The organism is Rhizobium sp. BK049, from assembly GCF_014193135.1.
In the GTDB taxonomy this organism is placed as follows: domain Bacteria; phylum Pseudomonadota; class Alphaproteobacteria; order Rhizobiales; family Rhizobiaceae; genus Rhizobium.
Genome location: NZ_JACHYV010000034.1, coordinates 1 through 55,844 on the forward strand (window position 1 = coordinate 1; position 55,844 = coordinate 55,844).

Annotated in this window: 43 protein-coding genes and 2 pseudogenes; 19 read left to right on the forward strand and 26 right to left on the reverse strand. The window is 59.6% G+C overall.

Annotated elements, in window-relative coordinates:
• The 3 genes and pseudogenes from FHT70_RS30515 to FHT70_RS26865 all read left to right on the forward strand — a co-directional run.
• Window positions 1–146: pseudogene (locus tag FHT70_RS30515) on the forward strand (VapC toxin family PIN domain ribonuclease); the annotation flags it as partial.
• Window positions 147–418: 272 nt separating this feature from the next.
• A complete protein-coding gene (locus FHT70_RS26860) occupies window positions 419–1,072 on the forward strand; it encodes an endonuclease NucS domain-containing protein (protein WP_183706021.1) in 654 nt (217 codons plus the stop codon).
• 596 nt (window positions 1,073–1,668) lie between these two features.
• The gene (locus FHT70_RS26865; RefSeq protein WP_210282965.1) at window positions 1,669–3,330 is read left to right on the forward strand and encodes a DUF262 domain-containing protein; all 1,662 of its coding nucleotides are present in this window, start codon (window positions 1,669–1,671) and stop codon (window positions 3,328–3,330) included.
• 54 nt (window positions 3,331–3,384) lie between these two features.
• On the opposite strand, the gene FHT70_RS26870 is transcribed toward FHT70_RS26865, so the two are convergent.
• Entirely contained in the window at window positions 3,385–4,146 is a 762-nt protein-coding gene (locus tag FHT70_RS26870) for a DUF4145 domain-containing protein (RefSeq protein ID WP_348649568.1), read from the reverse strand.
• A 395-nt stretch (window positions 4,147–4,541) separates the two neighbouring features.
• On the opposite strand from FHT70_RS26870, the gene FHT70_RS26875 reads away from it, so the two are divergent.
• Both FHT70_RS26875 and FHT70_RS26880 read left to right on the forward strand, forming a co-directional pair.
• On the forward strand, window positions 4,542–6,257 hold the full coding sequence (locus tag FHT70_RS26875) for an Eco57I restriction-modification methylase domain-containing protein (RefSeq protein WP_210282966.1): 1,716 nt from the start codon (window positions 4,542–4,544) through the stop codon (window positions 6,255–6,257).
• 2 nt (window positions 6,258–6,259) lie between these two features.
• Complete coding sequence (locus FHT70_RS26880; RefSeq protein WP_183706086.1) at window positions 6,260–6,997, forward strand: PaeR7I family type II restriction endonuclease; 738 nt, start codon at window positions 6,260–6,262, stop codon at window positions 6,995–6,997.
• Window positions 6,998–7,578: 581 nt separating this feature from the next.
• Here the strand turns inward: FHT70_RS26880 and FHT70_RS26885 are convergent.
• The 11 genes from FHT70_RS26885 to FHT70_RS26935 form a co-directional block, all read right to left on the reverse strand.
• Complete coding sequence (locus FHT70_RS26885; protein ID WP_246721992.1) at window positions 7,579–9,924, reverse strand: DUF262 domain-containing protein; 2,346 nt, start codon at window positions 9,922–9,924, stop codon at window positions 7,579–7,581.
• 8 nt (window positions 9,925–9,932) lie between these two features.
• Window positions 9,933–11,729 carry a DUF262 domain-containing protein gene (locus FHT70_RS26890; protein WP_183706088.1) on the reverse strand — a complete coding sequence of 599 codons (1,797 nt, stop codon included), beginning with the start codon at window positions 11,727–11,729 and terminating at the stop codon, window positions 9,933–9,935.
• A 238-nt stretch (window positions 11,730–11,967) separates the two neighbouring features.
• Window positions 11,968–13,071: a hypothetical protein gene (locus FHT70_RS26895; protein ID WP_183706027.1), complete on the reverse strand. Its 1,104-nt coding sequence runs from the start codon at window positions 13,069–13,071 to the stop codon at window positions 11,968–11,970.
• Between the two features lie 208 nt (window positions 13,072–13,279).
• Window positions 13,280–16,423, reverse strand: coding sequence for a UvrD-helicase domain-containing protein (locus FHT70_RS26900; protein WP_183706029.1), 3,144 nt, complete (start codon window positions 16,421–16,423; stop codon window positions 13,280–13,282).
• Window positions 16,423–19,104 (reverse strand): PD-(D/E)XK nuclease family protein, encoded by a 2,682-nt coding sequence (locus FHT70_RS26905; protein ID WP_183706031.1) that lies wholly within the window; start codon window positions 19,102–19,104, stop codon window positions 16,423–16,425. Before FHT70_RS26905 ends, FHT70_RS26900 begins: the two co-directional genes overlap by 1 nt.
• 475 nt (window positions 19,105–19,579) lie before the next feature.
• Window positions 19,580–20,029 (reverse strand): DUF6527 family protein, encoded by a 450-nt coding sequence (locus FHT70_RS26910; protein ID WP_348649569.1) that lies wholly within the window; start codon window positions 20,027–20,029, stop codon window positions 19,580–19,582.
• Complete coding sequence (locus FHT70_RS26915; RefSeq protein ID WP_183706032.1) at window positions 20,026–21,204, reverse strand: ThiF family adenylyltransferase; 1,179 nt, start codon at window positions 21,202–21,204, stop codon at window positions 20,026–20,028. Before FHT70_RS26915 ends, FHT70_RS26910 begins: the two co-directional genes overlap by 4 nt.
• Window positions 21,179–21,934, reverse strand: a complete 756-nt coding sequence (locus FHT70_RS26920) for a multiubiquitin domain-containing protein (protein ID WP_183706034.1) — start codon at window positions 21,932–21,934, stop codon at window positions 21,179–21,181. The genes FHT70_RS26915 and FHT70_RS26920 overlap by 26 nt, the downstream gene beginning before the upstream one ends.
• Window positions 21,935–22,015: 81 nt before the next feature.
• The gene (locus FHT70_RS26925) at window positions 22,016–25,393 is read right to left on the reverse strand and encodes a UvrD-helicase domain-containing protein (RefSeq protein WP_183706036.1); all 3,378 of its coding nucleotides are present in this window, start codon (window positions 25,391–25,393) and stop codon (window positions 22,016–22,018) included.
• 1 nt (window position 25,394) lies between these two features.
• The gene (locus FHT70_RS26930; protein ID WP_183706038.1) at window positions 25,395–25,979 is read right to left on the reverse strand and encodes a hypothetical protein; all 585 of its coding nucleotides are present in this window, start codon (window positions 25,977–25,979) and stop codon (window positions 25,395–25,397) included.
• Window positions 25,976–26,779 (reverse strand): response regulator transcription factor, encoded by an 804-nt coding sequence (locus FHT70_RS26935; protein WP_183706040.1) that lies wholly within the window; start codon window positions 26,777–26,779, stop codon window positions 25,976–25,978. The genes FHT70_RS26930 and FHT70_RS26935 overlap by 4 nt, the downstream gene beginning before the upstream one ends.
• A gap of 1,069 nt (window positions 26,780–27,848) precedes the next feature.
• On the opposite strand from FHT70_RS26935, the gene FHT70_RS26940 reads away from it, so the two are divergent.
• On the forward strand, window positions 27,849–28,805 hold the full coding sequence (locus FHT70_RS26940; RefSeq protein ID WP_183706042.1) for a nucleotidyltransferase and HEPN domain-containing protein: 957 nt from the start codon (window positions 27,849–27,851) through the stop codon (window positions 28,803–28,805).
• 105 nt (window positions 28,806–28,910) lie between these two features.
• Here the strand turns inward: FHT70_RS26940 and FHT70_RS26945 are convergent, their stop codons facing one another.
• The 5 genes from FHT70_RS26945 to FHT70_RS26965 form a co-directional block, all read right to left on the reverse strand.
• Window positions 28,911–29,579 (reverse strand): response regulator transcription factor, encoded by a 669-nt coding sequence (locus tag FHT70_RS26945; RefSeq protein WP_183706044.1) that lies wholly within the window; start codon window positions 29,577–29,579, stop codon window positions 28,911–28,913.
• Between the two features lie 37 nt (window positions 29,580–29,616).
• Entirely contained in the window at window positions 29,617–30,393 is a 777-nt protein-coding gene (fabG, locus tag FHT70_RS26950) for a 3-oxoacyl-ACP reductase FabG (RefSeq protein WP_183706046.1), read from the reverse strand.
• Window positions 30,390–32,099: an acetolactate synthase catalytic subunit gene (locus FHT70_RS26955; RefSeq protein WP_183706048.1), complete on the reverse strand. Its 1,710-nt coding sequence runs from the start codon at window positions 32,097–32,099 to the stop codon at window positions 30,390–30,392. The genes fabG and FHT70_RS26955 overlap by 4 nt, the downstream gene beginning before the upstream one ends.
• A gap of 2 nt (window positions 32,100–32,101) precedes the next feature.
• On the reverse strand, window positions 32,102–33,463 hold the full coding sequence (locus FHT70_RS26960; RefSeq protein WP_183706050.1) for an aspartate aminotransferase family protein: 1,362 nt from the start codon (window positions 33,461–33,463) through the stop codon (window positions 32,102–32,104).
• A gap of 109 nt (window positions 33,464–33,572) precedes the next feature.
• Window positions 33,573–34,271, reverse strand: coding sequence for a GntR family transcriptional regulator (locus tag FHT70_RS26965; protein WP_183706090.1), 699 nt, complete (start codon window positions 34,269–34,271; stop codon window positions 33,573–33,575).
• Between the two features lie 242 nt (window positions 34,272–34,513).
• Between FHT70_RS26965 and FHT70_RS26970 the strand changes: the two genes are divergently transcribed.
• The 4 genes from FHT70_RS26970 (at window position 34,514) to FHT70_RS26985 (ending at window position 38,466) form a co-directional block, all read left to right on the forward strand.
• The gene (locus FHT70_RS26970) at window positions 34,514–35,623 is read left to right on the forward strand and encodes an ABC transporter ATP-binding protein (protein ID WP_183706092.1); all 1,110 of its coding nucleotides are present in this window, start codon (window positions 34,514–34,516) and stop codon (window positions 35,621–35,623) included.
• 7 nt (window positions 35,624–35,630) lie between these two features.
• A complete protein-coding gene (locus tag FHT70_RS26975) occupies window positions 35,631–36,533 on the forward strand; it encodes an ABC transporter permease (protein WP_183706052.1) in 903 nt (300 codons plus the stop codon).
• Window positions 36,534–36,603: 70 nt separating this feature from the next.
• Window positions 36,604–37,374, forward strand: a complete 771-nt coding sequence (locus tag FHT70_RS26980) for an ABC transporter permease (protein ID WP_183706094.1) — start codon at window positions 36,604–36,606, stop codon at window positions 37,372–37,374.
• Between the two features lie 33 nt (window positions 37,375–37,407).
• Entirely contained in the window at window positions 37,408–38,466 is a 1,059-nt protein-coding gene (locus FHT70_RS26985) for an extracellular solute-binding protein (protein WP_183706054.1), read from the forward strand.
• Between the two features lie 45 nt (window positions 38,467–38,511).
• Here the strand turns inward: FHT70_RS26985 and FHT70_RS26990 are convergent, their stop codons facing one another.
• Both FHT70_RS26990 and FHT70_RS26995 read right to left on the reverse strand, forming a co-directional pair.
• Window positions 38,512–39,753 carry an aminotransferase class I/II-fold pyridoxal phosphate-dependent enzyme gene (locus FHT70_RS26990; protein WP_183706055.1) on the reverse strand — a complete coding sequence of 414 codons (1,242 nt, stop codon included), beginning with the start codon at window positions 39,751–39,753 and terminating at the stop codon, window positions 38,512–38,514.
• A 123-nt stretch (window positions 39,754–39,876) separates the two neighbouring features.
• On the reverse strand, window positions 39,877–40,560 hold the full coding sequence (locus FHT70_RS26995) for a winged-helix domain-containing protein (protein WP_183706057.1): 684 nt from the start codon (window positions 40,558–40,560) through the stop codon (window positions 39,877–39,879).
• Window positions 40,561–40,880: 320 nt separating this feature from the next.
• On the opposite strand from FHT70_RS26995, the gene FHT70_RS27000 reads away from it, so the two are divergent.
• Window positions 40,881–41,147, forward strand: coding sequence for a hypothetical protein (locus FHT70_RS27000; protein ID WP_183706059.1), 267 nt, complete (start codon window positions 40,881–40,883; stop codon window positions 41,145–41,147).
• Window positions 41,148–41,713: 566 nt separating this feature from the next.
• Here the strand turns inward: FHT70_RS27000 and traA are convergent.
• Entirely contained in the window at window positions 41,714–46,378 is a 4,665-nt protein-coding gene (gene traA, locus FHT70_RS27005) for a Ti-type conjugative transfer relaxase TraA (protein WP_183706061.1), read from the reverse strand.
• A 224-nt stretch (window positions 46,379–46,602) separates the two neighbouring features.
• On the opposite strand from traA, the gene FHT70_RS27010 reads away from it, so the two are divergent.
• From FHT70_RS27010 to FHT70_RS27025, 4 genes are all read left to right on the forward strand, one after another.
• Window positions 46,603–46,890, forward strand: coding sequence for a TraC family protein (locus FHT70_RS27010; protein WP_183706063.1), 288 nt, complete (start codon window positions 46,603–46,605; stop codon window positions 46,888–46,890).
• Entirely contained in the window at window positions 46,880–47,113 is a 234-nt protein-coding gene (locus FHT70_RS27015) for a conjugal transfer protein TraD (protein ID WP_183706065.1), read from the forward strand. Before FHT70_RS27010 ends, FHT70_RS27015 begins: the two co-directional genes overlap by 11 nt.
• Entirely contained in the window at window positions 47,110–49,029 is a 1,920-nt protein-coding gene (gene traG / locus FHT70_RS27020) for a Ti-type conjugative transfer system protein TraG (protein ID WP_183706067.1), read from the forward strand. The genes FHT70_RS27015 and traG overlap by 4 nt, the downstream gene beginning before the upstream one ends.
• Before the next feature lie 89 nt (window positions 49,030–49,118).
• Window positions 49,119–49,262 (forward strand): hypothetical protein, encoded by a 144-nt coding sequence (locus tag FHT70_RS27025; protein WP_183706069.1) that lies wholly within the window; start codon window positions 49,119–49,121, stop codon window positions 49,260–49,262.
• Window positions 49,263–49,524: 262 nt separating this feature from the next.
• Here FHT70_RS27025 and FHT70_RS27030 read toward each other — a convergent pair whose 3' ends face one another.
• The 5 genes and pseudogenes from FHT70_RS27030 to FHT70_RS27050 form a co-directional block, all read right to left on the reverse strand.
• Window positions 49,525–50,400 carry a hypothetical protein gene (locus FHT70_RS27030; protein WP_183706071.1) on the reverse strand — a complete coding sequence of 292 codons (876 nt, stop codon included), beginning with the start codon at window positions 50,398–50,400 and terminating at the stop codon, window positions 49,525–49,527.
• A gap of 13 nt (window positions 50,401–50,413) precedes the next feature.
• Window positions 50,414–50,614, reverse strand: a complete 201-nt coding sequence (locus FHT70_RS27035) for a hypothetical protein (protein ID WP_097601279.1) — start codon at window positions 50,612–50,614, stop codon at window positions 50,414–50,416.
• A gap of 441 nt (window positions 50,615–51,055) precedes the next feature.
• Window positions 51,056–51,459 (reverse strand): annotated as a pseudogene (locus FHT70_RS30755) (hypothetical protein).
• The gene (locus FHT70_RS27045) at window positions 51,456–51,725 is read right to left on the reverse strand and encodes a type II toxin-antitoxin system prevent-host-death family antitoxin (RefSeq protein ID WP_183706097.1); all 270 of its coding nucleotides are present in this window, start codon (window positions 51,723–51,725) and stop codon (window positions 51,456–51,458) included. The pseudogene FHT70_RS30755 and the gene FHT70_RS27045 overlap by 4 nt, the downstream one beginning before the upstream one ends.
• Before the next feature lie 149 nt (window positions 51,726–51,874).
• A complete protein-coding gene (locus FHT70_RS27050) occupies window positions 51,875–52,372 on the reverse strand; it encodes a hypothetical protein (protein WP_183706073.1) in 498 nt (165 codons plus the stop codon).
• Between the two features lie 22 nt (window positions 52,373–52,394).
• Between FHT70_RS27050 and FHT70_RS27055 the strand changes: the two genes are divergently transcribed.
• Both FHT70_RS27055 and FHT70_RS27060 read left to right on the forward strand, forming a co-directional pair.
• Entirely contained in the window at window positions 52,395–52,733 is a 339-nt protein-coding gene (locus tag FHT70_RS27055; RefSeq protein WP_183706075.1) for a hypothetical protein, read from the forward strand.
• 66 nt (window positions 52,734–52,799) lie between these two features.
• Complete coding sequence (locus FHT70_RS27060) at window positions 52,800–53,432, forward strand: hypothetical protein (protein ID WP_246721998.1); 633 nt, start codon at window positions 52,800–52,802, stop codon at window positions 53,430–53,432.
• Window positions 53,433–53,528: 96 nt separating this feature from the next.
• Here the strand turns inward: FHT70_RS27060 and FHT70_RS27065 are convergent, their stop codons facing one another.
• A complete protein-coding gene (locus FHT70_RS27065) occupies window positions 53,529–53,825 on the reverse strand; it encodes a hypothetical protein (protein ID WP_183706077.1) in 297 nt (98 codons plus the stop codon).
• Between the two features lie 118 nt (window positions 53,826–53,943).
• Between FHT70_RS27065 and FHT70_RS27070 the strand changes: the two genes are divergently transcribed.
• Both FHT70_RS27070 and FHT70_RS27075 read left to right on the forward strand, forming a co-directional pair.
• Window positions 53,944–54,654, forward strand: a complete 711-nt coding sequence (locus FHT70_RS27070; RefSeq protein WP_183706079.1) for a hypothetical protein — start codon at window positions 53,944–53,946, stop codon at window positions 54,652–54,654.
• A 174-nt stretch (window positions 54,655–54,828) separates the two neighbouring features.
• Window positions 54,829–55,770, forward strand: coding sequence for a hypothetical protein (locus FHT70_RS27075; protein WP_183706080.1), 942 nt, complete (start codon window positions 54,829–54,831; stop codon window positions 55,768–55,770).
• Window positions 55,771–55,844: the final 74 nt, after the last annotated feature.

The window sequence follows — 55,844 nt, forward strand, 5'->3', positions numbered from 1 at the left end:
CATCGGGACAGGTAACTGACACCTACCTGCTTGCGCTAGCCAAGGTGCATGGGGGGCAGCTGGCGACATTCGATCGCAAGCTGTCAACAGCAGCGGTTACAAGGGGCAATTCTGCCTTGCACCTGATCACCACGAGTAGATCGTGAGTTCCCGTCGATCCATTATGCGATCTTTTGAGCACAGAACGGGAACAACGGGCTGGTTCTCGCCGCGGACGGACGGCTCCTCTAGACAAGCTGCGCGGTGAGGAAGGTGAAAAACCTTCACCCAGCGGCCGTTGGTGGCGCGGCCGCTTAGCGTGTCATTTCGCCCCTCGACCGCAAGCCTGCCCCACTCGCGGTTAGCTTGGCTGTCGACGTCTCCGATTGTATCTTTTTCAAGTTGTTCGCCGTCAGGGGGAGTAGGAGGATCTGAGGCAATGGACATCCAGGAGTTTTGGGGAATCCGCGTCCGTGAGAAAGCAGCGCTGGCGATACGCTTGGCCGCGCGGCCGGGCGGCACAACGATGGGCGAGATCCATAGCCACAGCGGGCAGGACCAGTACGAAGTCTTTAGGCGGCTTAAGGAAATCGGCCACACCGTCGTCAAGGAGGGAAGCGGGGCCAATTGCCGAATCAGGCTGAAGCACAAAGACGGGAAACGCTTCAAAGACCCTGAGATAAAGGGACTGAATGGAGAGACCAAGCTCCACAAAACCCCGGGGCTGATTGAACTGCGGGAACTGGAGCTGCAGAAGACGCTGCGCAGGAATCTTCGCCGGCTGGAACGGGGTCTTCGGGTTGCCGACTGTGGCAAGGAGAACAACTTCCGCGACATCACGGCCGTCGACGCCAAGGGCAGGCAAGTTGTCATCGAACTTAAAGCCGTCAAGGCGACCAAGGAAGTCCTGGCGCAGATCTTGGCCTACATGGGCGAGATCGTCGTCAAAGATGGACTTGCGAAGTCGAAGATGCGCGGCATCATTGTGGCCCCTGATTTCCAGGACAAGACTGTCTACGCGGCAATAATGACGCCGAACGTGTCGTTGTTCCGTTACACGCTGGCCCCGTTGAAGTTCGAACGCCTCGCCTGATCAACTCGACAACGGCTCAGCTCACTGTCGCCGTCAGTACGCAGTACGAGCAATCGACGGGCCCGTGGGCCCGACAACGTGCTTCGTCGCCTCGGCAAGGCTACTACGCCGCGGGCCTCTGGCTGTGGTTTTGGACCACACCGGGCCTGCGGTCACGCAAACAGCGCCTGCCGATCGCTCGTGACGATCAGGCCAACGTGACGGCCATTGAAATCCTTTGGCGCCACGTCAGGCGGGAGTTTCCGAAAGGTGTGACGATCTTCCAGCTACGGGCGATGCTGTTCGATCTGAGCCGGGCTCATGGCGCCGACCGAACCTGGAGACGGGCCTCCCGACGTCGTCACGCCCCACTGAGGTGCTCATGTGGCCTTTCTGGTCTCGGGAGGGGTCGTCAGCATCGGGGAATCTTTTGAACCATGCTGCCAGAATGGCCTCAGCCGCGACAGGTACGAAAGACCCCCAGTACGTACCTCCAAAAGGGCCGCTATCAAACGATTTGTCTGCGTATAACTCGGCCTCGCCCGACTCTGCACATTGCTTGCAGCAAAGCACCTGACTAGCGTGTAAGTAGTGATTCGCTTCTCTGAGGACTACCCGTGGCCGAACCGTTGCACATCCGTAAAATCATGGAAGAACTTGTCGCCGGACGGATGCGTGTTCCCAATTTCCAACGCGGCTTTGTTTGGAACCCAGAGCGGGTCGCCTACCTCATGGACAGCATCTACAAGGGCTATCCATTCGGTTCAATCCTTCTATGGCGGACTAAGCAGGAACTCGCCCACGAACGCGACTTGGGCGCCTTTAAACTTCCTCATAACGACCCGTATTACCCCACGGATTACATCCTTGATGGCCAACAACGCATCACCTCCATTTTCGGGGTGTTTCAGACGGACATTCAATTGGAGAAGCGTCCCCTTTGGGCAAACATCTATTACGACTTGCTGACGCCTGAAAATGCTCAAGATTCGTCATTTATGGCGCTAGCGGACGATGAGGTGGATAGAACCCGCCATTTCCCGATCCATTGCCTCTTTGACCCTGTCGCTTACCGAAAGGAAACCGACGGCTACAACGAGGAGCTGATACAGCGCATCGATAAGCTGCAAGCCCGCTTCAAGGAAGCCCTTATACCCGTCCAAACAATATCGACCGAGGATAAAACCGCCGTCGCGATTGTTTTCGAGCGGGTCAATCAGCGAGGCGTCGAGCTTGATACCGTCCAGCTTCTCAGCGCCTGGACGTGGAGCGGCGATTTCGACCTCAACCGTAAATTCGAGGATCTGGCACAGGAACTTACGCCGTTTGGCTTCAAGGAAGTTGGAGCGAATAAAGACCTTCTGCTCCGCTGCTGCAGCGCCGTCATGACGCTCGATCCATCGCCTGAAGCTCTTATCAATCTGAATGGCCAGAAAGTCAGGGATTCCTTTGAAACGGTCATTACCGGAATTAAGGGCGCCATCGACTTCCTGAGGAAGAATGTCCACGTCACCTCGTTGGAGAATCTTCCCTACGAAAATATCCTCGTTCCGCTTTGCGTGTTCTTTGCGGATGATGAGAAGAACCAGCACAAAATGACCAGCAAGCAGCGAACCGAAATCTTGAAATGGTTTTGGCGGACTTGCTTCGGAAGACGTCTCAACAGCCAGCCAATCAAAACACTCAAGGAGGACGTTGCGGAATTCTCAGAGCTCAAGAACAGGACGCGCAGCGAGCTGAGCATTGCACCTGTCCATCTAAGCGACAGCTTCTTCTTCGAGACGATCTTCCGGCTCAATTCGGTCTTGTCAAAGACCTTCATCCTCATGCTGGCCCAGCGCGGACCTCGCAGCTTTATTAGTGGCAGCAAAATTGATCTTCACAAGGTTCTGAAAGAATACAACCGAAACGAATTCCATCACATCTATCCCAGGAGCTACATTAAAGCGAGTGAACAGGATATCATTTTCGATGAATCGTGCTTGGCTAACATTTGCTTTCTCTCTCGGACAGATAACAACGCCATAGGCGGAGCATCGCCCGGCGTTTACCGAGCGAAGATGCCTGAGGATATTTCGGAAATCATCACTTCCAACTTGCTCCCTGAAAGCACCTTCGCGGATGACTTTTACAAGTTCATCCACGAGCGGTGCAATCTTTTGACATTGGAAGCATCGAAACTGTTGGAGGTTATGCCTCCAGCGCCTAAACCGCCTCAGTCTAAGCCGGACCCTATCATAATAGAGAACCCTGGCGCGGCAACGTCCGTAATCGCGTGATGGCGTACATAGACGGTCGGAACATCCTGCGCGTGTTCCAGAAGTTCTTGCGCGTCAGGTGGAGGGTTGGCTTCTCCTCTTGATTATCGCTTCCGCCTTCGCCTCAAGCTTGGCCCGCCGCTCTTCCAATAGCTCAATCAGCGCGTCTTCCAGTAGCTCAAAGCAATCCAGGAGTTCCTCAAAGTCCACCGTGCCCTCATGGCTCCCGGTGTTTCCGACGATTCGCAGCGCGGTCAGGGCTTTATCGTGGCCAGGACGAACAACCTTCAGGAGGTCGATTCGGTCGGACAAATCGAGGCGGGCCCTCTTTCGCTTCCCTTTCGCCCCTTTGCGGTCAATCCCCAGTTGGTCCAGCAACAGTTCAACTACTATCCGCTGACGGTTTGCACACGCACCGGCATCCGACCAGAACAGCTCAAATGCTCTGGTCATCTGCGATTTGGCTTCCTTGTCCAGCTTCTTCGGGACTTCAATAATAGGCGGCGCCGGATACATGATCCGGGGACAATAGCTCGTGTCGGTAAATTCGATAGGGTCGCCGGTCTCTTGGTCAAACTGGTACTGGTAATGCTCCTCGAAGTCCCCTGCCACAACCACGAGTTCGCCGCATCCCACTTTGTTGCAGACGAGATAGCCGCTAAACCGGCCCCACGACAGCTCGCCTTGCAGCTCATCCGCCTCAATCTGTTGGGAAACGTGAACAGGTTCCAGCTTTACGAAGCTGTCTTTCTTCTGCGTTAGTCGTCCCCGGCCGCAACGCGGACACTCAAATCGCACAAAGGAGCCGTAGCGTTTTCTCCATATTGCCCTATCCACGTTGCCTCCGAATCGACCCGCTCGCGAACACCATCACAATATTCGCTGTAGGCTTTGTGCAGCAACGCTCCACCCTCGCAATACTCGTTGCTCTGCCAGGATATGGCTCTCGTAAAATCGGAGCAACTTGGTCTCGTCGTCGTAGCGCTGACACGTGCCCGAAAGTTGGCCGCACTAGCATACCGGAGAAAGACGTCGGGAGGGGGGCGCGTCGTATTCAGCGCGAGGAGCGTAGAGCTTTGGAGGGATCCTCCTGCCCCCAAAGAAACGCATTCGAAGGCGATCGTTATCTGTTGAAAAGTTGCTTTTGTTCCTATTTTGTTCTAGCTTTGCCGATACCTCGCGATATCAGAACCGCCTAAGTTGGCATCGTTTAAATGTGGAGGCGCGATCCGGTGCGGCTGCTTAAAAGTCTTGCTCCCCAATTTCCTAGTTTTGATCCGCTGGAGGCGGCCGTGTCGCGGCTTGCAAACGCCGGCATCGAGGAGCGGGGTGCGATTTACACCCGCCGCGAAGTGGTCGATTTCATTCTGGATCTCGCCGGCTACACGACAGACAGGCCGCTCCACACTTTGCGGATCCTCGAGCCGTCGTTTGGTGACGGAGACTTTCTGCTGCCGATTATCGACCGGCTGCTGACTTCCTACCGGAAGCATCGCGGCGAACGCGATATCGCGGTAGAGCTGCGGCCGGCTTTGCGTGGCATTGAACTGCACCGCGCAACGTTTGAGGCGACCAGAGAGCGGGCGGTCGAGCTTCTCGCCGAGCGGGGCATCACTGTGCTCGCCGCGCGCAGTCTGGTAGAGGCATGGTTGCATCAGGGTGATTTTCTGTTGGAGGAATTCGGCGAGTCCTTCACCCATGTAGTCGGCAATCCGCCTTACGTTCGCCAAGAGCTCATCCCCGACGAGCTGATGTCGGAGTACCGCCGTCGGTACGCCACCATCTACGACCGTGCCGACATCTACGTGCCGTTCATCGAACATTCGCTGAAGCTGTTGGCGCCTGGCGGCGCGCTCGGATTCATTTGCGCCGATCGCTGGATGAAGAACCGCTATGGTAAGCCGCTGCGCCAGCTGGTCGCGGATCATTATCATTTGCGCACCTACGTGGACATGATGGACACGCCGGCATTCCATGCGGAGGTGAGCGCCTATCCCGCGATTTTCATTATTGGCAACGAACGCGGCAAAGCTACGCGTCTTTTCCATCGGCCGAAAATCGACGCCGCATTTCTCACAGAACTCGCGGCCGCTCTGACGGCGTCAAAGACGCCGGACTTCGACGACGTGAAGGAGATTCAAGCGTTGGCCAGTGGCGCTGAGCCGTGGGTGCTGGAGTCTTTTGACCAGCTCGCCGTGGTGCGGCGCCTGGAAGCGCAGTTTCCCACACTGGAAGAAGCGGGGTGCAAGGTCGGAATCGGAGTGGCAACCGGCGCTGACAAGGTGTTTACAGGTCAGTTCGATGAACTCGATGTCGAGGATGACAGGAAGTTGCCGCTCGCCATGGCGAAGGACATCCATTCCGGTCGCGTCGAGTGGCACGGAAAAGGGGTCATTAATCCCTTTGACGAAAACGGCCGGCTCGTGCCTTTGGATGCATACCCGCGTTTCGCGCGCTATCTCGAACGGCACGGGACCGAGATCAAGAGCCGCCATGTGTCAAAGAAAAACCCACACGGCTGGTACCGCACCATCGACCGGATCTATCCGGAGCTGACCTACAAATCCAAACTGCTCATTCCGGACATCAAGAGCGAAGCCAATGTTGTTTACGAGCCGGGGCGGCTCTATCCCCACCACAACCTTTACTATATAACGTCCGACGACTGGGACATCCAAGCGCTGCAGGCGGTCCTGCTTTCGGGCATCGCCCGTTTGTTTGTGGCCATCTACTCGACGAAGATGCGGGGCGGATACCTGCGATTCCAGGCGCAATACCTGCGTCGGATCCGTGTGCCGCACTGGAAGGATGTTCCGACATATGTGAGAGACGAGTTGATCGGCGCTGCCCAGACCTTGGATATCCAGCGCTGCAACGACGCGGTGAGCCATCTGTACCAGTTCAGTGCGGCAGAGCGGCAAGCCATAGGGGGAAATGGGACTTTTTGAGAATGGCGTTAGAGTTAGTCGACTATGAGAAGAAGGCCCGCGAGGCCACTATGGCGTTCTGGGGGAATCGGGAGAAGGCGCGACAGAAGCAGATCGAGGCCGGAAGGGCAGATCAGGGAGAGCGTGCCGGAGTTACCGCCGGTAAGAACATGGACGGTTTCTTGGCCCTCCTCATTGATATCGTCAAGGCGAACGGTCTTAAACACGCCTCCATCCATCAGCAGCGGGCGGTGTTGACCCTTCCAGGGTATTTCCGGCCGACGAAGCTCTGGGACGTGTTGGTCGTGCATGACAGGCGGCTTGTTGCGGCGATCGAGCTTAAGAGTCAGGTGGGGCCATCCTTCGGGAATAACTTCAACAACCGCACGGAAGAAGCAATCGGGACGGCACATGATCTGTGGACGGCTTATCGCGAAGGCGCTTTCGGCAAACATCCCCGACCGTTCGTAGGATGGATGATGATGGTGGAGGATGCGCCGGAGTCCCGTCGGCCGGTGACAGATCGTTCGCCGCATTTCGCGTTGTTCAAGGAATTCGAGAGAGCGTCCTATCTCAAACGCTACGACGTTCTCTGCCAGCGGCTTGTTCAGGAGCAGCTGTACGGATCCGCAGCGTTGCTAACCTCGCCTCGCACCGCCTCGCAAACGGGCGAGTACGGTGAGATGTCGGAACTCACCAGCCTCAAGACCTTCGTGACGACTCTCGCTGGCCACGTGGCGGCCGTTGCGGCTCAGGGGTAGCAGTGGCCGTGCGGGAAACGATGATACGGGGGGCCTGAGTCTCTTTCTTTCTTAAGTACGGTGTTAGCGCTGCTCGTGGCTTTGATTTCGATGCTGGCCGTATCCGCGCCCGTCGTCTTAGGCTTGATTTGAACGCCACAATTGAACCCGATCTTCACCACGCCGGTTCTTAGCGGGCACCACGCTGCTACGCGTCATCGCAAGAACAATGGCGACGCCCCGGCCGCTTTCCGTCGCGGCTGCGTAAGAAGCGACTATCTGGCGCGCCACCAGCATCGTGGCCGCGCAGCTAGGCTGCGCGAACGATCCGCGTTCGGGGCCTAGCTTGGCGGGACGCGACGCGATCCTGCGGCGGTTGCGCAGCACATCATGAACGATGGTGAGCTCGAAGGGTCGTGGTCTGGGGGTCGTGCAACGCGAAGTCCCGCCTTCTCTTCGGCGTAATGGAAAGCGGTTCAAGCCTCCGCCTGCTTCGCTTCGCCAAAGGCGGAGTGGAATAGGAGTGGGCGGAACTTTTGTACAAGCCGCTCTCGCAGGCGACGCGGGACTTGGCGAGCGCCCCCCGCCGGCGTCTGACTCCCTTACGCCTGTTGCGCCAGCGCGCGGTCGAGGGACAGTACCGCGTCCTTCATCTCGTCGCGGCCCACGAGCTTGGTCCACCAGCCTTCCCTCTTCTCAAAGCCCTCATCCTCCAACACGGGACGAAGTTTGCGCCCCGGTTCTCGGGGTTCACCCAAGTAGAGTTCGTACGCGTCAGGCACGTCCCCGAGGCAGAGGTAGAAAGTAACGTCCTCGCGGCTGAAACGCCGCGAGAGAGATAGACCCGGCTCGTCGTCGGTTGACGACGATTCGTAATAGTCGACGGTAAGCGAGAGGGGCTCTGGCGCGTTTTTCAGATCCTCGTATAGGCAATAGGTGAAAAGCTCCGCATGCTTGCCATTCATCTGCGATTTTCTCAGGAGATACACCCGGCCTTCATCCGAGAAGCGCAGCATCCTGTAGAGACCGTAATTATAGACCGCGGGCGTGGTGAGGATCGCCGCGCGCCAAGGATCAATGTCGGACGCCGACGCGATGACGTCCGCGAGGTTCGCCTCGAAGGCGGCGGCCTCTCCGAGGCGCTCCCAGAGATCCTTCAGTACCTGGCCTTCAGACCCGCCTGCCGCCGCGTTACGCAGGAGCCGCTTCCAGCTCCAAGCCTCGTCCTGAGCGGGAACAAGCAGGGTGTAGTTCCTACCAATGAAAAGCAAGAAATCCCCGATTGCCAGGAGGGCACGTTCCCAGCGGCGACCACTCCCTGGGGGGTCCATGACAAGGTCGTCAAACATCTGCACGGCGCAGGATAAATAATGCTCGAAGGAATCGCACAGGTCGCGCGCGGCGGCCGCATCGAGCCGCGCTATCTCCGCGTCCGGGTCATCGAGGTCGAAACCGCAGAAGTGCAGTAAAAAGCCGATCTGTCCGCGAAAATAGGGGTGGTGCTCTGCCCGCTCGATACGCTCCGGCCAACCGTCGCCGAGCTCGATCAGATGCGCCTTTATCCGCTCCTCCGCCACCTGGTCCCGGAAGAAGCCCCGCACATCACCTTCCGGCCCAGCGAGATGGCGAGTGATTTCGTCCATCCACGGCGCCAAGTCCCTAAGACCGGCTAAGCTGCGCCGAAGGTCCTCCGGCCGGTTGTAATCGGTGTTGGTGACAAGGTTTGAGACCACTCGCATCCAGGCGCCGAAGGCCGCGGTGTCGATCTCCCCGCGCGCATGGACTAGATACTGAACGTAGCCGGCCAGCTGCGCGATCTGCTGAAACGTCAGGCCGGTGGGCCGTGTGATGATCTCCTGGAAGAGGGTCTGTTCGTCGAGGTGCCGCTTGTCAGGCAAGTAGCTGCGGAACGCTTCCGAGCCCGCGTTCCACCGCTCCAACAGCGTGATCAGCGCCACGACCATCTCCCGGTCGAGCCAGGATCTCTCGTGGAACCAAGTGTAGCTGCTTGGCCGAGCAGAGGAGCGCAAGTCCGCGAGGTCCGTTGCGGTACCATCGGTCGCGGGCGCGCGGGTTACCATGATCACCACCCGCAGCAGGTTCATCACGGCGTCGTCGAAGGTGGCCGTCCTCCTGTCCCGGAATGGCCAGAAGAAATCGGACCAGCGCGTATCCATCCGATGCGAGAAAAAGTCGGAAATGGGGGTCTCACCGCAGACGTCTGGCAGGGTGCCCTCGAACTGGTTTTCCAGATGCCGTTCGAAACGGGCCTTGAAGGTCTCGAATGGCGTTAGCGGTTTCCCCCGCGCGTTCATCTTGATGTAGAGATCGTCGGAGAGATCGAACTGTTCGAGGTCAAGAAGCTGAAAGGTAATCGCCGGCGCTGGTTCATAGATCAGCCGAGCGTAAAGGCCGGAGGTGTGGCGGAAGACTTCGTGAATACGATCCAACATTACCAGTGCGGAGCGGATCGTCGGGTCGAACTGCCAGCTGCGGAAGTACCACGGCTCGTCAGTGATCATCGCGCCGAGGTGTGGGCAGTCCGCCGGAGCGATGTCCGGCGCGTAGCAGGCGAGGGCGTTGAGGAAATCCCGGCTGCCGGGCCGCACCTCGTAACCGAAGCGGGATCGGCCCGCCGCAATGAGGCGGCCACGGAAATCTTCGCCGTAGCCATCGACCCACGCGAGATACCAATGCAGAAGATACAGCGTGGTGAGGCGCTGCTGCCCATCGAGCGGCTGAAAGGAGCCATTGACAACGCTGCCGTAGACGAAGTCGAGGTCGAGGGGCAGCGCAGGGTCGTCATCGGGCAGGCACAAGGCGTCATGCAAGGCCTTAAGAAAGTCGTCTCGAACAATGTGCTGGTCCGGCCGACCCTGGGCATAGTCACGCTGTATGACGGGGACCTCGACCCGGCCGTGACCTTCGATGAGTTGGTAGAAGCTCATTCTCCCGTTCATTGCCCTTTCGCTCCTTGCTCGAGGAAGAACCGTGTCAGTGTGCCACTGATCGCATCGAGGTAGTCCCGCGCGTCGTCCTTCGTCCAGAACATCACATTGCCCACGGTGCGGCTGTAGCATTTCAAGAAAACGTTTCGAGTGCAGAGTGGCACGAAGATGCCGGACCTATCGTGTTTCAGCAGAATGTCGCGCTTCACTGCGAAGACCGCATTGCGATAGCCGCGGTTGGTTCTACTGTCGAGCAGGGTTAGGTTCGCGAGGTCATGGTCCGGGCCGTCTGCGGTCTCGTTGAAATACGACAGTATCTCACCATCGATCTCTTCGAAGGTGTCCCGGTCCTCTCGCTCGGTATTGGGGTCGAGATAGGTCTCGATCCGCTCAGCGAGCGCCCGTTCCGTTTCCCCCTCAGCAGTGCGCAGGAATTCAAAGCAGTGGTGCAACCATTCCTCCTGTGAGTGGGGGCGGGAGGGCCGTTCGTCGCTTACCGACCGTATGTGCTCGATATCCCAGGATTCGCGCTTGAAACTGTCGAACTGGAACCGGATGTTCGAACGCGGATCCTCGAGAAGGGTCGCCAAATTGAAAAGGAGTAGCAGGCTGCGCACTTTCGCGGTGCCATAGCCAACCGTCCGGCAGAGGTTCGCAATCTCCTCCCCGAGCTCCGTTGGGGAAATTACCGCCAAATCCTCGTCAAGTACCATACGGCACACCCGGCCGCGAAGGCTTCGGAAGAATGCCTGCTTGCCCGACCCCCGGCTCTCGGAGAGCAGCTCCATGATCGTGGCAAGGCCACCTTCCGCCTGCTGCAGGATGAAGCCGAGGACGTGGAAAAGATCCCGGTCCTCGTACCACTCCTCCAACGCCATGAAGATCTCCTTTACTTTCCGCCATTCGCGTTCCGCGCTCTGCTCCGGCTTCAGCGCCTCTGCAAAATGGGAGAAAACGCCGAAGTCCTCTCCGTCCACAGCCCGGCCCGCCATCCGCGCCACCAGTCGGAAGATGAGGCCGATCCGATTGGCATCCCCCACGTCTGCGTTCTGCAGGAAGTACCAGACTGCATCGTTCTGCAGCCTTTTTTCAATCTGGTCCCATTCGTACGCAATCCGCAAGGAAAGGTTGCCGGTGAGATCATCCTGGGCCGCGCGGCGCAGGAACAACGCCCGCACCAACTCGGTCTCGGTGAGGGGGATCTTTCCGACATTGAGACGCGTGAAGGCCGCTACCGGGTCGTCGCGAGGAGCGAGCTGGTACCAGATGACCTTGACATTCCGGCCGGCCTCATCGTCGTTGAGCAGGTGCTGGAGTAGCTTGAGCGCGTGCATTGGGTCGCGCCCTTCCATCCAAGCTTCGATCGCCCGCCAAGCCTCGGATATGTGATGGAAGTCGACATTCTCGTCGGCGCGATCGATGTCGATCCTCGCGAGGAAAGAGGGGTCTCGGGTCTCGAAATCGATAGTAAACAGCCTCTTTCCCAGGAGCGCGACGAGTTCCTTCCTATGAGAGAGCAGAATGAAGATAGTCGTCAGGCGCTGTTGCCCATCTACGACCTCATATCGACCATCGTCCAGTTTTCGGACAACGAGAGGCTGCAGGCAGTAGAAGGACGTCCTGCGTTTTTCCTCGCTCGTTTGTATGAAGTCCCAGATATCGTCGAGAAGTTGCGTCACCTGCAGCCAAGTCCAGCGGTAGCCGCGCTGGTAGGCGGGAATCCAATATCTCGCCGAGGCGCCGTCCTCATCCACGAGCAGCCTGTTGACCGATCTCAGCTCGATCGCGGCGTTCTGTAGCGGCATTCCAGTGTTCCCCTCTGCTGTCCCATGAAGATCATGCCCACTGGTGAGCAAGTTACAACCCCTCTGCGGGAGCACCCGAACTCGCCCCACGAACGATTTTTGGTTGCGTCAGATGATCGGCATCGTCAGTACCGCCGATGCTTTCCTTATGGAATTGTTTTGCAACCACCGGCGACCTCACAGTTCGTTGAGATCAGCGGGGTATAAGTACCCCACGCGAGAAGGCGGCCGAGGATGGCTATCGGATTCGGTTGAGCGTGTTACCGAGCCACTTTTCCATCTTGGAAGCAATAACCGGGTCGGCTAACAAGGCGACCTTGAAGGCCGGGAACCCCTTGAGGTTCATCGTCGACAATGGCCCGACAATTTCTGCCAATTCACTAAGGAGTTGGCTCCTCACACTTTCTTCCTGCATGCCCGACCTCTTGTAGAGATACTGCAGCGAGAATGAGACCGATGCGTTGTACGCCCACAGATGGAGTGGGTAGAACGCTTTGCCATCGTTACCTTTGAACATGGCGTAGATCGAGCCCTGTGTTGAAGGGATATCAGCCTTCCCACCTAGGCGTTCCACCAAGGTAGTAAATGCTCGTGCGCCGGCATGAATCGCATCGCCGGCCGATCCGCAATGTTTCTGTAGCCATTGGTCCCGCGAGATGGGCTCGAGCGTCCCGGACGATCGCTTCGCTGCAGTCGCCCGCTCGGTCTCGCCAATCACCCGCGGGCTGAGCGTGATGACATCACCGTCGCCGGCGAACCACCGCAACTCCACGGCCCGCACGTCCGCGCGCATTTGATCATTGAGAAATTCGACGATGCGCGCCAGCTCACGTGGAATTTCATCGGCGACGAAGACCAACTTGATCCGGCCGGCCTTGAAGTTGGCGTCTACCTGAGCCCAAAACACGGCCGTGTCCTGATCGCCGATAAATTCGCGCAAGACAGCCTCGGGGTCTTCGCCGGAGTCGGCAGCAGTCTTCGAAAAACTGTCCGCGATCCGACCTGCTTGCCAGTAGGCCGTCGCATTGGCCGCATAATCCAGCAACTGGCCAACGACCTCACGCCTAAGACGGGTGTCCACTGCGCGCTTCAGTTCGACGAGGACTGGCACCGCATCACGCGTGACGAACAGGTGATCGAGCGACCAGCGACCGGAGCCATCCTCGCTGTCAGCAATCGACTGCTCACGCCGGATCAGCAACAGATCACCATCCCCATCGGTGATGAGCTCGGGATAGCGAGCAACGAGGGTTTGCATTCTGTCTTCATTCTCGGGCGCCGATGGTGTCATGCGCCTGAGCCCCCCATCCGCGTCGACCATGTAGATTGAACTCTGGGCCATGTTTCGTTCCCCTCCCCGTTTCTCCAGCTGGACAAGTTCGAATAGAAATCATGAATTTGAAAAGTTAATCGTTACAACACGTTGGGCATTCGCTCAGAGCCAGGTCCTGTGGATGCTCCGTTGGTAAAGTCCGACCAAACGCAGTCCGCCTCTATTGGCCCAACCCTGATCTCGAGATTCCAAGTCGGACGATCAGGCGCTTTCCTGCTCACTCGGTACGAACCACCCGCAGCAGGGCGCCGACAACCGGCATATGAATCCATAACTCGTTGCATGGTCGGCCCGACAACAAGGCGACGGCTTTGCCGTAAAGCCCCAACTGAGGCGCGTGTCTAATGGCATGGCCCTCCCACTGATCGACACGGCCGGGAAAACTCTTATGGTCGACAATCGCCGAACCCTGGTCGAAGTCGACGAGCAGGTCGATCCTGCCCTGAACGAGTTGATCGCCGAACCGCGCCGTTACCGGCGTCTCATGCAACAGATTGCCATGGGGCCAGCGGGTTCCGAGCCAGGCGGAAAGCCTGTCGGATGCGGTCAACGCATCGACCGCGGCGAACCCCTTCACTCCCCAACGCGCGAGCGTCGCGTCGGCGTCCGCAAGCCGCTGCTCCATGTCCCTGCTGACATCATCGTAGGCGATGATCGCATGCAAGGCTTCGCCGAGCGCCGCCATGTCTGCGACCCCATCGATCGGCAACCGCCCACCGAGGTTCACGCGCTCCACGACCCGCCAATCGCCGCCTTCGGCTTGGCTGGGCCGCAAGTACAGCGGCGGCCGTTCCACAGGAACGCTGCGTGGCCGCACGAAAGGTGGCTGCGGGCAGCGCTCCTCGGCTGCTCCATTCGCTGCAAGCGGCCGGACATCAGCAACAAAGGTTCGGTCACCAACAGTCAGCAGATTGTCGTCCATCGGCGGTGGAACGACATGTGGCGCACAGTCAGGCTCATCCAGCAATTTCAGCCAGTTCAATGTCCCTTTGGCGGGCGGCGCGAACACGACATAATCGCGAGCGCGCGTCACCCCGACATACAGGAGCCTGATGTCTTCGTGCACGGCGCGGCGCCAGGCGGCCTGACCAAGCTCGGACGTGAACGCCGCGACTTCGAGGGCGCTGTCTTTGCCAGACTGACCATATGGCCACGGCCAGAATCGAATCCAACGTCTTTCGAGGGGCGCGCGCCAATCGAGCTCACCATCAACCTCCGCGACCGGCTCAAACAGCCGCGCCTTGGGCTCCCACGCAAGCCCCGTCAGGACGGTCATGGGCCATTCCAAACCCTTTGCCCCATGATAGGTCATCACCTTGATCGCGTCCTTGGCGAGACTCGGCGGCCGCTTTGGATCAGCGCCATCTAGGCTGAGGAGAAGACCTTGCAGCGTCGCTGGCGTGCCGGACGCGGCGCATTCGCCTTCATAGGCGGCGGCAAAACCTCGGAGCGCCTCGAGGTCGTCGAAACGAATGGCCGGGTCGCCCCATTGCTCGATTTGCGCCATCATCGCTGGCAACGCGATCACCGAATCGACCAGTTCGGCGGGCGTTAGATTCAGCACGCCCTCGCGGATTCCCTCAAGTTCGGCCGCAACAGGAACTCTTGCCCGCAGCGCCCCGACGGAATCCTCAGCTGCGGCTGCGCTTAGCCACACATCCGACTCCGGATCGCTGCCGAAGAACCGGGCGAGTTCCGCGAGCGCCAATCGGTCGGTCGCGTCGGCCACCCAGCGGCAGGCCGCCAGCACAAGCTCGATATGGGGGGTGCGCGCTAGTCCGGAACGTTCCACCGCCACCGGCAAACCAACTCGACTGAGGGCCCGGGCGAAACGGGCCACGTCCGTATTCGTGCGGCAAAGGACAGCAATGTCCCCTGAGCGGAGGGGGCGATGCTCACGCGAAGCGCCTTCGACCATCCACGCCGAAGCATCCTCCAGACATTGACGAATTCCCTCGGCCAGCGCCTGCGCTTGCTCATCGACTTTGCCGAGGAGTGGCCACCAAGCGGTCGGTGGGCGATCGAACCCGACGTCCGATCGGGCCGCACCCGAGAATGCATGCTGAGCCGCCGGCAGCCCCATGCGCTCGAAGGCCGGTGTAAACAAGGCGTTCGACAGCTCGATCACTCCGGGACGGCTGCGCCACGAAGTTGAAAGCACGTCCTGCGGATTCGCGGCTGCGCCCGCGCCGGTGAAAGCGGCTTGGGTCAGTTCCGTATCGGCTCCACGGAAGCCATAGATTGCCTGCTTCGGGTCGCCAACCCAGGTGCTCTCCTCAGCAACTTCCGCCAAGGCCGTGAACACAGCGAGCTGCAGCGGGCTGGAATCTTGAAACTCATCCACGAACACGCGGCCAACGCGCTCGCGCAATCGGCCAACGCGAACGGGATCCTTCAACACCTCCAGCGCGAGCGCCTCCTGATCCGTGAAGTCGAGAAGGCCACGCTCTGCCTTCCAGTTGTGATAGGCCGTCAGGGCCTCCGCCGCGCAAGTGAACGTCTCACGGATGAACTGCTCGGTCTCGACCCGCAAACGTGGATGATCCACGTGCCCAGCCGCAGCGACCAGCTTGGCCAAGGCTTCCGCGTAGGCCGGTCCATCCTTGGTCCGCGCGCAGGCGACCTTGGTCAATCTTGCCCACATCGACCAATTGAGCACCTCCCCGCGCGACGCGCGCTCGTGCGCCGCGCGGATGGTGGGCAGGTGATCTGCCGCGGTCTTGCTCGGCTGTGCTGGCCGGGCGGCGACGGCGGCCGCAAGTGCCGCAGCAAGTCCTGCGTCCAGCGCGGTGCCATCAGCAGCCGGTAACGGCAGGAGAGCGCGGTAAGATTCGACCGAGCGTTCCGCCGATGCCAACAAGCCTTCAGCATCGAGACCGTTGGCCCGGGCCAGGGTGACGATCGCGCGCACCGTGCGCCGCCAGTCCGGCGGCTCACCACTGTCCGGTCGCCTCGGGTCGTTATAACCGAAGCGTTCGGCCAACGGGTTGAGCACTCCGGCCTTGGCGGCAATGGCGGCATCCGCCGCCACACTGAAGACCAAAGCCTCGTTGCCCTCCCCGATGACGCTCGTTGACGGTGATCGTCCCAGATCGATCGCAAAATCATTGACGATTTGGCCGCACACGGCGTTGACAGTGCCAAAGCGTGCTCCGAGGAGGCTGGCCGCGGCTTCCGAATTCCCCCCTTCGAACAGCTTCGCACGGGCGCGCTCGACAAGCTCGTCAGCCGCCTTAATCGTGAAGGTCGTGGCCAAGATCTCTTCCGGTGCACGCGTGGTGACCTCGCGCGCAATGTCGGCAACGATGCGGGTGGTTTTGCCGGCCCCGGCGGCAGCGGTGATGGTGTTCAGTCGACGCATTAGATTGTCTCCACTTGGACACGGCAGAGGCTGGTCAAATCACAGAAGCGGCAAGGCTCCTTCGGCGCCTCGAACTCGAGACCCTCAGGCCGATGGTCGACGGCGTCGTCGAACCCGGCTGCCACCAGCACGCCTGACGACGCAAGATCACGCCAGCGCTTCCAATCACCTGCGACCATGTCGAGCGTTTCGGTATCCGCGCGCTCGGCCTCGATCGGATGGTCGGTGAGGATTGAACCGTCGCCGGCCAGGATCCGGCGCTGACGCAACAGGAAGTAGCCTCCGGTTCCCTTGGCGCCGTCGTCCGCCGAGATCGCGCGGTAAACGGCCAATTGGATCGCGCTCCCGTCAGCGATCTCCTCCAAGTAACGCCGCTCGGATCGGGTCCATTTCAGGTCCAGGACTGCGACTTGCGGCCCGCGGCGCACGAGCAGGTCCAGTCGCCCTTGAAGGGCGAGATCACGGTAAGAACCCTCCCGCTCGAGTTCCGATCCAACGACTTCCAGTTCGCGCTTATGCAGAAGACCCACGAGCGATTCCAACGCAGCCGGCACAAGTTCGCGCGCGGCGGAGAGCTCACCAGCGTATTCGGGCTGTAGCAGTGGCGCTGCGATCTGTGGCAGCAGCATCTCGAAGAGTTCCGTAGCCGCGGCACGCACACCAGCCATCGGCGGTGGCGGTCCGGAAGGGAGCAACCTTCGTGCAATCTCATGAGCGAGATTGCCAAACAGCTGGTCCGGCCCAGGAATTTCGGCGAAGCGGCCGGGTCGCAGGCCCAATACATCCTGGGCGAACCAACCAAAGTGGCAGTTGAAGAGTCGACGAAGCGAAGTCGCGCTCTCGCGGCGCCCTTCCATCAAACCGGCCGCGCCAGCAGGCAAGGTCCATTTCGCGGCACCAGCGGGCGGGTCTTTGGTTTCCGCGGGATGACGGGTGAGAAGGCGTCCGGCGAGTGCTGCGTCGGGCTCGCGCAGGACGCGCTCGGCTTTGAACACCACGCCTTCGCCGGCCCCCTCAAGGATGGGTTTGAATTGGTGGGCCAGAGGGTGCACCGTCGTTTGTTCGTCGCCCGAAAGCGCCGGCCGCACGAAAATCAGCCGTTCTGCGGAGCGCTGCAGAACCCGGGTGTAGCCGGCCCCAATCCTTCGCGCTGCGTCAGCCGACGTCTCTAAGGTCACACCTGCGGCCTCGAGGGCCTCGACCTCGGCTCGATCCCAAGGGTGGCGCGAGAATCGCTCGCCTGGGCCAACGAACCCCCACCAGATCACCCGCGGCGCCGCCGACCACAACGCTCCGGGAGAGCGGACGGCGCGAACACTTCCTGCTTCGGGAACATGGTCCGGATTAACGACACCCTCGGAAAGTACTTGGCTGACGACCCGCTCAAGGAGCAATGCCGGCACGACCTCCTGCTCAAGGCGATTGAGGGAGTCCACCAGGGCACCCGCCGCCGCAGCGACCGCCAGCAACAGCCTGTCGTTGCGTCCGGCATCCGCGCGCATCGCCCATGCGGCCACTCGACCGGCGATCGCCTGTGCCTCGACCGTCGGAATACCTACAGCCCTGTCGAAGCGGCCGACATCTGTCCAGGTGCGCCATTCGGCAAGCACTGCGTCCACCTTCTTCCGCGTGTCCTTCGGCTGAAGCGCGGCGTACATCTCGATGAGCCGGGCTTCGATCCCGGCCCAGGCATCAAGCCAAGCCGCACCCCCGATACCCGGCTCCTTGCTCAACGCGCGGGCCAGACGTCTCGCTGCCCAAGGAGAGATCGGCGGACGGGGGAGCATGAGAAGGTTGAGCAGGACGCGCGGATCAAATGGCTGCCAAGCAGCGGCGAAGGCGAGCGGCAGCACCTGAAGCGCTCCACGCCAGGGGGATGCCACTGAAAGGCCAAGCGCCGGGAGGCCACGCGCCCGCAATGCATGATCGAGCAGGGCTGTGTCTCCGTCCGGAGCCAAAACAACGGTGCCCGCGCGCTCCTCCGCCGGACTGACCGCTAGCCAATCGGCAATTACTTCGGCAGCCATGAGCTCCGTGTCGGCGTCGACAACGACGAATGTGCCGTCTCCTTTGAGCTGCTCTCGTCCTTCGCCGGCAAGAGCACGTTGCACTTGGCGAAGGTCGGAGCCCTCTGCGGCCTGTACGTTGCCTTCGTGCTGATTGACCGAGACGCCGGCGGCCTCCAGCGCCTCTAGCACCCGCCGCCATAGTGGGGGCAGCAGGGCTCTCGGCTCAGCCGCCGTGAGCCGTTTGAGGCGCAGACCGGGACGGCTTGGCAACGCGTTCAGCAGCTGAACCGCGCGATCCGCCAGGCCAGGGGGCAACATCGTACCGGCAATCTCTGCCGCGGCCAGATCGTCAATCCGGCACGCCCCAATGGGATTGCACTGCCAACCTGCCGCGATGAGATCGTCACGCCATTGCAGCAAGGTTGCCGCTGTTGACCAGGGATCCTTCTCGAATGATGCACCCCAGAAGCGGCCGTCACCGGCAGCCCGAAGCTTGGCGAGATAGCTCGCGATCCGTACGGCACGGGAGGCACTCGGGCCGAGTATCCCGAGCTGGACCTCGAGCACGCCGACCAGACCTGCGGGGCCGACGACTGCTGCGTCGATGGCGCCCATCGCCTCAGTTGCCTCGGGATACACCCGCCCGTCCGACAACCCAAATACCAAATGCATGTTTTCAGCCCCCGCTTGCGCCCCGGCCACACGCCACCGACGTGTTCGGGTCTCGAAGAACACCTCTTTTCGATCGCCCACTCTTTATTATTGGAGCGTCGGCGACGGAGCTGGCGCGACGCTGGTCCAAAGCAGCTTTGACGCGGCAAACCCGCACGATGGTCATGAATTCTCTGTGTCGCGGCCGTCAGGCTCCTTGGCCACACCCTTAAACTTGCCCGGCGTCTGCTTGACCTCCATAAATAGCCGGGTGCGCTCATCTCGTTTCTGGTACATCCCATCCGGGCGCTGAAACTGGGTTCTGCCCGTTACAGCGCCGCGGCGGTACCCATCTCCTGTATTCTTAGCCATCATCAAATCCCCTTCTCTGTGAATCCTGTCGTGCTGGTCTCGCACGCCTGCAGCTTGCGGACTTGAGAGTTCATCTTAATTCGGGCTTGCCACTTCGCCTGGAGGCCGCGATCGCATTTCACCATCAACGTCCCCCGCCAAGCCAGCGCACTGCTCGTCGCCAGAAGCCGACCTTGGGCCGAGCGGCCGTTGACGTCACCGCCGCCGCAGGCGGCCGTTCCACAGTTGTCGCGCCATAGTATCGCGCTTTCGCAGCCTTATCTCGGCGGCGCTCGGCCTCGACCTGCTCATCCGTCCAAGGGTCAGCCTCGATAACCTGACCGCGATCTATCACGTAGTGGGAACGGCAAGCCAAATTCCAATTGCCCACAGATGGTTTGAGAGAGATCGCCTCGCCATCGAAGGTCATCTTCCAATCCGTCGGCGTGAAGGGCGTTACAACCTCCTCGCCGCAGCCGCAGCAGCAGCTATGGACAGCTGTAGCGTACTCCATGGAGACGTAGAGGACGCCAGGCCCAAGGATCTCCGGAATGTGCTCGACGAAGCGGTGTTCTAAGCGCTTGTGCCGCATCACTCGAGATCTCCGTTGAGGAGCATGTTGCCGTCCGTGGTGTAGGTGCTGTGGTACTCCCGCTCGAGGTCGCGGTAAAAGCCGCGAATTTTCTTCCACTTCACGACCGCGAGCACTGCGTTCAGCGCATTCAGATCTGCGACTTGGATGTTTGAGGAGTAGATGTCGTTGGCCCCGCCGCCCGCGAAGGAGATTCGGCCTTGATGCACGTGATCCCGCTTCGCGGGAGTGCTGGCGGTCACCCGCAAGATGCCGCCGAGCGATCCCTCGTCGAGCTCGAGCCCCATGCCTACGTCAACGAAGGAAGCGCCAATCGCCTCCAGCTTCTCGACAATGACGCGCTTCGCCTCACCGTCGTCAAGACAAATAAAGGCGAAGGTGACGCCATCAAGGAGATGCATGTTGCTGGCTTCCAGCGCCACCGCATGCGCGACAATGCCTCGATGCATCCGGGCGTAGATGCGCTTGAGATAGTCGACTTTCTTCGGAGCCTCGCGCAGTTCATCCAATGACGCCGCGCCCGGGGAGCGGAACGCGTTGTGCTGGAGAAACTCGTCCCCATCAAACAGGCGGATCTCGCGAACCGGCGTCTTGGCAACAAAGTCCAGGACGTAGGATCCGGTGCCACCGAGCCCGATAATCGCGACCCGCTCACCTTCCAGTCGCTCGGTCAGCGCGCCGATGCCGACGCGATCGGAGGCCGTCTCCGTATAGTTGAAGACGCTGTCTTCCTCGTCCTCTGGCGCGCGGAACACTCTCGGCGTGGCGTCGGACCTCAGCACGGCAGCGGGTCCCGACAGGATACCCGCGTAGCTCGTCATCTTGTGGTGGTAGTCCGTATAGCCCGTCTCCGGCTTGCTGGAAAAGGCGTGCCGCGCAGTCAGGCCGTGACCCAGGTTGATCATCGTATTGGTCTGGTGGGAGATGCCCTGGATCGGCGTGCCATCGGCCCGACAGGGATACTCGCCATCGAAGTAGACGACGTGGGTGTCGGGCGTGCGGGTCTCATCCCCGGCCATGGTGAGGCTGGAGATGAGCGTTCCGGTCCGCACCTGCTTCTGCCTATCGACGTAAGGCACCTCGCGCATCACCAGAAATCCGCCCTGGATCTGCACAAAATATCCTTCGTCGCGGAGGCGCTTGAGGTCGGCACTACGACTGAACGGTGCGGGTGACATTGAAAATCGTTCCCTTCTTCTTGACTTCGACGGACCCGCCGGCAGCGAGTTCGCCGGCGTGGGGCTTCGAAGCTGCGTGGCGGTAGGTCATCGAGAACTCGACGTTTGGCGCATGAGGGCCTGGAAAGGCAAGCTGAACGATCTGTTCGAAGGTGACCCGGCGTTCGTTCACCGTGCGGGGGCGCGCATTGACGATGATCTCGTAGGTCAGCGGCCCCTTCGGCGCGGTGATGAACCGCTCGATGCCCGGCGCGTCGAGGTCGATGAGCTCGCCCGACTCGATCAGCCGGTCCTCACCGCCACGCACTTCCAGGAAGACGCCCTCGTCCTCGCCAGGTTCAACGAGCTTGTAGAGCGCCGCGCCGCTGATGACGGGCTTGCCCCACGCGATCTGCCTGTCATTCAGCGTCAGCTTGAAGTCGCGATCGCTTTGGAATGCGACAAACCGCTCGGCGCCGCGCTCGTGCAGGTCGAACGGCTCGTCGAGGCGCAGATCCTCGAACTCGGCTGACGGCAGGATTCCGAAAAGGCTGTAGCCGTCGTGGGGATCGAGCCCAGCTGCTTCGAGAATCTGCCGCCCAAGCGGCACGGGGTCACTGACCGCGAGGGGGGTAAAGTTGAGGTCGCCCTGCGCGAAGCGGATGCGATAGCCGCGCGCCGGACGCAGAGCCCGGCCTTCGCGCAGGGCGTCGCCGAGATCGTCGTATTCGAGAAGTTCTTCAGTGTTCATCAGATTGGATCCTTATGTCTCTCCGGGACCATGCCCCGGCTCTAAGGGTCCAATCGGTGCGACCTTCGCCGACCGGTACGGTCAGGCGAACTTTTTTTGCAGCGCGCCCTCGGGCGTCGGGCCGCAGATGAAGAAGGCGGGGCAAGCGGGACAGGTGAAGGACGAAACCTTCGCAGGGAAGCGTCCGGCGCGGATGTCCCTGAGGAAACCGGCGAGTTTGTCTCGCCGCGTACGGAGTTCCCTGTCCGAAAGCGGGATCGGTCGCGACGCGCAATCGGACAAATGCACTAGCTCTGCCTCCGCGCCCGGGAACGCTTGGCGAGCCGCCAGCATGAACGCCGCGGCCCCCACGTCCTTGCTCTCCGCAGATCTGAGGTACCCGGTGCGAATCCGGCGCAGGGCGCGGGATCCATTGGGCCGCACCAGGACATCGTCCGGCCGCACGATGATCTCTTCGTCGCCAAACTTCAAACTCAACGCGACCGGTTCCTCCACGGTGCAACCGTCGCGGCTGCTCGCGAAATATCTCAACATTGCAAACGCGAGCGCCGTAAACTCCTCTCGGTAACCATGGTCGCCGAGGCCGGAGGCCACGAGCGCCGCCACGATCCGTTCGCGCAAATCTTCATCGGTCACGGCCGCCCGCTCGACGATGATCGCCTCCATGACAGTGCGCACAGCATCGTGTAGCTGCATAAAGGCAGTCGTCGTTCGCCGCCCGCCGACCTGCAGGACATGGGTGTAGAAGAAGCGGCGCGGACAGGTCTCGTACAAGGCGATCTGCGAGGAACTGAACCGCAGCACCCCCTCGACTATCAGTGGCACGTCCGCGTCCTCCGGTGCAGCCGGCAGGTCCCGGCTCGGGACCGGGGACGTGCGTGCCAGCGACGCGCCAAGCCGTGCAAGAAATGGCGAGACCGGCCGGCTATGGCCGTTGCTCTTTTCAGTCGGCGCGTAAAGGAATAGCCGATCTCTGGAGCGCGAGAGCGCAACATAGAACAGGCACTCCTGCTCTTCCGCTTGTCCGGCGTAGAAGACGTCGACCGCGCTGCCCTCCGCGCCCTCGATCATACCATCCGGCGCCGGGCAACGCGGCGGAGGCGGAGTGCGCGGGATTGTAGCGTTCATGCTCGGGATATGTACGACTTCGAACTCAAGCCCTTTGGCTCCATGAATGGTCATAAGCCGGACCGCGTCGAGACCCTGAGCCGCGGCCGGAAGCTGACGAAGATCGCGATCGTCGCCGAGGCGGACCAAACGACGGACTCGATCAAGCAGCCGAGAGATCGGCAACCCCTGTCCAGCCGGCTGCGCGCGAACAAAGTTAAGGAACTGCCATATGGCGATCGCGCGGGTCCGGTCAGCCAAATTCTCGGACGTGCCGATCCGAGCGGCGATCCGAGTACGGTCAAGCAGGACGGTTGCAACAATCGCCCAGGGCGACGAGGTCCTGCCGAAGCCAGCAAGCGCCGCGGCAAGCGCCTTCATCGCCGTTCGTCCAGCCTCGCTCAAGCCGGGAATCGCATCAATGTTCTGCAGCCAAGAACCCGGATCCGGGTCCGATGCACGTAGGTATTCGATGACCGCCGCCACGTCGCCGACGGTCATGGCAAAGTCGGGCCAGCAGCCGATGCGCACCAGCCCCATCGCTCTCCGATCCACAAGAACAGAGAGTAATGATAGAAGGTCTTTCACCTCCGGCCGCTCGAAAAGGCTGCCCAAGAAGAGGACCGGGATGCCAAGACGTTCGAGGTCTTGTCCAAGCGTCGAAAGCTTCTCATTGCCAGTGCACAACACAGCCTGTTCTCGATAGCCGTGCCCCGCCCGCCGCATCTCCTCGATGGCGTCGGTCAAGACCACCGTCTGCTCCTCTGCTCGCCTTACGGCGCGTAGCTCCGATCGCGTGCCGCTGGCGCCGCGATCTGACTCGAGCCCACTGGCGGCATCGCCGGCGCGCATCCCGACCGCAAACGCAGAGAACGCCTCAACGACTTCCTCGACCGAGCGATAGTTCCGCTTTAGGCGTCCCCGCTTGCCGCCGGGAAAATCCTCGTTACCGAAGCGCGCCATGTTGAACGACGACGCGCCGCGGAAGCGGTAGATCGACTGCTTCGCGTCGCCAACGACCCAAAGGTTGCGCCCGTCGGGTTTCAGGGCCGCGAGCAAGCGGACGCTGCTCCGGTTCACGTCCTGATACTCGTCGACAATCACGTGGTCATATTGAGCCTCAAGGTGGGCGCGGATCGCGGCGTCCCGTTCAAGGAGTTGCACGGGCAGCGATACGAGGTCCCCGAAGTCGACGCAGTGCGCCTGGCGCTTCAGTTCCTCGTACGCGGCGTAAACGCGGGCGACTTCGGAGGCACGCTCCGCCGCTTCGCCGGGCTTCATCGCGTTGGCCAAACGAGCATACTCCGCCGCATCCACCACCTCGTCCTTGGCCCGAGAGATAGCGCCCAACATATCGGCGATGATCTGGGTGGGATCGTAGACGTTGCGATAGTGGGTCAGGCCGAGGCGCGGGAACTCATTTTCGAGCAGTTCGACTGCCTCGGTGCGATCCATCATCCGAGGATCCTTCGGCAGCCCCAGCTCGACATGAAAGCGCCTGATAAGGTCTAGGCCGAAAGCATGAAAAGTGCCAATCCACATGGCGGCAGCAGCGTCTTTGCGCTTGCGCGCGATCCGCTCCGCCATCTCGCCGGCAGCCTTGTTGGAAAACGTCAGGAGAAGGATGCGCCTCGGGTCCACCCCCTCCTCAAGCAGGCCCTCTACGCGCGCCGTTAAGGTCTGCGTCTTGCCGGTTCCGGGGCCAGCCTCTAAGAGGTAAGGCTCGCCGCGATGCCCGGCGGCCGCTGCCTGAAGATCGTTCAGAGGCACCTCGGGACGCGCTTCTGCGGATGCCGGGGAGACAGGTGGTAACAACAGCGCATCAAGGAGCTGCTGCGCGACCACGTCGAACGGAGCGCCGAGCTTTGTTGCGATATCGGACGCTGTGTGGCCCTGATCGACATGAAGCGCCCGGACGACCGGCCTAGGGAGCAAGAACTCGCGCGCGAACAAATCCATTTGGACTTCGCGTCGCTGGCGCCGGCCGTAGTCGACGACGCGATCGAGCCCGACCGGTGAAGGCTCAGCTGGCCGGGCGAGATCGATTTCCCGCGCCGGCTCGCCCTCCGGATCATCGCCGAGCTCGACATGACCGATTTCGTGAGCAACAAGGAATGCCTGCTCGAACGGCGAACCGACATTCTCGTGCAGAATGAGGCGGTCCTTCGGCAGAAAGGTCGCTCGTCCCCCGTCCAGCAACGCAGCGCCCGCTGCCGTCGGCTCCACATCTAGGCCGCGGCGGCGTGCCTCGGCCACGGCGAAAGCATACGGATCCCAGGGGCTGACGCCATTGGCGACGGCATTGGCGTGGAGCTCGGCCGCGATCTGTCTAGCGAGCTCCACACCGTCCATATTAGTCCGCGTCCATCATGAGCTTGGCGCGCTTCTCCTCCGGGACGCGCGCGTCGATGAGCAGTCGTTCGAAGCTCACCGGTTCAACAGGGATCGGTTTCGAATCTGCCTTATAGCTTCGTGCCGGTGCTGGCGTCGATGCGAGCTGCGACCAGAGCGCCTCCAGGTTGTCGATGGAGCTATTCACCACTTGCGCCAAACGCGCAAGGAAGGGTCGAGGTACCGTAGCGAGAATGACGCGGCGTTCTCTGAAGGCGGCCACGACCTGTCGGGGCACATCCAGTCGATGAGCGAGCTCACGTAGACCGTCCGTCGACAGCGCCGCGAAAGGGTCGGCGATGGCTTTGGGCGCTGCCTCGGCATACTGGCGCCAAGCCGCGTCTATAAGCGCCCGATCCTCGACAGACAACGGAGTCTCGTCTTCGCAAAGATCGCGGTTCAGCTCCCGCGAGAGGTCAATCAAATCTTCGGCGTATTCCGGGTAAGCACGCAGGTAGCGCTCCAGCGTCTGACGGTCAGGATGAGGCTCAACCGAGAATGCGTCGAGCACGTCCTCGCGCAACGGGCGGCCGACGGCGGGGCTCACCGGTCCCCTCCGTCGCACATGGCCGCGCGCAAGGCTGCGTAGGCCTTGTCGCGATATGTTCTTATGGTCTTTTCCGAGCGGCCGAGCGCCGTCGCGATCGTCATGACGCCCGGCTCTTTCGAATCGATGGGGAAGCCTTCTCGTAGCATGTGAATGATCCTGCTTTGTTCTGGTGGCAACGCATTAATCGCCGCCTCCAGGCGCGACCGGTAAGTCGGGTCGTCTAAATCGGACTTGTCGAACGGGTCGTAGACGCCGGCTGCCTCCTCCACCTCGGCAGAGAGCTCCCCGCTCTCCGCGTCGTATTCGAGCGGTTTCGAGCGATTCTCGTCGCGCCAGACCTTCTCCTGGGCATCCCTCCGGAGATTGGCCAATGCGCCGTCGAAGCGAACCTCAAAGTAATCAAGCTTTTCTATGTACTCCTCCCGGTCCGCGGAGAGAAGCTCGGCAAAGCGCCCAAGAACCTTTTCGCGGACGGCCTCGCGTGCCAGCGAAGTGGATTTGCCGTCGCGACTTTCAGGCCTGGGGAGGGAACGCAGCACTCGTTCTAGCAGAATGCGGTAAAGACGTTCGAACCAATCTTCGCGATTGTCACCGCGGGTCGCGCGAACGAAATAGACAAGACACTCGCTTGGCACATACTTTGGATCAGCTTTGTTGGAGATCTTAACGCGTTCAACTAGTTGGTTGCGTGGCAAGCTAGACAACTCTGCCAGCAACTCCTCTATCCTCGCGTCGCGCACATAAAGGTCGCCGTTGAGGGTTTTCTTCCTCAGTGGCGCAATAGCTATCTCGCTCAATTTTTCGAATCAGCCTCGACCATTCCCCACTGGATTAGCATAGCATGCACATCAACGATACACGCGTGTAAACCCTCATAATCACAACTTCGATTCCCACGCTGGACCTCGTGTTTTAGGGATCTGTCTGAAGCGGGAGGGAAACCTCCCGTGTGGCGTGGCGCTTCATCGAGTTCACTATCCGTTAACCATGTGATTTACCGCATCATTTTCGAAGCAAACTGAAGTTTCCGTCATTCAGACGCCGATCTCTGCGTCATCTTACTATCGATAGGTATCGCTTATCGATGGTTATTGATTTAACCGCGAAAATCAGAATCTCGGTCACCCTGGATGAGCGGAAATGCCTGGTTTTCCGGGCTTTCCAGCAGATTTCGGCCGGGTTGACAGGAATTCCCAAGCAGACTTCGACGGCTGCCTCCGCGCAAACGGCCAGTCGTCATTTCCTGAATTGAGTTTCCGCACCGTTCAGCAGGCTCTCGGTCCCACGGCCATCTCCGAAGCCGCTGCTTTTCCGGCATTTCCGCCACAGGAGCCCCCTGGCGCGCGTTTGTCTATGCGGACGCTCCGTTGCTCGTCCAGGATGACGTTTCGAGTCTGGCGGGTCGCTATTCGATCCATAAAACACGCTTGCAACTGACCGTTTTCTGACGCGCGGCATAGTTGTACAAAGTTCTACGGACGCGGGAAAACTAACGCCAAAACCGACAGGAACGGCCCTGTGCTTTACGCTGAGCAATATTTGTCCGCAATTACCGTACAAAATAGTGGAAAGTCAAAGCCAATACTGGAAGGCGTTACGGTACCTGATGCTGTCTCGAAAACGAGATGACGAACCCTGGATCAGATGACGGTATTTTCGATCACTAGGAGGAGGCCTGAGACACGATCGCGCGCTCACAATGCCGCCGGCGTCTGCTGACACAGAAGGCGACTGGGGCGGTCGACCGCCAGCAGTCTATCTTGGCGTTGACGTCTAAGTAATCGTGACCGAAGATTATCATCGACGCTATCGCAACCGTTAAAACTGCGGGTGGACGGTGCGAGATCTTTCACCTATCGATGGTGCATGAAATTGTCCCTCGATCATATTCCGCTTCGTAAACAACGCGAGATTGGCCGCGTGCTGGAAATCCTCCACGAGGAATTCGACGACGCCCTGAAGGACGGCACAGCGGAGTTCAAGAAGCGCGGGCGCATTTTGAAGATCATCTTGTTCGGCTCCTACGCCAGGGGCGGCTGGGTTGATGAGCCCTTCACGATGAAGGGTTATCGCTCGGACTTCGATCTGCTAATCATCGTCAACAACCGGAAGCTCTGCGAGTTCGCTGAATATTGGTACAAGGCTGCCGACCGCCTGATCCACGACAAGTCGATCGATACGCCGGTAAGCTTCATCGTCCACTCCAGGCGAGAGGTGAACAACTATCTCAAGGAGGGACAGTACTTCTTCTCCGACATTCGCAAGGAAGGTATCGTTCTCTATGAACTTGATGATGAGCCGCTTGCTGAACCGAAGCCGCTCCCGGCGACCGAACGATATCGGGTCGCGAAGGAGCACTTTGACCAACGGTTCAACGAAGCAACGGCTATTCTCGAAACAGCGAAATTCCAACTTGGCAAATCAGCGAAGACTGGTGATGCGTGGGGAAATTGGGCTGCATTTAGTCTTCACCAATCGCTCGAGCAGGCCTACTCCTGCGTGCTGCTGACGCTAACTAACTACAGCCAGCCTTCCCACAACATCAAATTCCTCCGGTCGCTTGCCGAAGAACAGGACCGGCGCCTTGCCGAAGCCTTTCCTCGAGATCAGCATCGCGAGCGCGCCTGGTTTAACACGCTGAACGAGGCATATGTGAAGGCGCGTTATTCCAAGTATTTCGAAATCAACGAGGAGGCACTTGACTGGCTGGCAGAGCAAACGGCTTTGTTGCTCGAGCTTGTGAAGATCGTCTGCTCCGAGCATTTGGATAAGCTCAGGCAATATGGCGCCTCGTCGACCGATGCCCGGTCAGACCTCACTTAGACCTGTAAAGCGGCGTCTTTGGCAGTCCATTTTGACGCATTCAGATCCCGTCCGTCCAGGACCATCGCAATCTATATGCTCACATGATGATGGCCATACAATCATTCACGCTTCGTGAAACTCAACGGCGTAGCCTGCGCCGTAGGCTGTGCGGACCCGCACATTCCGAAGTTCTGCGAGCGCTCTTCGCAGCCGGCCAATATGCACGTCGACGGCCCGACGGCCCACATACCGTGGGTTAGGCCATACGGCCTCAATGAGTTGCTCACGGGTGCTGATCTCTCCTTGCCTTTCCACCAGAAACTTGAGGATGCGCGCCTCCATGGGCGCAAGGTTAATTCTCTTCCCTGCGACGACGACCGCGTGATCTTCGACGACCAAATCGGCAGGAATGACAAAACTTGAAGATATCGTGGGCTCCGGCCGCGGCCTTACGCTATCCAAAAAGGCAATGAGCTTCGCTGGCGACAAAGGCCGCGCGATGACATCTTCAAGGCCGGCCTTGATCAATCGAAGGTGCTGTGCATGCTCTCCTCCGGCGAGAGCGCCGAGGGGAAGTCTGGCCTCCTTTGACAGCGCACATATCGCCGCAATATCGCTGGGCCAGCTTCCACAATCCAGGAGGACTGCGGAAATTGCTGCCGAAGTGCAGGCCTCCGCGGCATCGTCTTCAGTGGCTGCTAGCCGAGCCTCGAAACCTTCGCCGTGCAGAATATGCGCAAGCAGCAGATAAAGTTCGGCATCCTGCGAGCAAACCAGAATGACAGCAGTCATATCGATCGCCTCTGCGCCCTATAATAAGCGGCCGGCCTTAGCTCGGCGCGAACTCGCCGCCGTTCACATCGATAATGGCTCCATTGACGAAACCGGCATCTTCTGACGCAAGGAACGCAATTACGGCAGCAACATCGTCCGGAACGCCAAGCCGGCCGGTCGGAATGCGAGTGAGGGCGTCGATGTTAGTCTTTGTTTCCGCGGATCCGGTCAATGGCGTCAGGATGCGACCCGGCGCCACGACATTCGATGTTATGCCATATGAAGCATATTGGGAGACCAGCACACGGGATAACCCTGAAAGTGCCGCCTTCGATGCGACGTAACTCGCTCCGGCGATCCGTGGTCTCGTCCGGCCAGCGAGAGAGCCCACGAATATGATGCGGCCATAGCCCTTCTTTTTCATCGCAGGCAGAACGGCCTGGCAGCACAACATCGAACCCGTCAAATTGACAGTGAGCACGTCGTTCCACTCTTCCAGGGAAAGGTCGGAGACGTCAGGAGGTCCGTCGGGGCCCTTGGGCGATATCCCGGCGTTGCAGACGAGAACTTCGGGGGCCCCAAAGACATAGGCGACTTCGGTGAAGAAATTCTTGATGGCAGCCGGGTCGCGGAGATCTACCTGTCTTGCGAGCGACTGCCCCGACCCGAAAGCTTCGGCAAGCGCTGCGCCGGCGGCCTCGACGCTTGCCTCGCCATGACTGAAGACAGCCACTCTATGACGGGCCTTGAGCAGACGAAACGCTGTGGCAAGACCGATCCCCGTTGTGCCCCCGCTGATGACCGCAACAGGTGTGCGGATTGCGGCGCTCATGCGGCTTCATCCATTGCAGCAAACAGCGACAGAGGCGGATGAGCGCCAGGCTCGGTCATAATCTCCATCAGCAGGGGTCCGTCCCCTGATAGACCCCGCTCGAGGTATCTAGGAAGATCCGCGGGATCGAAGATGCGTACCGCCGGGCAGCCACAGGCTTCGGCAATTTTCTGATGGTCGACGTCTGCAAAGTTGCAGGCTGTGGTGAAGCTGCCGAACTTGACCGTTTCCGCGTCACGCTGGAAGCCGAGCACGCCATTGTTCAAGACGATGATGAGGACGGGCAATTTGCTCCGCACCATGGTCTCAAGCTCTGCCCAGCTATGGGCGAAGCCCCCATCTCCCACGATCGCCACCACCGGCGTCTCTGGTCTTGCGGCTTTGGCTCCGAGCGCAAGCGGCAAGCCCCACCCAAGTCCAGCAAGGCCTCGCGGCGAGAGAAACCGCATGCCAGGCGAAAGTGCCCGCAGCTGGCCGGCAACCCACATGGAGGAATAGCTGGCATCAGCGACGACGGTCGTATCAGCCGTTAGCATCCGTTGCAGTTCGAACATGATCCGTTCGGGACGGATTGGACTTGCGTCCGACCGCGCAACTGATTGCCGTTCTGCTTCAAATGCGCGCCAGAACCCAGCAATACGCGACTCCAATTCCTCGCGCTTCGATGCTCGGTAGGAAAGGTCGCATTCAGCGAGCACCCTGCGGAGCGCGCCGATTGTTTCCGCAGCATCCCCAGCCAGCCTGACCGCCTCGTAGGTTCGGCCTATTTCGACTGGATCGACATCAACGTGGATGACTGAGGTGGCGGGGGGAATTTGCCGCCAACTGTCAGTGCCGTTCTGATTGGTTCGCGTCCCGACCAGAATGACGAGATCAGCTTCTTCGACGAGCGCAACAGTATGTCGTCCTAGTGACTTCGGTCCAACAAGTGCACCGAGAACCCCAGCCGACAGGGGATGGAATTCGGCGACCGCACCTTTGCCCATGTTCGTCGTGATGACGGGAAGCGAGGCCTCGTCCTGTAGCGCCGAGAGTTCGCCGGCGGCGCGGCTTGCATGAATGCCGCCCCCGGCGATAATGATGGGTGCCTGAGCTGCCGCAATCATCGAAGCTGCGCGCTCGATGTCGCTATCGCGCGCACGCAAACGATCAAGCGGCCAATGACCCAGGGCCGCCTCACGCCGAAATGCTGACGGCGCAATCTTCTCCCGCAACAGGTCCGCGGGAAGCAGTAGCGCGACCGGTCCTGGTCGGCCCGACGCGGCTGCCGTAAAGGCAGCGTCGACGTAGTCGTCGATGCGTTCCGCAACGATCACCTTACGCACCCATTTCGTGCAGGATTGCAACAGGGCGAGATGGTCGAGTTCCTGGAATGCATTGCGATCCGCCTGGTCTCGTTCAACGTCCTGGACAAGGGCGACAATCGGTACGCTGGCCTTAAGTGCCTCGGCCAGCGGGGGAACGAGAAGTGTTGCGGCGGGTCCGTTTTGCGCTGCGACGACGCCGACCTTACCGGAGAGACGCGCATAGCCGTCAGCCATGGTCCCTCCCATGTTTTCTTGACGGTAGGCGACCTGACGGATGCCAATTGCTTCGGCAGCGAGGATCACCGCAGAAGGCAGGCTCTGAGCAAAAATATGGGTGACGTTGTATCTCTTGAGAGAATGCGCAATACGTTCGGCGACGGTGAAAACATCATTGGCCATGATCACATGCCTGCTTCGGTTGGATTTGCATCAAGTGAGGAAAGGAAATCTGCGAAGGCGGAGACGACCGCATCGCCATCAGCCCTGGTCATTGCCGTCGACAGGCACGCTGCGGCTCCATTGGGCAGTAAGATGCCGCACTTGAGAAAGTGTCGCGACAGCCGTGCCATCAATTCTGCCTCCGTGGGCTCCAGATAAGCTTCACGGAAATCTGTGGGCTCCTTTCTTTTCGGATGAATGCGAAACAATGATGCGGCACCTGTTACGCTGAAGGCTGCGCCTCGACGCGCGATCTCCCTGCGAAGACCGGCGCGAATGCTGTCACCAAGGCTCTCGAGCGAGGCGAATGCCGCCTCGGTCATTGCCTCCATGGCGACCCGCCCCGCGACCATCGATACCGGATTTGCCGAGAACGTGCCGCCTTGCGGAAGCGGCGGCGTGCCGCTGTCACTCGCAAAGACCCGCATGACCTCCCTGCGCCCACCAATTGCACCGATCGGAAAACCTCCGCCGATGATCTTCCCTGCCGCGATCAGATCGGGCTGCAGACCGTAGCGGGCCGAAGCGCCCCTATAGGACTGTCGAAGGTTGAGCACTTCGTCGGCAACAACGAGAATGCCATGCTGCCTGGCGATCGCACCAACGGCTGCCAGGAAAATCGGTTCAGGTGCAATCAGTCCGGCGCGGCTCGGCATCGGATCGATAAGGATACAGGCAAGCGACGGCGCTGCCGAAGCAATGCGACGCTCAAGGTCTTCGACGTCGTTGAAACGGATGACGGTCACCTCTTCGCCAACCGCGGGCGGCATGCCACGATAAGCGGGTACAGCTGGCGAGCGCTGCGGGTCGTTCCAGATGGCCGGCGATACCGCCTGCCCCGTTTCGGCCCAGTCGTAAGCGCCGTGATAGGCGCCTTCAATGCGCGCAACGCCCGGCCGGCAGGTGAATGCGCGGGCCGCCTTGATCGCAAACATCACAGCCTCCGTCCCGCTGTTGACGAAGCGAATATGTTCGACCGATGGAATGCGCTCGATCAGCAACTCGGCAAGGGTGATCTCGTGCTCGGTGGGGTTGGAGAAGCAGGTGCCGCGATGAAGAAGGTCCGCGACAGCGTCGGCAACGGGAAGGAAACCGTGGCCATGGATCAGCGTCGTGAAATTATTGTTGAGATCGAGGAGCCGGTTGCCATCGACATCGATGAGATAGGCTCCCTCACCGCGCGCGATGTAAAGCGGGCTAGGCTCGTGATCCACCGTGACCCGCGTTATTCCAGTTGGAAAAACCTGGCGCCCCCTTTTGAAGAAATGTTCTGACCGCGACCGGGATAAAATCCGGCCGCTGCGCGATAAGTCTGGATGAAACATCTGGATCCTCTCCGGTCAATGCGGGTCGCCACACGACCCTTCACAAATTTTGTTGTAACAAAAATCATGAACCCGAAGAAGTTGCAACAAAAAAATACTGCGACCAGCGCTATTGCCGCTTCTGGCGCTCCTGCGCCGCTTTCTTCAAGCGGCGGTAGCCATCCCGAATGTCGCTTTCCATCGCCGCACGGACTGCAGACGGATCCTTGTCCATCAAACCTTCTATCGCAGCCATGTGGTTGCGGACGCCGTACTTTGCTTCGGCAAATTCGGGATAAAGGTCGTGGAAGGAGGCGCCCACCCTTAACCACAGGGCTTCAATGGTCGAAAGAAGGTGCGGCATCTCGCAAAGGCGATAGATCGTGAAGTGGAATTCCTTGTTATCGTGCAGGGCATCGGAATAGCGCCGCTCATCCAGCGACAAGGTAATTTTTTCCTGCAGCGCCAACAGCTTGTCGACCACGTCATCGGTTGCACGGAGCGCACTTTTTTCGGTCGCCAACCCCTCAAGCGCCAGCCGCATCTGCGTAACCTCGTAGAGCGCGGCGGGATCAAGATGCGGCACGATAACGGTCTTGGGTCCCGCCATGACGAGCGCGCCCTCGAAGACCAGCCTGTTGAGCGCCTCGCGTGCTGGTGTCGAGCCGATTTTCAGCATTTCGGCAACCGAGCGGATCGGCAGCTTGTGACCAGGCTTGTACGCGCCGCGCGTGAGTTGCTCCTTAATCGATGAATAGGCGAAGTCGCTCAGGCGTCCGGACTGCTCGTCCGAGGCCGGCGGATCCCCTGTGGTTGCATTGTTATTCATTTTCGACCCCCATGCGTTGACAATGTCACAATTTTGTTGCAACAAAAATAACTTAATCGAGAAGCGCTACCGTAATGTGACAGCATAACGGCATCGTGAACATCCGCAAAGTTGCGGCTGCGCAAAGCACCGCCGCAAAAGCCGCCGATCTTTTCGGCGTCGTACCCACAGCCCCGGCCGCACGCACGGGCCGGGAGGTTTTCAACGCGTGTCCTAGCGCGCAAACTGGAGGAGACATCGTTTTGATTGGTGCGCCTGTATTCATCGATCGCATATGGAAAGCTTACGGCAGCCAGACTGCCGTAAGTGACGTCACCTTGGACATTCCGGCAGGCGAATTCCTGTCGATTCTCGGACCATCGGGATCGGGCAAGACGACGCTACTGACGATGATTGCCGGTTTTGAGAGCCCGTCTGCCGGACGACTGGTCATTGGCGGGCGCGATGTGACGGCCGTATCGCCCGATCGCCGCAATATCGGGATGGTCTTTCAGCGTTACGCCTTGTTTCCGCATCTGACCGTCGCCGAAAACATTGCATTTCCCCTGAAGATGCGTGGCATTGGCAAGGATCTTCGAGCCGAACGCGTACACCGGGCGCTCGACCTCGTCCAGCTCCCCGACTACGCCAGACGATACCCGCACGAATTGTCCGGGGGGCAGCAACAAAGAGTGGCGGTCGCGCGCGCAATAGTTTTCGAGCCTCCTGTTCTCCTGATGGATGAGCCGCTCGGGGCTCTGGACAAGAAGCTGCGCGAATCCATGCAGATCGAGATCAAGCAATTGCAGCAGCGCCTCGGGGCGACGGTCATCTATGTGACTCACGATCAGGAGGAGGCGTTGACCATGTCGGACCGGATCGCGGTTATGGCCAAGGGGAAAATCGCACAACTCGGAAGCCCGGCAGACATTTACCGCAATCCCCAAACTGCATTCGTCGCTGATTTCATCGGCAAGATGAACTTCCTGCGCGGAGAGTTCCTGGGCGAGACCGCCGGCAGCCAGGCAATCAAGCTGGATGAGGACGTAGTCTTTCATACACCGAGCGCAGTGTCCGGTTACGACGGTGCGGCAAGGATCGGTGGCCGAGTTCGACTGGCGCTCAGGCCTGAGCGCCTTGGCCTTGCAGCGCGCGGCGCGGGCGGAAAGAACGCACTGCCCGGGCGGATCGAAACTTCCGTCTTTGCAGGCTCCTTCGACCTTCATCTCGTTCGCGCTGACTTTGGAAGTCGCGAGATCCTCCAGGTGCAGATACCTGCCGATGGCATGCAAGCACCGTTTGTAAAGGGCACGCCGGTGGATGTCGTTGCCGAACAGGATGGCCTGCGGCTCTTTGCCGATGTTGAGGCGTAAGATCACCATGACCACCGACAATGTGGCGCTTGCACCAATTGCTCCAGCAAGCTGGCTTTTCTCCCACTCGTCCCGCCGCTATTCGCATGCGCTGACGCTCGTTCTCATTGCGCCGCTGACCCTCCTGCTCGCCGCGGGCTTCGTTTATCCGATCGGCCGATTGATCTTTCTGAGCATCATGGCGCCTGAATTCACGCTCGAATATTACGAACGGATAATAAGCGAGCCGCTCTATCTCGACGTTCTGCTTCGCACGCTGCAGACGGGCGTGATTGTCACTGTTGCGAGTCTGCTGTTTGGCTACCCGGTTGCCTATCTTATGGCGCGGGCCAAGGGCAGGACTGCAATGATCGTTGCGGCGGCAGTGTTCGTGCCGCTCTGGACCTCAGTGCTGGTGCGTTCCTATGCCTGGATCGTGCTTCTGCAGCGAAACGGCATCGTCAATAATCTCTTCATTGAAACCGGCATCGTTACGAGCCCTCTGAAGCTCCTCTATACTGAAGGGGCTGTCATAGTCGCGATGACACATGTGCTGATGCCCTTCATGATCCTGCCGATCTGCAATGCTCTGCGCACGATCCCTGCCGAATACCAGCGGGCCGCCCGCAATCTCGGCGCCGGCCACATCGACGCCTTCCTGCGTGTGACTTTCCCGCTCAGTCTTCCTGGAATTTTCGCCGGGTGCGTCATGTGCTTCATTCTGGCGATTGGTTTTTATATCACGCCGGCACTCGTTGGCGGACCGGGAGCATTGATGATGGCAGCGCTCATCGGCCAGCAAACCCTCGTCCTGCTTGACTGGCCATTCGCCGCAGCGCTCGCCACGGTGCTTCTTACGACGACGCTCGTCTTTGTCCTTGCGTTTCGCAAGGCCCTTTCCATCAGCAAAGGAATGAACAGTGTCAACTGAGTCCGCAGCTACCACTTCGTTCACCGCCCCTCGAGCAAAGGGTAGCCATCGACCTTATGGCAAGGCGCTCTTGCACCTTGTCGGGGGCCTCCTGATCGGCGCGATCCTGTTCTTTCTGGTTCTGCCGACGCTGTTGGTTATCCCGATTTCGCTGAATGATGGCAGCTATATCCAGTTTCCGCCGAAGGGTCTGACACTTCACTGGTATCACGAATTTCTTTCCGATCCGGACTGGCGGGCTGCGACGATTTTCAGTTTGAAAATTGCGCTGTCGACAACAATCGCTTCGACGGTAATCGGAACAATGGCTGCAATCGGCCTCGTTCGCGGCAATCTGCCGGGAAAGCCACTTCTGCAGGCCTTGTCTCTGGGGCCAATGATTGTCCCCCATGTCGTCTTCGGCGTTGCTCTTTATCTGATCTTCTCGCCGCTCGGCCTGACTGGCAATTTTGCTGGCTTCCTGGTCGCGCACACCGTCCTCTCGGTTCCCTACGTCATCATCACCGTCTCCGCGGCGCTTGAACGTTTCGACCCGTCACTTGAACTTGCCGCATTAAGTTGCGGCGCAAGCCGGACCCGCGCCTTCTTCAACGTTGTGCTTCCAAACATCGCGCCGTCGGTGTCAGCGGCCGCTGTCTTTGCCTTTCTGGCCTCATTCGACGAGGCAACGGTCGCATTCTTTATTTCCGATACGGGCGGCAAGACGATCAGCCGCAAAATGTTCGAGGACATCGACTTCAACCTTACCCCGGTGATCGCATCGGTTTCGACGCTGCTCGTCGCCATATCGCTCGTCCTCATGGGCTCCATCCATCTCCTTGTCGGCCGCGGGGAGGACTAACGTGGCCATCTCGTCCGCACATAGGAACACGCGATGAAAAGAAGAACCGAGATGAAGCCTTTCCTGCTTGCTGCTTGCCTTATGCTTGGCAGTTTGGGCGTGGCGCAAGCGGAGGAGCAGGTGGTCATTGCGACGACCGGTGGCGCTTACGATGCGGCACTCCGAAAATTCTGGTTCGAACCATTCACGCAAGCGACCGGCATCAAGGTCGTTTCGGTCGCAGCGACAAATGCCGAGATGCGGGCGAAGGCTGCAGCCATGGTCAAGACTGGGAATGTAACGTGGGACCTGTACCCTGACGGCGAGATCCAGGCGAGTGCCGAAACGCATCGGCTGACGTCTGAAGACCTGAGCGACTTTTGCAAGCCCTTTCGCGCTCGGGCAGACCTTGTCGAGGATGCCTGCACCAGTTCGGGCGCCAGGCTTTTTTCGACCGCAACGCTCATGGCCTACGATCCGACAGCGTTCAAGGCGGGAAATCCATCGAGCTGGGCCGATATGTGGGACCAGACTAGATTTCCAGGCGGCCGCTCGTTCCCGAATTTCGATGACCCCTGGCGCGTGATGGCTGCCGCGCTGCTGGCCGATGGCGTCCCGCGCGACACGCTTTTCCCGCTCGACGTCGACCGCGCACTCAGGAAGCTCGATGAGATCCGCCCCGCAATATCGCTCTGGTGGAAGACCGGTGATCAGAGCGTTCAGGACTTTCGCAACGGCGACTACAGCATCGGGCAAATCTGGTTGACGCGCGCAAACACGCTCAAGGCGGAAGGGCGTCAGATCGCCTGGTCCAAGCAGGCATCTTTTCTCGTCGGTGATCGCCTGACGATCATCAAGGGCGCCCCGGACCGGGCAAACGCGGAGAAGCTGATCGGCTACTGGCTTGATCATCCGGAGACGCAAGCGAGGGTCTGCGAGGAGCTCCTCTGCACCCCACCCAGCCGCGATGCGACCGGGCTGATGTCGCCGGCCGCACGTTCGGCACTGCCAAGCGACGAGGACATCAGGGATTACATCGTCGTCCCCGATGCCAAATGGATCAATGAAAATGCTGCGATGATGCTTGAGCGTTGGAACGCTTGGATTCGATAACCAGGCGCCCCGGGCGAGAGGCGCCCGGGGCACAAATGCCAATCCTTAGGCCCTGAGGGCATGGTTGATGGCTGCAGCGACATCGCGCACTTCGGTTGCCGTGTGACTGGCGGTCGGGCATATACGCAGTCCTGCCCTTCCCTTGGCGACAGTCGGGAAGAAAATGGCCGATGTATAGTAGCCGGCGTCCAACACCACTCTCGCGGCACCGATTGCCGCAAGCTCATCACCGACGACAACCGTGCGGATGGGCAGTCGTGATCCTGCCTGTGCGGTCGGCACGAGTTCGTCGAAAAGGGAAACGTATTCAGCGAGCGCCCGTTGCCGCACGCCGAGTTCCGGTGTGCGATGGATCGCCTGGGATGCGAGGGCGGCACCAATTGCTGCGACATTGATCGAGGCGGAAAAGGCATGCGCCAAAGCGAAGCGGCGAAAGATTTCTTCGTGGAACGCCGTTCCCAGCATGAGCATCCCGCCTGAAGCCCCGAAGCCCTTGCCGAGCGACGCTGCAATTATCGTGCGCTCGCCAAGGCCCTCCGGCATTTGCGATCGGGCAAAACCTTCACCTCTTTCTCCGAAGATCGAAATTCCGTGAGCATCATCGATATAAAGGAAGAGCCCGTATCGCTCCTGAAGCTCACGCAATTCTGTTATCGGCGCACATCCGCCCATGGAATAGACACCGTCACAAACGAAAGCGACGGTATCATTCTGACGGCAAATGTCTTCGAGCGCCTGAATATCATTATGACCGATAGTGCGGACCTCGCACTCTTCGGCGACGACTGGCTTGTTGAAGGCGAGCGTTGCATGGGCGAGGCGGTCGAAGACCATGACCGGCTTTTTGCCGCCGGTCAGAACTCCGGACGCAATCAGCGGAAGCGCGCTCAGATTGGCGGCGAGCACCGTTGTGTATGTGATTACCCTCGCCTCGAACAGGTCAGAGAGGGCGTCCTCGAGGTCTCCGAGAATAGCAAAGTTGAGCCGTGTGCGTGCGCAGGACCAGTGTAGCGTCCCGTAACGGCGAACTGTTTCGAATGCTCCCTCGACGATGGAAGGGTGATTGTCCAGCCCGAGATACGAGCAGCGAACAAAGTCGACGACGCGCTCCGATCGTCCCTCCGATAGGGGCAGCGCTACCGTTCTGCCATCCATTGGTTGGACATAAAGTGCCATCAAGCCGTCGAGGTGGGCTGCGGCAAAGTGAGGACCGGCATGCCGGACCAGGCTGGCGGTGTTTCTGTAGGATAAGGTCGGCGACCCGGCGCCGGAAACGGCCTCTTGCATGGTTTACTCCCAGGTTTGGACGCACCACACGCTAACCGCGAATCTTTTGTTCATACAACGAAGGAGGCGGCAAGTTTTGGGGAATTTTCCGTGAAGATGTGAAGGTGACGGAATTCAGATGCTTCAGAGGATGTCAATCGCATATCCCACCTTTGGCACCGTGCGGATCACATCTCGGCCAAGGACACGCTTCAACGCCCGCCGCAGGCGTCCGATATGAACATCGACAGTTCGTGGCTCAACGAATGCTCGCTGCGGCCAGGCGATGCCGATCAGTTCGGCGCGGCTGAACACCCGTCCTGCATCAGTCATAAGGGCGCTCAACAAACGGAACTCGATCGGGCTGAGACCGACCGGTGCACCCCGGACGAGGACACGCCGGGCGCCCGCGTCCAACGCCATTTCGTGAGACATCGGCACGAAGCGTTTCGTTGCTTTATCACCGGGATTGCCAATCGCACCGTAAAGGTATGAAAGCAGCCGCTCCGGCGGCATCGGCCGTGTAAAGCTCTCATCGACATTTGCCTTCAAAATGTCGAGGTATGCAGCTTTTTCGGCAACCAGCGCGACGAGTGTGACGCCGCTGGCAAGGTCTCGTTCCTTCAAGCCGGTCGCGATATCAGCCAGACTTTGTGAACCGGGCTGGCAGTCGACGATGATGGCTGCAGCCTCACCTTCCTCGGCGATCGCCACGGCTTCGCTCGGAATATCGACGAGTGTTGGCCTATACCCGGCTTCCTTCAAGATGTAAGCGAGCATCAAATAATAGTCGGCATCCTGGGATACGATCACCAAACGCTCGCTCATTGGCTGCCCCCATCAGCGGATATCATTTTTCCAGATATTTTTGATACAACACCCACAGCCCTGCAATGCCACATATCTAGCCTAGCCGCTCCCGTTATTGCCCTGCATCTGGCACCTCATCGCCAGGACACGCTCGTTTTACGCGTATTTTTATAGCTTGCCTTTTCCTTTTGTTGCAACATAATGTTGAGTATGCGCAGAGAGTTTCACGCTAAAGGGTCTATTTGCCAGGGACGGCACGTGATCGTGGCCCATCGGATGGGATCAACGTCCGGCATATTTTTAGCGACCTGTTCCCGGACGGTAACGGGGCTTTCCGCATGTATGACTTTTCCGAAGAGAATCCGTCCGGCTGCATCGCAGCCGCACCCGACTTCTGGAGTGACACCGATGTAGAGGATGCAAGCAGTGCCGCCCGCTCATTATATGGAGGACACGCGAAAACCGCTGCGGCCTGGTGCGCAATTTGCGCGCGCTTCGACGGCCGCGCAGGTGATTTCATGTTTTGGGTGCGGGTGTTCCGGCGTCTCGATCTCGAGAAGATTGGGGCAGCCCAAAGCTACGGGGCGACCGTAAGCAAACCTTGATCGCCCCTGAGACCGTCTCGCTCGCTCGAGCTCCGTTGGAGTACCCGGCTTGCGAGACTTGCCATTCCGGGCTTTGACAGCCCAGTCCGCTTTGCGCTGCCCGACCTTCAAACTCTTGGTCGGCAACACATGTCTGGCCGGCGACTTTCTACCGCCGGCGAGTATATGCGTGAGCTGATCGTCGGGACAATCGAATGGCAATAGCTGGCGGTTTGCGGTTACAGATGGCACCACTTCCGATGCGACCGCCCGTCAAAGCCTCCTGTTTTGACTGCTTGCGAGCGCCCTTGGGACAAGTCTTTAAGTGGCACCCAAGCCTATCGTTCCACGCAAGAGCGCTCCCACGACTGCCATGGATCATCATGGAGGCGATAGGCTCAAATTGCGATTGGCTGAGCTTGCACGCTTTGCATTCCGTCCTGTTTGCGAGATTGATTGGCATCCAGTCTGTAAAAACATCGAGAATTGACGAGATGTCTTTCGATCCTGCGAGCGAGCCATCGCGCCGCCGAGATCGGGTCCTATGCGCTGGCGTTTATGGCCCCCTTTCGCTTCGCGGGTATGTTTTAGATATCAATCCCCCGTCCGCGGTTGACGCCTCGCTGACGCCGTTCCGAGAGGATCTGCTGACTACTCTGCGCGCGGACCGTCTGCTGCAGGACCTTCAGCCTCTCCTGCATCGCCGCAAAGGCTTGGCGCTGCGCCGCTGGCACTTGGTTGATGAGATCCTTGTCGCCGCGGATGATGGCGTTGCGCCCGAAGCGCTGGTCGAGCGCCCGGCTGACGTCCGCGAACTCCCGGCGGATGTTCGCATCGAGTGCTGCGGTCGCGATGCCCCGTTTGCGATCATTCTTCCTCGCCTCCGCGGTGAGACGCATGAGCGCCTCTTCCGCCACCTTCGACAGGCCCGGAATAGCAACCGCCATACGCTCCCGCTCTGCCTTGATGGCCTGTCGTTCTGCATCGAAGATATTGGCATAGGCGGAGCCGAGAGAACGCAGGCGCGCGGCTGCCTCCGGCACGGCCTGCACCGCATCTTTGCGCTCCCGCCCGGAAGCCAGCATCTTGTCCATCAGACGATCTGAACCGCGCAACGCGCCATAAGCGGCCGGATCATTGGTCACAGCGGCAGCGATACGATCGGCAGCAAAGCCTTTGGCAAGCAGTTCTTCGATCTTGCCGACGGCTCCTGCCGGATCGCGCCAGATCGTCCTTGCCGCGTTGGCCAGTGCCGCACGCTGCTGACGGTAAAGGGGAGCCGAGAGAGTTCGCGATCGCGCCTCGTCGTCGACTGCTGTCTTGAACTCGGTGACAGCGGCAAGCATGGGCAGCACGCTCACATTCTCCTTTCCTCCCCCCTTGTCTTGCTCCGGGTCCGGAACGGCACTGGCTGCCGCAACGATCTTCGAGCGGTCCTGGCGTTCGGTCAGATGCTGCGCCTCGGCAAAACGCTTGACGGCTTCGAACAGGTGGATCAGCTTCTCGCGCTCGCCGGCCATCAGATCATCCGGCATGCGCTCGGCCATGTTGCGCTCGGCGACCGCATCCGCCTTTGCGGTGAAGGCGCTCCAGCCGAAGCGCGCAGACAATGCTTCGCTGACCGCCTTGATCTCCTGCACGACCGTGCGGTCCTTCGCGGCAAGCGCAAAGGCGGTCTTATAAGCATCGTCCCCGCCCCTGTTGCGCACCGCCTCGATTTCCATGAGACGCGCCATCGCACCGTCGGAAAGTGCCGGGATCGACAATGACATATGTGCGCGCCGCGCCTGCTCATTGATCTCGAACCGTTCGGCGCTCCGGCGGAACTCGCTCGCATGGGCGCGGGCCAAGGGAAGCAATTCCGTCACAGCCGCCAAGGCGACAATACGCTCCTCACGCGCCGCGCGTCCGTCGACGATGAGCTCAGAGCCGCGCAGGCGGCCAAGCCGATCGGCGCTCGCGGCAAGATCGTCGGCGAGCCTGCGGGGTTCGGTGCCGGCCTCTGAAGCAAGCGCATTCAGGGCGACAAGTGCGCCATCCGGATCACGATAGATCTTCTCCAGCACCGGTCGCAGGAGGGTTTCCCGATCCTTCCACGCCGGGGATGACAATTGCGCCAGCCGTGCATCCTCGTTGAGGCTTCTGGCGAAGTCGCTGGTCGGCGGGATCAGATAATGGGCTTTGCCGGCGTTTGCGCCCGGGACGGGGTGGGGTTCAGTTGGCTGGGGTTCAGTTCGCATCTCGCTATAGGAGACGCGCCGTTCCCGCTCGATCGCAAAGCCGAGCGCCATGCTTGCCCGCTCCCAGAGCTTTTCCACCTGCTCCCGCTTTGCGGCAATCCACGCAAAGCGCCGCGAGATGTCCCCCTCGATCTCGGCCGCAGCCAGCGAGAGATACTCGAACCCGCGGCGGCGGGCGAAGTCTTGCGCCTGGGCCTGGTAGCCGGCCTCGCTTTCAAAATCGAGCGTCGTCGTCTTGGCGCCGGAGCGCGACAACCGCTCGACGAGCGGCTTGAACAGATCCGGCCGATGACTTTCCCGCTCGATGCGGTCCTGGCGCGCTTCAGCGGTTTCGATCTGCCTGGCCGTCCAGACGTTGCGGTCGACCTCCCGCTCCTGGTAACGCTTCTGACCGGTCTCTTCATCGACAACGGCAATCTGGACCTTGACCCGTTCGACGCCGTCCTTGCGCAGCGTGACGGTGTCGCCCTCTGAGACGCCACCCTCTTCGAGCGCCTTCGGCAGGCTCACGCCCCACAGCCGATGGACGGTTCCGTCGTCGGTCCTGATGTCGGCATAGGGGGTGTCGTCGGCATCCTCGTCATCAGGCCGGAACTTCGCTTCTCCGGTTTCGACAAGCTCGCCGGTCACACCGGCGGCATGATCGACACGCGGCTTGCGCCCCCATTCCGGTCTTCGCTCAAAATCCTCTTTGGCTGCATAAAGATCGACGCGATCGCGATGCCTCGTCATCGCCACATAGGTCAGGTGTTGGTCCATCATGCCGGTCGCAAGCACCAAGGTGCGATCGACGGTGGTGCCCTGGGCTTTGTGGATCGTTGCGGCATAGCCGTGATCGACATTGCGATAGCTGTCTTCGCTGAAGACGACTTTATGGCCATTGTCGAGACGAACCGACATCAGCACTTCGCCGCGTTTGTCGCCGGTGGAGATGACCGTGCCGAGCATGCCGTTCTTGACGTATTGCGGACCATAACTCCTGGCCCGCGGCTCGAGAAAGCGGGCGTTCTCCAAAAAGATGATCCGGTCGCCGACGGCGAACTCCCGCGCCCCGCGTGCCGTCTGGAAGGTGCGGCTGTCGGAAAGCGCACCATCGCCTGCCATCACCGCACGCAGCGCCTCGTTCAGCTTGCCGACATCGTCATTGGTGTGGGCAAGCACCAGCAGTTCGTCACCGCGAAGACGGCCATCCCTGCCCTCGGAAACGGATCGACCGATTGCCTCTCTGCGCGCCTGGCTCCAGTCGGCAACAATGCGATCGATCGTTTCCGCGCGCGTGCCCGCCTCGGCAAGGTGACCATGCCGGGCATAAGCGTCGAGCCCTTTCTCGATCTCGCCGCGGGCAAAGAGCCGCGAGGCCTGGCGCGCCCATTCTTCACTCTGGCGGCGCACGCCGGCAAGCTCGGCAAAACCGATGCGTTCGCTGATCGCCCGAAAGGCTGCACCCGCCTGGATCGGCTGTAGCTGCATGGCGTCGCCGACGAGAACGACTTTCGCGCCCGCCTCCTCGACGATGTCAAGCACACGCGCCATTTGCTGCGAGGCCACCATGCCGGCTTCATCGATGACGAGCACATCACCGCGGTGGAGCGTGTCGCGCCCATTGGCCCAGGCCAGTTCCCAGCCGGCGAGCGTGCGCGACTTGATGCCGGAACTGTCTTCCAACCCTTCGGCCGCCTTGCCGGCAACGGCGGCACCGATCACCCGGCGCCCCTGGCTTTCCCAGGCAAGGCGGGCTGCCGCCAGCAGCGTCGACTTGCCGGCGCCGGCAAGGCCGACGACAGCCGCTATGCCGCTATCACCAGTGACATGGCGGATGGCATCAACCTGTTCCGCGTCGAGCCGAAAAGGATGTTTGGGATCGCCGGTCTCGACGCGCTCGATCGCCGCATCGACCTGCCGAGCCGATACCCCGAAGCCTGCTTGCTCCGACAGAACCCGCGCCGAACGCGCCATGTCATATTCGATGCGCAGTATCTCGCGTGTGGTGAAGACTGCCGGGTCTGAGACCTTAAGCGTTTCTCCATCGATCTCCTGCGGCTTCAGCATCACAAGTTCATCCGACGCCATCAGCCGGGCGCGGATGTTGGCGAAGTCTGCCGGATCGTCGACATATCGATGCAGCGCCCTGGCGATATCCTTCTCGTCGAAGGTGGAGCGTTCATTGCCGAGCTGCTTCAAGAGAAGCTCCGGCTCTGCCAGCAGCCGGTCAGCCATCTCCTGCCGGCGCGCGAGATCGGCCGGTGCGAAATAGAGCTCCCTGCCCTTGCGCGCGAGCGCTGCCTTCTCCGGCCCAAGATGTTTTTGCGCGATGCCGTCCAGCCCCTGTTCGGCATAGGAACGACCGTCGAGCCGGATCTCATGACCGGCGAGCGCCAGGTGCCGGTTGGCCGTTTCCGCCCAGGCGATCTTCCAGGCCTTCAAGGTTTCCTTGTCGCCTGCCCATACCCTGTAGACGATCTTGCCATTCGGTCGATCTGGCGTGACGACACGCAGCGGCTTGCCATCCTCGTCCGTCACCGGAACCTTCTTTGCTCCGAACCCCTCCTCCGTCAGAGGCCTCAGTGTCGTCATCAGGTGGATGTGAGGATTGCCGCCCTTGTTGTGATAGACCCAATCGGCAATCATCCCTTTCGAGGTGAGATTGTCGCGGACGAAGTCGCGCACCAGCGCAACGTTCTCCGCCCGCGTCAGCTCCTCCGGCAGCGCGATGATCAGCTCGCGGGCGAGCTGCCCATCGGACCTGCTCTCGAAAGAGTCGACCGCGTTCCAGAGTATCTCGCTGGCGCCGGCGACGGATTTTCCATCGATCGCGATTTTGAGCCAGTCCGGTATCCGATCCGGCAGCACCAGCTCCTCATGCACCAGCTCGGATGCCCCACCACGATAGCTGAAGGACGTGCCGGCCTGTTCGTCCATCATCCGGGCGCGATGACGATAGGCGGCGGCCGAGACGATGCTGCGCCCCGCTCCCCTGCTGATCACCTGCGCCCTGACGAACATGATTGCCACAGCGGCTCCGCACACCTTCCAAGCACGTCGCGGCAGCGACGTATATTGCGCCCTCGAACCGATCGGCCTGACAAGGCCGATGCCGCGCTTCCGCAAGCGGCGATGGGCCTGAAGTCGGGCTGAGACGTTTTCATGTCGATGCAAAATAGACTATTTAACTATTTTATTCTAGTTAGTATAAATGGTGAGAAACAACGCAACGATTGTTAGGAAGGACGGACCCCATGGCGACCAGACCATCGATATTGGACCTCGATGCCCAGATAGAAAGGCTACGAGAACGCAGGAGAACTTTGATAGCCAGATCGGCCGAACGCTTCGCTCGAGCCGCAACGAAGTCTGGGCTGGCGGAACTGGAGATTGCCGACGAGGAGATCGACCGGATCTTCGAAGAGATCGCCGCCCGATTTCGCAAAGGTGAGAAGAAAGAACGTGCGATCCAGGCTCCTCAAATGCATCGACCGCCAGATCGTGGCGCTGGAGCGCAGGCGGAGGTTCCACATGATGGCTGACCGGAAAGAGGAAGCGCGTGAGAAACTCATGCTTGGCGGCCTGGTCGTCAAAGCCGGCCTTTCGGAGACCGATCGAGCGTTCCTGCTTGGTGGACTGATCGAATTGGCGGGCGTGGTGCCGGGCTCGCCCGAACATCGGCGGCTGCGCGATATCGGCGAAGAGGCGTTCAGGGCTCCGTCGTCCGATAGCTCATCTTCGCATACTGCGGAGCAACTGGAATGACGTCCAAAAGAAGATTGCATCCAAGCCTGCTCTGCGTCCTGGTGCCGGTCGCCGTCACTGCGATCAGTGCCTACGTCGTCAACTGGCGATGGCCGATCCTGGCGCATGGCCTGTCTGGCAGGACCGAATACTGGTTCCTGCGCGCAGCGCCTGCGCCCACACTTTTGTTCGGGCCGCTCGCTGGGTTATTGACGGTTTGGGCGCTGCCCTTGCACCGGCGAAGACCGGTGGCAATGGCAAGCCTTGCCTGCTTTCTGCTCGTCGTCAGCTTCTACGCGCTGCGTGAATACAGTCGCCTCGCACCCGCAGTACAAGCCAGCGCCGTTTCATGGAACCGGGCGCTCTCGTATCTGGATTTCGTTGCTGTCATCGGCGCGGTCATGGGGTTCATGGCGGTGGCAGTCGCCGCCCGGATCTCCGTCGTCGTGCCCGAGGCCGTTAAAAGAGTGAGAGGCGGAGCCTTCGGCGATGCCGATTGGCTTTCGATGCCGGCAGCGGCAAAGCTCTTTCCGCCGAACGGCGAGATCATCGTCGGTGAGCGCTACCGCGTTGACAAGGATATCGTCCATCAGTTGCCTTTCGACCCGAACGATCACCGCACCTGGGGACAAGGCGGCAAGGCGCCGCTTCTCACCTACGGCCAGGACTTCGATTCCACCCACATGCTGTTTTTCGCAGGATCGGGAGGGTACAAAACGACGAGCAATGTCCTGCCGACCGCGCTGCGGTATACAGGTCCTCTCATCTGCCTTGATCCCTCCACCGAAGTCGCGCCGATGGTGACCGAACACCGCACGCAAGTACTTGGGCGTGAGGTGATGGTGCTCGACCCAAACAACCCGATCAACGGATTCAATGTCCTCGATGGCATTGAGCACTCTCGGCGCAAAGAGGAAGATATCGTCGGCGTTGCTCATATGCTTCTCTCCGAAAGCCAGCGCTTCGAATCTTCGACGGGCTCCTACTTTCAGAACCAGGCGCACAACCTTCTGACTGGTCTGCTCGCCCATGTCATGCTGTCGCCGGAATATGCCGGCCGACGAAATCTGCGCAGTCTGCGCCAGATCGTTTCCGAGCCGGAGCCGTCGGTGCTTGCGATGCTGCGCGACATCCAGGAACATTCCAAATCTACCTTTATCCGGGAAACGCTCGGCGTCTTCACCAACATGACCGAACAGACCTTTTCCGGCGTCTATTCGACGGCCTCGAAGGATACGCAATGGCTCTCACTGGACAGTTATGCCGCTCTCGTCTGCGGCAATGCCTTCAGGCCGAGCGATGTCGTTAGTGGCAAGAAAGACGTGTTCCTCAACATACCGGCGTCTATCCTGCGCTCTTATCCCGGCATCGCGCGCGTCATCATCGGCTCTCTGGTCAACGCCATGGTCCAGGCCGATGGCAACTTCAGCCGCCGAGCGCTCTTCATTCTGGATGAAGTCGACCTGCTCGGCTATATGAGGGTGCTGGAAGAGGCGCGCGATCGCGGTCGCAAATACGGCATCAGCATGATGCTGCTTTACCAGTCTGTCGGACAGTTGGAGCGGCACTTCGGAAAAGACGGCGCCACCTCGTGGATCGACGGCTGCGCCTTCGCCTCCTATGCGGCAATCAAGGCCCTCGATACGGCGCGCAATGTCTCGGCCCAATGCGGGGAGATGACCGTCGAAGTGCAGGGGCGCTCCCGCAACCTCGGCTGGGATGTAAAAGGCGGCGGCCCGCGCAAATCCGAGAGCATCAATTTCCAGCGCCGACCGCTAATATTGCCCCATGAGATCACCCAGGGGATGCGCAAGGATGAACAGATCATCATAGTACAGGGCCACAATCCGATCCGCTGCGGTCGGGCGATCTATTTCCGGCGCAAGGAGATGGATGGGGCGGCGAAGGCGAACCGTTTCGTCAAACCGATGCGGTAAGGACAAAACTACGGAGTCGGGTAGCAACTGCCACCAGACTCCCAGCTGCTGATCTCTTAGGATCAGTACGATCCTAAGAGATGTTGCGTATGGTTCTTGTTACGGATGAGTTGAAACGGAAGAGCGCCGAGATCGGCGCTGACATTGATGATATACGGAGGCGGATCTCGGCGCTCGAACAGCAGCAGTCGGCGCTCAATGTCGTCATGCGGTTACCGCATGTCTCGGCGTGATGCGGCGGCGCCGGAACGGCGATGGTGCCGACGGGCAGCTCTGGCTTTTCAAAGACTTTGACCGTCGACGCTGCGCCGTTCGCACGCTCGATCAGGCTGAGCCGCCGATCACCACGGCAGAGTGCGGCTCAGCGTTGGCAAATAGAATTCGGCGCGCCTGGATGGCCGATCGTCATCGGCATCTCTGGGAGGTAGCTGTTTAAGACGGTCCACATGGCTCCGGGCGCCGACACTTTGAAGGCCGGCTGAACCATCAATTGATTTAGCTCCACCTCGGTGCCGGTTGCTCTGGTTCAGTATCAGAATCGTCAGACACGTTCATTATGCGCTTTCGACGCCGACCGGCAACGTTTTGCTTGGCTTCCAACCTTTCCAGAATGCCCTGGAGCTGATGCTCGCGCACTCGCACATCAAGACGTTCGTCTTCACGGTATTTCTGGAGGATCGAGACGGGCCTAAGTTGATCGCCGAACTCGCGTTCTGTTGTCTTGCCGATATGCAACTCACGGACAATGAACTCAAGCTCCCGAAGGGCAGTGAGAGCTCGTTTGACCGCCGGCTTATTTTCCAAATCTGACAGTTGATCTTCGATGTAGCATTCTAGGATCAACAAGCTCGCAACAGCCTGCCGCAACGAGTGATCGCTTCGACGACCTAACATATTGATGTTGCTCAGCCGGCTCCTAACGCAGTCCAGGGGGTGCATCAATGTGACGGAAATGCCTTCTGGATTTTCAGCATCAGCAAACGTGATTGAATTTTCGAGGAGGGACTTGCCCTCGACCCCTTTGATCTGGGCAAGAAAGTCCACCACTATCTCACGATTTCCAAGCTTGCCCTTTACGACTGCCGCATTCGGGGTGTGGTTGTCACCGGAGGGTATTTCCAGAAGGCCGTCTTCTAGGCTGTTTGCAAGCGCGCGCTCGGCTTCCCGGTTATGATAGAAATCAAGATCCTTGCTCGTCAACTCGCCGAGGCCATCGAGCTCTTCGTCCATGCCATGATAAAGTTCGGCCCAAATGTTAACAGCTTGCCCGCCAACTATGACCGGATTAAATCGCTGAACAAATCCGAGAAGTGTTTGAACTTCTTCTGCTGTAAGATGCGGCTCTGCATCTTCGTCACCGTCGACAATCATCTCCGGCTCTCTCTTAGGAGCGAGCCAATGCTTTGCCGCCGATAGCAACCATCTTGTAACGGTGAAGGGGAAGTTCAGCGAACGCTGAGTTCTCGCGGCGCAACTGAGCGGGGCTTACCGAACCATTATCGAGGCGCACTTGGTCACGATCGCGGCTCTCTTGCTTTTCGAGAGCGCGTTTGCGCGAATCAAGATGGGCAACCCTGTAGCTCATACCGCTTATCCTAGCCAGATTTCCTTTACATTAATTGAACAGCCATTTCAATGGTCCAGATGAAAGCACCTAGTCCATTAGACAGCGCTCATCCCATCGGGCATCAAGATAAGACAGGAGGAAACACATTTCAATTCGCCGGCCAATCGAACAAGACTTCTACGCCACTCTGAAGGCTACTCAGCCGGGCTTAGCCCTCTTCTCAGACAAGATCCGGCGGACAGTTGCCCTGCCAATATCCGGATAGGTTCCTTGACGTCTCGGCAAGGCCTTGTCGAGCATGCCCCAAATAACGCACCGAGAAATCAGGATCGATGGAACGGCTTCGATCGGCTGCTCAGTATTTCAAGCGGCTAATTGCCTGACATGCGCTTCGAAGCCGAGAATTCGGAGCTGGTGTCAGTTGCTACCTGATTTCCGTACAACTATCGCCATCGAAGGTCAGGACGACTCCTTTGCAGACCTGCGACGACTGATGACTTCACGCAGCAGCGGCAGGAAGAATGCCTTGCTGAAGCGGCCGGTTGGCAGCTCGGATTGAAGATAGAATGAGTTTCCGACGATGTCGGTATTGAACTCATCAAAGATGATCCAAAGCCTGCGGTCGACATCGAGGCCGGCACGCCGCGTTCCGATCACCGGCAGTTCCACAGAGAACTGTGACGCCTCCGGCTGCTTGGTTGTGATCGGAAAGAAGAGAACCGGATCACCGTCCGGCCGCAGCATTCTCACGCCGATGGCAACCGGCCGCTCCTTGCGCCCTTCCGTTTCACCACGCCCAGCCTCCCGCGCCGTAGATGCGGATAGCAAATGACGCTGGCGGTCTGGACCGGTTCGTAGCTCACAAACGGCCTGCCTCGTCCTCATCGGCAAAGGCTTCGACGGCGCTTTCGAACTCGGCGAACAGTTCATCGGACATTGTTTCAATGGTGCCCACGGTGCGCCGGTCCAATTGCCTTATCAGCCGCTGATAATCTTCGATATTGAGGAGAACGAGGCGGGGCCTATTCCGCTTTGTGATGGTAACCGGACGGCGCAGCGCCTCGGCGATAATGTCGCCGGACTTACGCGAGAGATCGCTGGTCGAATAGGACCCGCTTGATTTAGCCATGTGGGCTTCCTTGTTGCAGCACTGCTTAGATGTACGGCATTCACAAGATTGCTGTAACTTGGAAACTAACATCGAGACGCCTCCGGAGAGGAGTGCGACGCCTCGACATGTGGGGCCTAGCTACAGCTCATCGCGTGGCCCGGACGGCGTTAATCCGAATACCGGTTTCCCTCATGATGTCCTCGATGATTGGTGCAAGCGAGCCGAGCTCGTCTGGGGTCAGCGCCACGAGCTCCGGATAGTTGACCTCGACGCCACCGGCATCGGCGGCCAGCGCATTTGTGATCGCCGATTTGCATCACCGCCATCATCTGGCACAAGGCATATGGCGTGAAGAACTGTCCGCGCGCGGTGTTGTGGAGTTCGAGCTCGTGGAAGGCGGAGCCGAGAATGTCTTGTGGTCCTGCCTCGAGCGCCATCATCACCTCACCCATGATCTTCGGAAAGGTCTCGACGACATTGCGCTCGTATTGGCCGACGATCTTCAGGTAGCGAGCCTCGCGCTTCTCCCGCTGCGTGACATCCATCGCGTTGCTGAGGGAGATTGCAGCGCACTCGCACCAATCGGAGAAGACCGTGTAAAGATCGTGCCGGTACCGACACGATTCTAAGAGCTTCACGATGCTCTTGAGGTGAGGGGTGGTCATGTATTTTTCCGTGGGAGGGATGATGGCAGAGCTGAACGGCACGAAAGTTACGCGGAAGGGAGCTACAGCGCGGTACTTCAGCGAGGAGCGGGAATCCTATGTGTCGATCGAGGGGCTACCGAAGACCTACACCGCCTTTCCGCGGTTGGAGCTTCGGTTCTCCGTGCCGGTTCCCGGTGGGACGACCGATTTGAAATTGTTGACGAACCCGAGCGATTTCGAAGCACTCGCTGATGCAATGATGAAAACCGATTGCGAGGCAGCTACCCGTGCGTTCGCTCGGGCGGTCTTCTTCTCAGCAAAATCCAAAGAGGTAGAGCGACGTTTGTATCCCGAGCGGGGCAGGAAAAAGAAGGCTTGAGGGATCAGCTCCGTATTGCCGTTGCCACTACTCCCGAAGATGGCATATTGGGCGCCCGAGATTGAGTTGAGCGGAATCAACATGCGCGGATTGTCACATTTAATCGCTCTCGCCTTGGCCGCCAGCACGTGTGGCCACGCGAATGCGTGGGACCGAGATACTGTCGATCGACAGATCTCGAAGCTATGCGAACAACGCAATCCCGACGACTGGCCGAGCCAGGATGTTTGCATCGATATGCAACGCCGTGCCCTACGATCCCTGCGTCCACCAAGGAGCGATGTCGACTTCCTAGCGGCGTACCAAGGCTGCAAGAGTGCCGCGGAAAGTGAATACGACTTTGCTTCGATCCTGCAATGTTTTCAGGCGAAACAAACCGTCCTGAATAAACAAAAGGCTGCAGCCGCTGAGATCGCCGAGAACGCGGAACTGGCTAGCCAATTTCCAAAACTACCCGTCATAGTCCAGTGTGCGTTCTCAGACGGTCGCAAAATCGATATTCGACGCGGAAGCAAGACATCCGACGCGATCGTCGTGAAGGTCAGCCCGGAAAAGCTAGTGGCCGGAAAATCGGGTGATGGATACTCATATGAATGGGGCGGTGCGCAGGGTTCAGATTACAGGCTAGACGGCAACCAACTGATGGATCGCAGTGGCGGCCCGGTGAAATTGTTCATGGGACAGTGTCAATACCGCTGACCAATTTCCGATAAGATGGTCGACTCAGGACCGGCTGTTGCTGAGCCGGCGACAGACGCTTGATTGGCTCGGCAGAGATCGTGACCTTTCCGAAGCTCATGTCCATCCCTCTGCTGTTGCGATTGCTTTTGTTGTGCGCTCGACCGCGGTTTCGATCGGGCTAATGTATTCCGCCACACCGGAGAGGCGGCGGTTCTTCAGTTCATCATTGAGGAGGGCGAGGTCCACACGAAGAGTGTTGAGCAGCTCGTCGCGCACAGCGAGGATGTCGGCAATGGTCTTTGCATCGTGTTCGTTGGTGAATATGGCAACAGGCCGCTTCACGTCTGGCGCGCCGTTGCGGTTGCCGACGAGGATCCTGCCGTGGCGGAACCACGGAAAAGGTGTCTTCATAGCTGTTCCTAATAATGTGGATATGGGTTCGAGTTGCTGCTTTTAGAAAAACAACTGGCTACGATCTGACGTCAGCTTTGGCAGGGGATTCGGTGACATGCGAGCGCGAGACAGTTTCATGGCGTGGTTTGGACCGTTGGTCCTCATCGTCATCTTCGTGTGGTTCCTCTTTGGAAACACGACTTCGCACGATCTCTTGTGCGGCAACTCGACATCATGTTTTCGCGACTGGGTGTTTGGGATGAGCGGATGGGCAGCCGCCGCCGCGGCCGCCTTCACCATCGGGAGCCTTGTTAAGCAAGCCGACGCACAGCAGAGACAGACCGATTTCCAGCTTGGTGATGCACCGCCGACTGTTGATGCGGTACAGCATCGTGACAACGGTAGACAGGTTGTTGTGAGGATCAGGAATTGGAATAGGAGATCCATGATCCTGCGACGAGTTCGGTTAATGGCCTCGCAGACCAATTTCTCCATGATCTATATTAGCTTTAATCCAGGTCAGCCGGACATGCTGAGTTTGTTGTCAGACAAGAAATGGACTTTCAGCCGCGGGCTCGAAAAGGTCTTCGATCCAGCCTTAACAATTGAGGGCTGGGTGCTACGTGAGAAGGAGCCGCCGTTAGTTAAGTTCGGCATTTCGGCGTATCTGGAACTAGGCATGCCGATCGAACAGCATTGGTACGATATCCCCATTGAGATCCAGTACGAGCTGGTTGGTGTTCGACAGATATTTACGGCTGTCGCACACGTGCACCTATCAGCGTCGGCGCTTGTAAGCGTCGACGATCCTGAGGAGTTGGAACCGGTCCCCGATCACGCAGAGTAACGGCACTGAGGGGATTTCGCAGTGGTGCTGGTCGACCTCCTGAATGGGCTACCGGAGGCGACTGCTTATTGATGTGAGGAGCAAGGCGTAATTCGGGTTGTGGGCGAACAAGATTTCGCTTGTCCATTCGTTCGCATGCGGCTTATGGATTCACCTGCCATAACGGGGGGATCAATGCTCGATAACGTCAAAACTGCGCATAACGGACTAGTTAAAATTTCCGATCGGCTCGAGGCTGTGGCTGGGGCGCGGGATCTGTTGAATGCTTCGCAAGGCTGGGCTTTTCCGGCCATATCACCAAGTCATGTAGCTTGGGTGGCGCTATCACTAGCCCAGGTCATCGAGGCGGCAGACATCCAAGAGCTCGATGACCATACCCGAGGCATTTTCACTGACATTAACAAGACCGTCGATTACATTAACGAGAACGTAATGCCGTCGCTTCCCGGAAATATCCCGGCAGGTGTGCAGGCCATTGCAATCGCGCTAAGCACACTTTCGGCAGAGTTGTCGCCGCTCCTGAGTTGGACACGATCGGAAAAGAATTTGCTTCCGACCGCTCTTGTTCGTCGCTTACATCAAATACAGCGCGAGATCGATATACTCACTCCCGATAAGGAAAAGCTCGCGAATAATTTGAAGTTGATTTCAGAGGCAACTGAAGCAGCTGAAGCGTTGCCATCGACACTTCAGGAACTGCGCGCTGCCCAAGCCGAGGTGCGGGAGGCGTCATCTGCATCCTCGCAGATGGTTGGGAAAATTGACGAGCTTCATCGGATCGCGGCAGAACATGTCGCTAAAAGCCGTGATCTTGCGGCGGAAAGTTCCCAGTTGCTGGCAAAGGCAGCCGAGGCTTACCGCGTCACGACGACTATCGGCTTGGCCGCAGCATTCGATGAGCGCGCGCAGAAGCTCAATTCGTCAGTTTACGTGTGGGTCGCTGGGCTTGCACTTTCACTCGTGACGGTCTTGGTGATCGGGTGGATAAGACTAGAAGACATGCGGGAATCGTTCGCAGCAAACGCTTTCGACCCCACTCGGGTTTGGACGCAAGTTGCGCTCTCAGCTTTAAGCGTGGGCGCGCCGATCTGGTTTGCATTGACCTTGCCCCGTTGAAATAATCCATTTTGAAGTAAGCTCTGGCCCGTTGAGAGGACCAGGGAATGAAGCGCAAGCGTTTTACAGACGAA

What these genes read in the sequence shown, in the direction of transcription:
- fabG (WP_183706046.1), bottom strand. Translation starts at nt 30,393, where the DNA reads ATGAGCGCCGCAATCCGCACACCTGTTGCGGTCATCAGCGGGGGCACA.
- FHT70_RS26920 (WP_183706034.1), bottom strand. Translation starts at nt 21,934, where the DNA reads ATGAACACTGAAGAACTTCTCGAATACGACGATCTCGGCGACGCCCTG.
- FHT70_RS26990 (WP_183706055.1), bottom strand. Translation starts at nt 39,753, where the DNA reads ATGCAAGAGGCCGTTTCCGGCGCCGGGTCGCCGACCTTATCCTACAGA.
- FHT70_RS26915 (WP_183706032.1), bottom strand. Translation starts at nt 21,204, where the DNA reads ATGTCACCCGCACCGTTCAGTCGTAGTGCCGACCTCAAGCGCCTCCGC.
- FHT70_RS26960 (WP_183706050.1), bottom strand. Translation starts at nt 33,463, where the DNA reads ATGTTTCATCCAGACTTATCGCGCAGCGGCCGGATTTTATCCCGGTCG.
- FHT70_RS26945 (WP_183706044.1), bottom strand. Translation starts at nt 29,579, where the DNA reads ATGACTGCTGTCATTCTGGTTTGCTCGCAGGATGCCGAACTTTATCTG.
- FHT70_RS27045 (WP_183706097.1), bottom strand. Translation starts at nt 51,725, where the DNA reads ATGGCTAAATCAAGCGGGTCCTATTCGACCAGCGATCTCTCGCGTAAG.
- FHT70_RS27055 (WP_183706075.1), top strand. Translation starts at nt 52,395, where the DNA reads ATGGCAGAGCTGAACGGCACGAAAGTTACGCGGAAGGGAGCTACAGCG.
- FHT70_RS26975 (WP_183706052.1), top strand. Translation starts at nt 35,631, where the DNA reads ATGACCACCGACAATGTGGCGCTTGCACCAATTGCTCCAGCAAGCTGG.
- FHT70_RS26985 (WP_183706054.1), top strand. Translation starts at nt 37,408, where the DNA reads ATGAAAAGAAGAACCGAGATGAAGCCTTTCCTGCTTGCTGCTTGCCTT.
- FHT70_RS27010 (WP_183706063.1), top strand. Translation starts at nt 46,603, where the DNA reads ATGGCGACCAGACCATCGATATTGGACCTCGATGCCCAGATAGAAAGG.
- FHT70_RS27015 (WP_183706065.1), top strand. Translation starts at nt 46,880, where the DNA reads ATGATGGCTGACCGGAAAGAGGAAGCGCGTGAGAAACTCATGCTTGGC.
- FHT70_RS26895 (WP_183706027.1), bottom strand. Translation starts at nt 13,071, where the DNA reads ATGGCCCAGAGTTCAATCTACATGGTCGACGCGGATGGGGGGCTCAGG.
- FHT70_RS27050 (WP_183706073.1), bottom strand. Translation starts at nt 52,372, where the DNA reads ATGACCACCCCTCACCTCAAGAGCATCGTGAAGCTCTTAGAATCGTGT.
- FHT70_RS27000 (WP_183706059.1), top strand. Translation starts at nt 40,881, where the DNA reads ATGTATGACTTTTCCGAAGAGAATCCGTCCGGCTGCATCGCAGCCGCA.
- FHT70_RS26995 (WP_183706057.1), bottom strand. Translation starts at nt 40,560, where the DNA reads ATGAGCGAGCGTTTGGTGATCGTATCCCAGGATGCCGACTATTATTTG.
- FHT70_RS26860 (WP_183706021.1), top strand. Translation starts at nt 419, where the DNA reads ATGGACATCCAGGAGTTTTGGGGAATCCGCGTCCGTGAGAAAGCAGCG.
- traG (WP_183706067.1), top strand. Translation starts at nt 47,110, where the DNA reads ATGACGTCCAAAAGAAGATTGCATCCAAGCCTGCTCTGCGTCCTGGTG.
- FHT70_RS26900 (WP_183706029.1), bottom strand. Translation starts at nt 16,423, where the DNA reads ATGCGTCGACTGAACACCATCACCGCTGCCGCCGGGGCCGGCAAAACC.
- FHT70_RS26940 (WP_183706042.1), top strand. Translation starts at nt 27,849, where the DNA reads ATGAAATTGTCCCTCGATCATATTCCGCTTCGTAAACAACGCGAGATT.
- FHT70_RS26965 (WP_183706090.1), bottom strand. Translation starts at nt 34,271, where the DNA reads ATGAATAACAATGCAACCACAGGGGATCCGCCGGCCTCGGACGAGCAG.
- FHT70_RS26925 (WP_183706036.1), bottom strand. Translation starts at nt 25,393, where the DNA reads ATGGACGGTGTGGAGCTCGCTAGACAGATCGCGGCCGAGCTCCACGCC.
- FHT70_RS27030 (WP_183706071.1), bottom strand. Translation starts at nt 50,400, where the DNA reads ATGATTGTCGACGGTGACGAAGATGCAGAGCCGCATCTTACAGCAGAA.
- FHT70_RS26905 (WP_183706031.1), bottom strand. Translation starts at nt 19,104, where the DNA reads ATGCATTTGGTATTTGGGTTGTCGGACGGGCGGGTGTATCCCGAGGCA.
- FHT70_RS27025 (WP_183706069.1), top strand. Translation starts at nt 49,119, where the DNA reads ATGGTTCTTGTTACGGATGAGTTGAAACGGAAGAGCGCCGAGATCGGC.
- FHT70_RS27035 (WP_097601279.1), bottom strand. Translation starts at nt 50,614, where the DNA reads ATGAGCTACAGGGTTGCCCATCTTGATTCGCGCAAACGCGCTCTCGAA.
- FHT70_RS27070 (WP_183706079.1), top strand. Translation starts at nt 53,944, where the DNA reads ATGGCGTGGTTTGGACCGTTGGTCCTCATCGTCATCTTCGTGTGGTTC.
- FHT70_RS27075 (WP_183706080.1), top strand. Translation starts at nt 54,829, where the DNA reads ATGCTCGATAACGTCAAAACTGCGCATAACGGACTAGTTAAAATTTCC.
- FHT70_RS26885 (WP_246721992.1), bottom strand. Translation starts at nt 9,924, where the DNA reads ATGAGCTTCTACCAACTCATCGAAGGTCACGGCCGGGTCGAGGTCCCC.
- FHT70_RS26890 (WP_183706088.1), bottom strand. Translation starts at nt 11,729, where the DNA reads ATGCCGCTACAGAACGCCGCGATCGAGCTGAGATCGGTCAACAGGCTG.
- FHT70_RS26880 (WP_183706086.1), top strand. Translation starts at nt 6,260, where the DNA reads ATGGCGTTAGAGTTAGTCGACTATGAGAAGAAGGCCCGCGAGGCCACT.
- FHT70_RS26955 (WP_183706048.1), bottom strand. Translation starts at nt 32,099, where the DNA reads ATGGCCAATGATGTTTTCACCGTCGCCGAACGTATTGCGCATTCTCTC.
- FHT70_RS27065 (WP_183706077.1), bottom strand. Translation starts at nt 53,825, where the DNA reads ATGAAGACACCTTTTCCGTGGTTCCGCCACGGCAGGATCCTCGTCGGC.